This window comes from Moorena sp. SIO3I6 (assembly GCF_010672095.1).
This window is the reverse complement of the sequence record NZ_JAAHHU010000006.1, coordinates 1-56,875: the sequence shown is the minus strand read 5'-3', so window position 1 is coordinate 56,875 and position 56,875 is coordinate 1. Positions and strand designations below refer to the sequence as shown.

Annotated in this window: 61 protein-coding genes, 3 tRNA genes and 3 pseudogenes (1 of these 67 cut by a window edge); 27 read left to right on the top strand and 40 right to left on the bottom strand. The window is 43.5% G+C overall.

Annotation, left to right across the window (positions count from 1 at the left end; genetic code table 11):
* From F6K49_RS04610 to F6K49_RS04595, 4 genes and pseudogenes are all read left to right on the top strand, one after another.
* Window positions 1–246: the 3' end of a DMT family transporter gene (locus tag F6K49_RS04610; RefSeq protein ID WP_293072002.1), read on the top strand. The gene continues 804 nt to the left of window position 1, outside the view; 246 of the gene's 1,050 nt are visible here — the last part of the coding sequence; its start codon lies beyond the left edge, outside the window; it ends in the stop codon at window positions 244–246.
* Between the two features lie 79 nt (window positions 247–325).
* Window positions 326–940, top strand: coding sequence for a CPBP family glutamic-type intramembrane protease (locus F6K49_RS04605; RefSeq protein WP_293072003.1), 615 nt, complete (start codon window positions 326–328; stop codon window positions 938–940).
* Between the two features lie 16 nt (window positions 941–956).
* Window positions 957–1,100 (top strand): hypothetical protein, encoded by a 144-nt coding sequence (locus tag F6K49_RS04600; RefSeq protein WP_293072004.1) that lies wholly within the window; start codon window positions 957–959, stop codon window positions 1,098–1,100.
* 4 nt (window positions 1,101–1,104) lie between these two features.
* Window positions 1,105–1,863: pseudogene (locus tag F6K49_RS04595) on the top strand (cation:proton antiporter).
* A gap of 292 nt (window positions 1,864–2,155) precedes the next feature.
* On the opposite strand, the pseudogene F6K49_RS04590 reads toward F6K49_RS04595, so the two are convergent.
* The 3 genes and pseudogenes from F6K49_RS04590 to F6K49_RS04580 all read right to left on the bottom strand — a co-directional run.
* A pseudogene (locus tag F6K49_RS04590) lies at window positions 2,156–2,845 on the bottom strand (PIN domain-containing protein).
* Window positions 2,846–3,116: 271 nt separating this feature from the next.
* Window positions 3,117–3,190 (bottom strand) — tRNA-Pro (locus F6K49_RS04585).
* Window positions 3,191–3,238: 48 nt separating this feature from the next.
* A pseudogene (locus F6K49_RS04580) lies at window positions 3,239–3,445 on the bottom strand (DUF1818 family protein); the annotation flags it as partial.
* A gap of 74 nt (window positions 3,446–3,519) precedes the next feature.
* Between F6K49_RS04580 and F6K49_RS04575 the strand changes: the two are divergent.
* Both F6K49_RS04575 and F6K49_RS04570 read left to right on the top strand, forming a co-directional pair.
* Window positions 3,520–3,702 (top strand): hypothetical protein, encoded by a 183-nt coding sequence (locus F6K49_RS04575; RefSeq protein WP_293070602.1) that lies wholly within the window; start codon window positions 3,520–3,522, stop codon window positions 3,700–3,702.
* 7 nt (window positions 3,703–3,709) lie between these two features.
* Window positions 3,710–4,387, top strand: a complete 678-nt coding sequence (locus F6K49_RS04570) for a molybdenum cofactor guanylyltransferase (protein ID WP_293070605.1) — start codon at window positions 3,710–3,712, stop codon at window positions 4,385–4,387.
* On the opposite strand, the gene F6K49_RS04565 is transcribed toward F6K49_RS04570, so the two are convergent.
* Together F6K49_RS04565 and F6K49_RS04560 are read right to left on the bottom strand one after the other, a co-directional pair.
* Window positions 4,361–4,564, bottom strand: a complete 204-nt coding sequence (locus tag F6K49_RS04565) for a hypothetical protein (protein WP_293070600.1) — start codon at window positions 4,562–4,564, stop codon at window positions 4,361–4,363. The two genes, F6K49_RS04570 and F6K49_RS04565, sit on opposite strands and share 27 nt — an antisense overlap.
* A 14-nt stretch (window positions 4,565–4,578) precedes the next feature.
* Window positions 4,579–4,651 (bottom strand) — tRNA-Thr (locus F6K49_RS04560).
* 311 nt (window positions 4,652–4,962) lie between these two features.
* Between F6K49_RS04560 and F6K49_RS04555 the strand changes: the two genes are divergently transcribed.
* A complete protein-coding gene (locus F6K49_RS04555) occupies window positions 4,963–5,127 on the top strand; it encodes a ribbon-helix-helix protein, CopG family (RefSeq protein ID WP_083373549.1) in 165 nt (54 codons plus the stop codon).
* A 282-nt stretch (window positions 5,128–5,409) separates the two neighbouring features.
* Here F6K49_RS04555 and F6K49_RS04550 read toward each other — a convergent pair whose 3' ends face one another.
* The 3 genes from F6K49_RS04550 to F6K49_RS04540 form a co-directional block, all read right to left on the bottom strand.
* Window positions 5,410–5,547, bottom strand: a complete 138-nt coding sequence (locus tag F6K49_RS04550) for a hypothetical protein (protein ID WP_293025937.1) — start codon at window positions 5,545–5,547, stop codon at window positions 5,410–5,412.
* A gap of 93 nt (window positions 5,548–5,640) precedes the next feature.
* A complete protein-coding gene (locus tag F6K49_RS04545; protein WP_293025939.1) occupies window positions 5,641–5,937 on the bottom strand; it encodes a Dabb family protein in 297 nt (98 codons plus the stop codon).
* Between the two features lie 155 nt (window positions 5,938–6,092).
* Window positions 6,093–7,685, bottom strand: coding sequence for a Na+/H+ antiporter (locus F6K49_RS04540; RefSeq protein WP_293025941.1), 1,593 nt, complete (start codon window positions 7,683–7,685; stop codon window positions 6,093–6,095).
* A gap of 96 nt (window positions 7,686–7,781) precedes the next feature.
* Between F6K49_RS04540 and F6K49_RS04535 the strand changes: the two genes are divergently transcribed.
* On the top strand, window positions 7,782–9,476 hold the full coding sequence (locus tag F6K49_RS04535; RefSeq protein ID WP_293025968.1) for a SpoIIE family protein phosphatase: 1,695 nt from the start codon (window positions 7,782–7,784) through the stop codon (window positions 9,474–9,476).
* A 3-nt stretch (window positions 9,477–9,479) separates the two neighbouring features.
* Window positions 9,480–9,896, top strand: a complete 417-nt coding sequence (locus F6K49_RS04530) for an anti-sigma regulatory factor (RefSeq protein WP_293025943.1) — start codon at window positions 9,480–9,482, stop codon at window positions 9,894–9,896.
* Between the two features lie 204 nt (window positions 9,897–10,100).
* Here F6K49_RS04530 and F6K49_RS04525 read toward each other — a convergent pair whose 3' ends face one another.
* The 3 genes from F6K49_RS04525 to F6K49_RS04515 all read right to left on the bottom strand — a co-directional run bounded on the left by F6K49_RS04525 (window position 10,101) and on the right by F6K49_RS04515 (window position 11,097).
* Window positions 10,101–10,223 (bottom strand): hypothetical protein, encoded by a 123-nt coding sequence (locus F6K49_RS04525; RefSeq protein WP_293025945.1) that lies wholly within the window; start codon window positions 10,221–10,223, stop codon window positions 10,101–10,103.
* A gap of 300 nt (window positions 10,224–10,523) precedes the next feature.
* On the bottom strand, window positions 10,524–10,742 hold the full coding sequence (locus F6K49_RS04520; protein ID WP_293025947.1) for a hypothetical protein: 219 nt from the start codon (window positions 10,740–10,742) through the stop codon (window positions 10,524–10,526).
* 223 nt (window positions 10,743–10,965) lie between these two features.
* Window positions 10,966–11,097: a hypothetical protein gene (locus F6K49_RS04515; protein WP_293025949.1), complete on the bottom strand. Its 132-nt coding sequence runs from the start codon at window positions 11,095–11,097 to the stop codon at window positions 10,966–10,968.
* Window positions 11,098–11,271: 174 nt separating this feature from the next.
* Here F6K49_RS04515 and F6K49_RS04510 point away from each other — a divergent pair, with 174 nt between their 5' ends.
* Both F6K49_RS04510 and F6K49_RS04505 read left to right on the top strand, forming a co-directional pair.
* Window positions 11,272–11,634, top strand: a complete 363-nt coding sequence (locus tag F6K49_RS04510) for a DUF29 domain-containing protein (RefSeq protein ID WP_293025951.1) — start codon at window positions 11,272–11,274, stop codon at window positions 11,632–11,634.
* Entirely contained in the window at window positions 11,601–11,753 is a 153-nt protein-coding gene (locus F6K49_RS04505; protein WP_364303730.1) for a DUF29 family protein, read from the top strand. The genes F6K49_RS04510 and F6K49_RS04505 overlap by 34 nt, the downstream gene beginning before the upstream one ends.
* Here the strand turns inward: F6K49_RS04505 and F6K49_RS04500 are convergent.
* From F6K49_RS04500 to F6K49_RS04465, 8 genes are all read right to left on the bottom strand, one after another.
* Entirely contained in the window at window positions 11,750–11,920 is a 171-nt protein-coding gene (locus F6K49_RS04500; RefSeq protein ID WP_293025953.1) for a hypothetical protein, read from the bottom strand. The genes F6K49_RS04505 and F6K49_RS04500 overlap by 4 nt on opposite strands.
* Window positions 11,921–12,035: 115 nt before the next feature.
* Window positions 12,036–12,494 (bottom strand): PIN domain-containing protein, encoded by a 459-nt coding sequence (locus tag F6K49_RS04495; RefSeq protein ID WP_293070594.1) that lies wholly within the window; start codon window positions 12,492–12,494, stop codon window positions 12,036–12,038.
* A gap of 5 nt (window positions 12,495–12,499) precedes the next feature.
* The gene (locus F6K49_RS04490; protein ID WP_293025956.1) at window positions 12,500–13,867 is read right to left on the bottom strand and encodes a HigA family addiction module antitoxin; all 1,368 of its coding nucleotides are present in this window, start codon (window positions 13,865–13,867) and stop codon (window positions 12,500–12,502) included.
* A complete protein-coding gene (locus tag F6K49_RS04485) occupies window positions 13,860–14,081 on the bottom strand; it encodes a hypothetical protein (protein ID WP_293025958.1) in 222 nt (73 codons plus the stop codon). Before F6K49_RS04485 ends, F6K49_RS04490 begins: the two co-directional genes overlap by 8 nt.
* A gap of 310 nt (window positions 14,082–14,391) precedes the next feature.
* Window positions 14,392–14,465: transfer RNA gene (locus F6K49_RS04480), tRNA-Pro, on the bottom strand.
* Between the two features lie 48 nt (window positions 14,466–14,513).
* The gene (locus F6K49_RS04475) at window positions 14,514–14,879 is read right to left on the bottom strand and encodes a DUF1818 family protein (RefSeq protein WP_293025960.1); all 366 of its coding nucleotides are present in this window, start codon (window positions 14,877–14,879) and stop codon (window positions 14,514–14,516) included.
* Window positions 14,880–14,909: 30 nt separating this feature from the next.
* Window positions 14,910–15,569, bottom strand: a complete 660-nt coding sequence (locus tag F6K49_RS04470) for a hypothetical protein (RefSeq protein WP_293070591.1) — start codon at window positions 15,567–15,569, stop codon at window positions 14,910–14,912.
* A 109-nt stretch (window positions 15,570–15,678) separates the two neighbouring features.
* Entirely contained in the window at window positions 15,679–15,906 is a 228-nt protein-coding gene (locus F6K49_RS04465; RefSeq protein ID WP_334220033.1) for a DNA-directed RNA polymerase subunit omega, read from the bottom strand.
* Between the two features lie 1,142 nt (window positions 15,907–17,048).
* Here F6K49_RS04465 and F6K49_RS04460 point away from each other — a divergent pair.
* The gene (locus tag F6K49_RS04460; RefSeq protein WP_293046805.1) at window positions 17,049–17,759 is read left to right on the top strand and encodes a GDSL-type esterase/lipase family protein; all 711 of its coding nucleotides are present in this window, start codon (window positions 17,049–17,051) and stop codon (window positions 17,757–17,759) included.
* Here the strand turns inward: F6K49_RS04460 and F6K49_RS04455 are convergent.
* On the bottom strand, window positions 17,745–18,254 hold the full coding sequence (locus F6K49_RS04455) for a pentapeptide repeat-containing protein (RefSeq protein WP_293030096.1): 510 nt from the start codon (window positions 18,252–18,254) through the stop codon (window positions 17,745–17,747). The genes F6K49_RS04460 and F6K49_RS04455 overlap by 15 nt on opposite strands.
* Window positions 18,255–18,284: 30 nt before the next feature.
* Window positions 18,285–19,724 (bottom strand): LCP family protein, encoded by a 1,440-nt coding sequence (locus F6K49_RS04450; RefSeq protein ID WP_075899763.1) that lies wholly within the window; start codon window positions 19,722–19,724, stop codon window positions 18,285–18,287.
* A 455-nt stretch (window positions 19,725–20,179) separates the two neighbouring features.
* Between F6K49_RS04450 and F6K49_RS04445 the strand changes: the two genes are divergently transcribed.
* The 3 genes from F6K49_RS04445 (at window position 20,180) to F6K49_RS04435 (ending at window position 25,336) form a co-directional block, all read left to right on the top strand.
* Window positions 20,180–21,238 carry a mannose-1-phosphate guanylyltransferase gene (locus F6K49_RS04445; RefSeq protein ID WP_293030090.1) on the top strand — a complete coding sequence of 353 codons (1,059 nt, stop codon included), beginning with the start codon at window positions 20,180–20,182 and terminating at the stop codon, window positions 21,236–21,238.
* A gap of 1,569 nt (window positions 21,239–22,807) precedes the next feature.
* Window positions 22,808–24,667 (top strand): TolC family protein, encoded by a 1,860-nt coding sequence (locus F6K49_RS04440; protein WP_293043975.1) that lies wholly within the window; start codon window positions 22,808–22,810, stop codon window positions 24,665–24,667.
* Window positions 24,668–25,006: 339 nt separating this feature from the next.
* On the top strand, window positions 25,007–25,336 hold the full coding sequence (locus F6K49_RS04435; protein ID WP_293043973.1) for a 2Fe-2S iron-sulfur cluster-binding protein: 330 nt from the start codon (window positions 25,007–25,009) through the stop codon (window positions 25,334–25,336).
* 94 nt (window positions 25,337–25,430) lie between these two features.
* On the opposite strand, the gene F6K49_RS04430 is transcribed toward F6K49_RS04435, so the two are convergent.
* Entirely contained in the window at window positions 25,431–25,574 is a 144-nt protein-coding gene (locus tag F6K49_RS04430; protein WP_293043971.1) for a hypothetical protein, read from the bottom strand.
* A 135-nt stretch (window positions 25,575–25,709) separates the two neighbouring features.
* On the opposite strand from F6K49_RS04430, the gene psbM reads away from it, so the two are divergent.
* Complete coding sequence (psbM, locus tag F6K49_RS04425; protein ID WP_044495836.1) at window positions 25,710–25,823, top strand: photosystem II reaction center protein PsbM; 114 nt, start codon at window positions 25,710–25,712, stop codon at window positions 25,821–25,823.
* A gap of 425 nt (window positions 25,824–26,248) precedes the next feature.
* Here psbM and F6K49_RS04420 read toward each other — a convergent pair whose 3' ends face one another.
* The 3 genes from F6K49_RS04420 to F6K49_RS04410 form a co-directional block, all read right to left on the bottom strand.
* Entirely contained in the window at window positions 26,249–27,091 is an 843-nt protein-coding gene (locus tag F6K49_RS04420; protein ID WP_293043969.1) for a universal stress protein, read from the bottom strand.
* Window positions 27,092–27,694: 603 nt separating this feature from the next.
* Complete coding sequence (rpmF, locus tag F6K49_RS04415; RefSeq protein ID WP_293027472.1) at window positions 27,695–27,865, bottom strand: 50S ribosomal protein L32; 171 nt, start codon at window positions 27,863–27,865, stop codon at window positions 27,695–27,697.
* A 44-nt stretch (window positions 27,866–27,909) separates the two neighbouring features.
* Window positions 27,910–28,548: a hypothetical protein gene (locus F6K49_RS04410; RefSeq protein WP_293043967.1), complete on the bottom strand. Its 639-nt coding sequence runs from the start codon at window positions 28,546–28,548 to the stop codon at window positions 27,910–27,912.
* Window positions 28,549–28,826: 278 nt separating this feature from the next.
* Between F6K49_RS04410 and F6K49_RS04405 the strand changes: the two genes are divergently transcribed.
* Window positions 28,827–30,704: a caspase family protein gene (locus F6K49_RS04405; protein WP_293094579.1), complete on the top strand. Its 1,878-nt coding sequence runs from the start codon at window positions 28,827–28,829 to the stop codon at window positions 30,702–30,704.
* 695 nt (window positions 30,705–31,399) lie between these two features.
* On the opposite strand, the gene F6K49_RS04400 is transcribed toward F6K49_RS04405, so the two are convergent.
* Complete coding sequence (locus F6K49_RS04400) at window positions 31,400–32,131, bottom strand: response regulator transcription factor (protein ID WP_293027507.1); 732 nt, start codon at window positions 32,129–32,131, stop codon at window positions 31,400–31,402.
* Window positions 32,132–33,135: 1,004 nt separating this feature from the next.
* On the opposite strand from F6K49_RS04400, the gene F6K49_RS04395 reads away from it, so the two are divergent.
* A complete protein-coding gene (locus F6K49_RS04395; RefSeq protein WP_293040138.1) occupies window positions 33,136–36,033 on the top strand; it encodes an ATP-binding protein in 2,898 nt (965 codons plus the stop codon).
* 204 nt (window positions 36,034–36,237) lie between these two features.
* On the opposite strand, the gene ruvA is transcribed toward F6K49_RS04395, so the two are convergent.
* From ruvA to F6K49_RS04375, 4 genes are all read right to left on the bottom strand, one after another.
* Window positions 36,238–36,873: a Holliday junction branch migration protein RuvA gene (gene ruvA, locus F6K49_RS04390; protein WP_293040136.1), complete on the bottom strand. Its 636-nt coding sequence runs from the start codon at window positions 36,871–36,873 to the stop codon at window positions 36,238–36,240.
* Window positions 36,842–37,033, bottom strand: coding sequence for a hypothetical protein (locus F6K49_RS04385; RefSeq protein WP_293040134.1), 192 nt, complete (start codon window positions 37,031–37,033; stop codon window positions 36,842–36,844). Before F6K49_RS04385 ends, ruvA begins: the two co-directional genes overlap by 32 nt.
* Window positions 36,957–37,121, bottom strand: a complete 165-nt coding sequence (locus tag F6K49_RS04380; protein WP_293040132.1) for a hypothetical protein — start codon at window positions 37,119–37,121, stop codon at window positions 36,957–36,959. The genes F6K49_RS04385 and F6K49_RS04380 overlap by 77 nt, the downstream gene beginning before the upstream one ends.
* Window positions 37,122–37,447: 326 nt before the next feature.
* Window positions 37,448–38,203: a sucrose-phosphate phosphatase gene (locus F6K49_RS04375; RefSeq protein ID WP_293040130.1), complete on the bottom strand. Its 756-nt coding sequence runs from the start codon at window positions 38,201–38,203 to the stop codon at window positions 37,448–37,450.
* 152 nt (window positions 38,204–38,355) lie between these two features.
* On the opposite strand from F6K49_RS04375, the gene F6K49_RS04370 reads away from it, so the two are divergent.
* A complete protein-coding gene (locus tag F6K49_RS04370; protein WP_293027497.1) occupies window positions 38,356–39,255 on the top strand; it encodes an MBL fold metallo-hydrolase in 900 nt (299 codons plus the stop codon).
* Between the two features lie 136 nt (window positions 39,256–39,391).
* Here F6K49_RS04370 and F6K49_RS04365 read toward each other — a convergent pair whose 3' ends face one another.
* On the bottom strand, window positions 39,392–39,802 hold the full coding sequence (locus F6K49_RS04365; protein WP_293027511.1) for a DUF2780 domain-containing protein: 411 nt from the start codon (window positions 39,800–39,802) through the stop codon (window positions 39,392–39,394).
* A gap of 514 nt (window positions 39,803–40,316) precedes the next feature.
* On the opposite strand from F6K49_RS04365, the gene F6K49_RS04360 reads away from it, so the two are divergent.
* The gene (locus F6K49_RS04360; protein ID WP_364305526.1) at window positions 40,317–40,709 is read left to right on the top strand and encodes a hypothetical protein; all 393 of its coding nucleotides are present in this window, start codon (window positions 40,317–40,319) and stop codon (window positions 40,707–40,709) included.
* Between the two features lie 144 nt (window positions 40,710–40,853).
* Here the strand turns inward: F6K49_RS04360 and F6K49_RS04355 are convergent, their stop codons facing one another.
* Window positions 40,854–42,542, bottom strand: a complete 1,689-nt coding sequence (locus tag F6K49_RS04355) for an NAD-binding protein (protein WP_293027500.1) — start codon at window positions 42,540–42,542, stop codon at window positions 40,854–40,856.
* An 839-nt stretch (window positions 42,543–43,381) separates the two neighbouring features.
* Between F6K49_RS04355 and F6K49_RS04350 the strand changes: the two genes are divergently transcribed.
* The 5 genes from F6K49_RS04350 (at window position 43,382) to rbsK (ending at window position 47,049) form a co-directional block, all read left to right on the top strand.
* Window positions 43,382–43,789, top strand: coding sequence for a DCC1-like thiol-disulfide oxidoreductase family protein (locus F6K49_RS04350; protein WP_293024549.1), 408 nt, complete (start codon window positions 43,382–43,384; stop codon window positions 43,787–43,789).
* A 353-nt stretch (window positions 43,790–44,142) separates the two neighbouring features.
* A complete protein-coding gene (gene ebsA / locus F6K49_RS04345) occupies window positions 44,143–44,517 on the top strand; it encodes a type IV pilus biogenesis protein EbsA (RefSeq protein WP_008191631.1) in 375 nt (124 codons plus the stop codon).
* Window positions 44,518–44,566: 49 nt separating this feature from the next.
* Complete coding sequence (locus tag F6K49_RS04340; RefSeq protein WP_293094576.1) at window positions 44,567–45,649, top strand: phosphotransacetylase family protein; 1,083 nt, start codon at window positions 44,567–44,569, stop codon at window positions 45,647–45,649.
* A gap of 178 nt (window positions 45,650–45,827) precedes the next feature.
* Window positions 45,828–45,950 (top strand): hypothetical protein, encoded by a 123-nt coding sequence (locus tag F6K49_RS04335; RefSeq protein ID WP_293094573.1) that lies wholly within the window; start codon window positions 45,828–45,830, stop codon window positions 45,948–45,950.
* A gap of 169 nt (window positions 45,951–46,119) precedes the next feature.
* Window positions 46,120–47,049: a ribokinase gene (rbsK, locus tag F6K49_RS04330; RefSeq protein WP_293040119.1), complete on the top strand. Its 930-nt coding sequence runs from the start codon at window positions 46,120–46,122 to the stop codon at window positions 47,047–47,049.
* Between the two features lie 219 nt (window positions 47,050–47,268).
* Here rbsK and F6K49_RS04325 read toward each other — a convergent pair whose 3' ends face one another.
* Window positions 47,269–47,832, bottom strand: coding sequence for a Uma2 family endonuclease (locus F6K49_RS04325; protein ID WP_293040117.1), 564 nt, complete (start codon window positions 47,830–47,832; stop codon window positions 47,269–47,271).
* A gap of 112 nt (window positions 47,833–47,944) precedes the next feature.
* Complete coding sequence (locus F6K49_RS04320) at window positions 47,945–49,462, bottom strand: ATP-binding protein (RefSeq protein WP_293024540.1); 1,518 nt, start codon at window positions 49,460–49,462, stop codon at window positions 47,945–47,947.
* Between the two features lie 448 nt (window positions 49,463–49,910).
* Here F6K49_RS04320 and F6K49_RS04315 point away from each other — a divergent pair, with 448 nt between their 5' ends.
* On the top strand, window positions 49,911–51,572 hold the full coding sequence (locus F6K49_RS04315) for an ATP-binding protein (RefSeq protein ID WP_293024538.1): 1,662 nt from the start codon (window positions 49,911–49,913) through the stop codon (window positions 51,570–51,572).
* A 521-nt stretch (window positions 51,573–52,093) separates the two neighbouring features.
* Here the strand turns inward: F6K49_RS04315 and F6K49_RS04310 are convergent.
* Entirely contained in the window at window positions 52,094–52,900 is an 807-nt protein-coding gene (locus tag F6K49_RS04310) for a PRC-barrel domain-containing protein (RefSeq protein ID WP_293094570.1), read from the bottom strand.
* Window positions 52,901–53,247: 347 nt separating this feature from the next.
* On the opposite strand from F6K49_RS04310, the gene F6K49_RS04305 reads away from it, so the two are divergent.
* A complete protein-coding gene (locus F6K49_RS04305) occupies window positions 53,248–53,613 on the top strand; it encodes a LapA family protein (RefSeq protein WP_293080410.1) in 366 nt (121 codons plus the stop codon).
* Window positions 53,614–53,921: 308 nt separating this feature from the next.
* Here the strand turns inward: F6K49_RS04305 and F6K49_RS04300 are convergent, their stop codons facing one another.
* The 5 genes from F6K49_RS04300 to F6K49_RS53195 all read right to left on the bottom strand — a co-directional run bounded on the left by F6K49_RS04300 (window position 53,922) and on the right by F6K49_RS53195 (window position 56,815).
* Complete coding sequence (locus tag F6K49_RS04300) at window positions 53,922–54,266, bottom strand: hypothetical protein (RefSeq protein ID WP_293043224.1); 345 nt, start codon at window positions 54,264–54,266, stop codon at window positions 53,922–53,924.
* Window positions 54,267–54,719: 453 nt separating this feature from the next.
* The gene (locus tag F6K49_RS04295; RefSeq protein ID WP_293043221.1) at window positions 54,720–55,289 is read right to left on the bottom strand and encodes a cytochrome C; all 570 of its coding nucleotides are present in this window, start codon (window positions 55,287–55,289) and stop codon (window positions 54,720–54,722) included.
* A gap of 19 nt (window positions 55,290–55,308) precedes the next feature.
* A complete protein-coding gene (locus F6K49_RS04290) occupies window positions 55,309–56,217 on the bottom strand; it encodes a MoxR family ATPase (protein WP_293071929.1) in 909 nt (302 codons plus the stop codon).
* Entirely contained in the window at window positions 56,214–56,336 is a 123-nt protein-coding gene (locus tag F6K49_RS04285) for a hypothetical protein (protein WP_293094566.1), read from the bottom strand. Before F6K49_RS04285 ends, F6K49_RS04290 begins: the two co-directional genes overlap by 4 nt.
* Before the next feature lie 140 nt (window positions 56,337–56,476).
* Complete coding sequence (locus tag F6K49_RS53195) at window positions 56,477–56,815, bottom strand: hypothetical protein (protein ID WP_366514122.1); 339 nt, start codon at window positions 56,813–56,815, stop codon at window positions 56,477–56,479.
* Window positions 56,816–56,875 lie beyond the last annotated feature (60 nt).

Here is a 56,875-nt window from a genome sequence, read left to right as displayed (position 1 = left end):
GGTTTGAAGACTACTACTGCATCCGATGTTTCTCTGGCCAGTTCGTTTAGTCCAGTAGCGGGCATTTTAGCAGCTTACTTGATTCTCTCAGAAGTACCAACAATAGCTCAATATATTGGTGGTGCTGTAATTATTTGTGGCATTGTGCTCAATCAAATTGGTATTGCTCGCAAACTTCATAAAACTGATACTGTAATTGTGGAAGAATCGATGAAAGAAATGGAAGTTGGGTTTAAGGGAGTATGAATGTAAGCATTCAGCTAATGCTTACGTATTAACATCTTTATGTTACTAGTTATAGAGATGTCACTATGGAGATGTCACTATGGAGATGTCAGCCAAATTTGCTGAAAGAGTTGCCGAGCGCTTGATTGCTGGGATATTAACGTTTCCTGATGGTCAAGCTTGGGTAATTGTAGTTATCTTAATTGTGATCTATGGTTTAATTGCTTTACCGATTGGTTTACGGAACGGTTTTCTGCAACTAGATCAGAACTTACTTACTATTGATAATTCCCCATTATCTCCTTTATTCAGGAAAACTGATCTAAATGCTGTTAATTTCAAAACCTCTTGGCATCTAGTGGGAAAGATTATGATAACTGCTCTGTTTACCCCAGCAATAGCTGAGGAGATATTTTTCCGGGTTTTATTATTACCTCATCCCTCAGAAAACCCTTCCTTAATTTCAATATACGCTTGGTCTACAGTAAGTTTATTCATTTTTGTTATCTATCATCCTCTGAATGCTATCACCTTCTATCCGGCGGCACGGGAAACATTTTTTAAACCTATTTTTCTATTCCTAGCTACACTTTTGGGAATTATTTGTACTATTGCTTATATTAAAAGTGGCTCCATCTGGACAGCTGTCGTCATTCACTGGTTGTTTGTTGTGATCTGGCTGATTGGCTTGGGTGGTAAAAGCAGACTTTTGTAACTTAAGCTATCAGCTAATGCGCTACGCGCACGCTACGCGAACAGCTATCAGCGCTTTTCATAACTATGAGGTACACAGGTTTTTTTCCCTATTCCCTATTCCCTGTTCCCTGTTCCCTATTCCCTTTGCTATCGCACTGACGCACTCAGGACTTAGATAATTTCATGAACACTGAACTATTTGCGATTATTGCCCTATTTATCCTTGGCTTTGGTTTAATTTCTGGGCGCATTGAGAAAAGTGTGATTACTCCACCGATGGCTTTTGTTATCTTTGGAATTTTATTGAGTCCGCCATTGTTGGGTTTATTGAATCTAGACGTAGAGCATGAGTTTGTTCGGATAATTGCTGAATTTACCTTGATTCTGGTTTTGTTCACTGATGCTTCTCGGATTAATCTTAAACTGTTGCGTCGAGAGTACAATTTACCAGTACGTCTGTTAGGTATTGGTCTACCGCTGACAATTATCCTAGGAACAATTTTGGCAGTACTGTTGCTTGGAGGTAGGTTATAATTCTGGGAAGCAGCGGCCTTGGCAACAATTCTGGCTCCCACTGATGCGGCTTTAGGACAAGCGGTGGTCAGCAGTCGGAGTGTTCCGATTTGTATTCGTCAATCCCTCAATGTTGAAAGTGGTTTGAATGATGGTATTTGTTTACCGATTCTATTAATTTTCCTCTCTTTAGCTGGAACAATGGAAGGGACGGGAACAGCAAGCTTTTGGTTTCGCTTTGCTGCTATGCAAGTGATTCTCGGACCAATCGTTGGGGTAGCAGTTGGCTATATTGGCGGTTGGTTGGTGTCAGAGAGTGCTCGCCGCAAGTGGATTACTCATAGTTTTGAAGATTTATCGGTATTAGGACTGTCGTTATTCGCTTATGCGATTGGCCGTAGGCCACGCCAAAGGCGATCGCAGAATTAGTGGGGGGCAATGGTTTTATTGCCGCCTTTTGTGCTGGCTTAACCCTAGGGAATACAGCTCCATCAATTTGTGATTGTTTATATGAGTTTGGAGAAGCAGAGGGACAGTTGCNAACTATAAATATGATTTGAATAGATAAGATTTCATCTTGTAACTGTATTAGTTTTACAGGTTTATCGTGAGCAATTTCGATACTATTTATATCAAGTTCAAATGAATCTGGTGTACAATAAGGGTATGAATGATTACATGTTGGCAATAGATCTAAATTTAAAATTTCATCTCTTATATTTTATTTTATCCATTCCTTAAGGGTGTTTTCAGTATCTCCCGCTAAAAAAACTTGTGTCAATTGTTTACAAAAAGCAATAGCAATTTTATTTTTATGCTCCTGATACTGAGCTAAAAAATCAGCTAACTTCTCAATACAGTCTATATACTCTGAATTACTTGCATAATCTTTCCAATCTTTATCAGTAGAGATAGCTAAAATTTTTTTATTGTGCTTTTCTGCCCATTTTTCCAATGAAACTAGAGCTAACGCATCTGGAAATTCTGCTTTCTTTTTTTGTGAAAATGGAGGTTTTTTTTCAAAATAATTAGTTAAAACTTTATCTAACGGATTCTAGTCATTGACATAAATTATCTGACTTCCAGTTTTGTCTAAAAAATTTTCAATTTTTTTATTTATTAAATCTTCATCGTTACTTTTGGGTAGTAGAGTTTCTTTTACCTGAAAAATTATTTCTTCGGATATCATTAAATCTTTTGAACAATCTTTCAGAGCTTTCTCAAGTTTTTGTTTGGTTTCATGTATCTTTTGTTTAAGATGTTCAGATATTTCATGTACCACAATTTCTGAGATTAAAATTTTTATTTGCGTATCTTTAAACTGATTTAACTTAGCAAGCATCCCTGATTTAAACTGATAATTATATTGACGAAAAATACAAGTATCAATAGTAATTGTGTCGTAGTTCATTGTTTGATAATTTTGTAAAACTAGTGATATTGCACTACCCATTAAGCTTAGGACATTAATACAAGCTCAGAAAGTGCGACCTGTGGCGAATTTAATTCTTAATAGGGAAAGCAATTCTTAATGGGGAAAGCGCACCTAAGCTGTCATTGTGGAGTTTTGCCTTTTGCTTTTTGCTTTGCCCGTAGCCCTATATTTTGTCGAGATCATACCAAATTAATCAGACAACAGTGACAAATTGTGTCTGACGATTATACTCGATTTCTGAAATGAATCGGAGCGGCGGGATTTGAACCCACGACCCCCACTACCCCAAAGTGGTGCGCTACCAAGCTGCGCTACGCCCCGGAAAACCTTATTTACTATACCACACTATTCGAGATCTGAACAACTACACTAAAAAACTTTCAGAGACTTAGCTGCTGCTAGCAACCCTGGAACCGCTGTTGCCACCCAGCTCCCCTCACAACAGCGTCCCTGATTCAAAATCAACCGTAGGGTATAAGCAGAAGGATAGCCCTCTACCTCCATCCATAGCCAATCGCTTTCTGCTTCACAAGTGATTTTCTCTTCATCCATCAACTCCCTTGCCATCTCACTCACCTAGAAAGATGAGTGGAAGGCTTAACTCCAATTGCTGACTACCACTCCTCCCTCAGGCAACAATAAATTGCACCTTGACCGTTTTATACCGGATTATCCCGATTAATGACGGTTTAAGAGTATCTCGAGTAGACAGTACTCAGTTTGGAGATAACTTCGGAATTTCTAAGGATATCAAGGATGACCTAAAGGGACGAGGGGCAATCTTTTTTGAGGAGTCTCCGAGTCTACGTTCTGGAATTCTTGTCTGTTCCTGACCAAGCCATGGGCAGCGCTATACCAAATACTAATTACGACTTAGCCCTCTCAGGGATTGTCCTTGCAGGAGGGCTAAGCTCTCGTATGGGTAGGGATAAAGCCTTGATTCTGGTTGAGGGTGTCCCGTTACTGCGCAGAGTTTCTGATGTTGCCCTCAGCTGTATTGCTCAAGTCTCTGGTCAAGTCTCTGGTCAAGTCTATATCGTCACTCCCTGGCCAGAACGATACGTGGATATCTTACCTGAGACTTGTCGTGTCATTCGGGAAGTGCCGTTACCAGAAGAGACCACACCTCATGGTCCTTTGGTAGGATTTGCTCAAGGATTAGCTCATGTTGAAACAGATTGGGTACTGTTACTGGCTTGTGATTTACCCCAATTAAGAGCAGAGGTTGTGCAAGGTTGGCTCAAGCAGTTGGAGCAGACTCGGGAAAATGCGATTGACCAAAGGTCACGCTACGCGATAGCACTATTGCCAAGGAACCCCAAGGGCTGGGAACCCCTGTGCGGTTTTTACCGACGCCAGTGTCTACCGAGTCTCACTGAGTTTATCAATCAAGGGGGACGGTCATTTCAGCGTTGGTTGGCCCAGCATCCAGTACAGGAGTTGCTAGTCAGTGACACTAGGCTATTTTTTAACTGCAATACCCCTGGTGACCTAGAACAGTTGGAAATACAGAATTAAGGGGTGCTGATAACGCCCGAAGTTACTAGAAATTCCTAGTTGTTTTATAGCAATTCTGATTTGGGTGAGGTACAGAGTCCTGGGTTTTAGGGAGCAGGGAGCAGGGAGTAGGGAGCAGGTAAGAGGGAATAGGTAAAAAAATCTGTTTACCTCATAGCTATCACAAACGCCACACATAACTATTTTTGATAAGCTGGTGACAGGATTCGAACCCGCGACCAGCTGATTACAAATCAGCTGCTCTACCAACTGAGCTACACCAGCAATCTTTTTAACTATAACACTAAGTATAACACTTGTCAAAGCTTCCCGTCTGATCATCCATCACCCCTCATCTCCCCATCTCCCCATCTCCCCATCTCCCCACACTTCCCACACTTCCCACCCTCCCTGCGCCCGGCTCCCTTAATTATGGGTATTCAACCAGACTTGATATTAGGGGGAAAGCTACCTATCGATTGGGTGTGCAGAAAGCTTTCCATTACAATTTATGGAATAACATATAGTTTCTTTTTATTTGTGTTAATTTATGTTTATTTGGGTAAAAACCTAGAGTAAAAATTATTGTTAATCATATGGCTAAAGTAACCGTAACCCTCTATATGGAAGAAAAAGACAAAGAAGCGCTTCAACGATTGGCAGATGCCGAGGAGCGCTCCTTGTCCCAAATGGCAGTACTAATTCTCAAACGAGCGATTAAAAAAGCTCAGCAGGCAGGAGACATACCACCCAAAGACTAATAACTGATGGGTTGACAAGCTACCTTGTTAGCCTTACTGGGTTTAGGGTGTAGGGTTTAGGGTGTAGGGTTTAGGGTGTAGGGTTTAGGGTGTAGGGAAAACTTTTTTTGGAACTAAGGCAATCATTGTCTTAATGCACTTGCTCATGGGGATTTCCCTCAAGACCGTAATGGTGCGTTTTCCGTAGGCGAATTAAATTCGCCACGGGTCGCACCTCTGCATCGCTTCTGGATTTATGTGTACAGCTACCCGGTCACCCCACACCTCACAGGGGTAGGTTTTTTACATTTGGGTCGGGAGTCGGGAATCGGGAGTCGGGAATCGGGAGTCGGGAATCGGGAAAAGCGGGAAATGGGGAGAATTATCCCGGAAACTATTGTGTATTTTGATACATATTTTGAGGAATTTATACGTAATCAAAGTACCTACTCGCCCCTTTCTAAAAAACCTACCCTTATGAGTCACCCCACACCCGGTCACCCCCTCAGTTCCTGTGCTCTATCCTTGAGGCTACTAAACTTCGTAATCCACTGCGATGATGTCTCCTAGGATAGGTTTGATATACTTCTCGATTACTGCCTGGTGGACTGGGTGATCGGCATAGGTACTCAGAGCGTCGCAATCGAGAAGTTGCACTCTCAAAGCATGCTGAAATCCCTGAGACCTGAGGGGGGAAAAGTTCTCTCCACAGGAAAGTTCTACAATCCCAGGAATTTGGTCTTTCAGGGCCAGGATTCCATTTATAGCCAATGCGATCGCATCCGGTGAAGCGTCTTCTTTCCACTTGAACAAAACAATATGCTCGATCATCTTTACTAACAAGTTGCTAAATTCCCATTACCACAGGCCAGGTGCTAAACACAAAAACAATTACTGTACTTAGAGCCAGCAAGCCTTCAATTAAATTGCCAATTAGCGACCCTCTCGCCCCAAACTGTTCTAAATTACCTTTAATCATTCCACAATTAGCTCACACCCTCAATATCAATGGTTTTCTGATCTGCCTCAATAAGTACCTGCTGCATAATGGGCGAAAGGTTTTCATTGAGCCGTCCAGAACGAATAAATTCGGCGTAGGTATCGGCTTCAATATCTAACATGGTTTCTTGAAGTTGCTCAAGGTCAAGGGTTTGGAGTTGAGGGTTGTTACTCCGTAACTCCTCAATTTCATCGTTAATCGTTGTCAGTTGGGTATCGATAAGTTTGGTTTGATAGCGCCACAGGTCGGAATCGATTTCTGTGGTCTTTAAGCCCTCCTCAAGATAATTTCTGACCCGATTCAGGGCGATGCGACGGGCAAGAACTTCCGAATATTGCTGACGTAGGGGTTGGTCACCAATTAAATTTAACTTTTCGAGAAACCATCGGGTGGTTAACCCCTGGACTAGCAGGGTAAACAGTACCACGCCAAACACAGTTTCGATAATATCTTGCCGTCCTTCTAACACAACTGGCACACTTAAGGCCAGAGCAATGGAAACCGAACCTCGCAAGCCACCCCACCATAGGACAGTTTGTTCCCGCCAACCAATTTGAGAGTTGACCAAGATATTGCTGAATGCGCCCAAACCATAAATTGCGATCGCTCTCGTCAGTAGTACAGCCAAGATAGTAACCGCAATTAAGTGGATATTTTGGCCTAAACTAGCTATCTTTATTTGATCACCAATCAGTAGAAAGACAATCGAGTTCACAAAAAAGGCTAAAAAGTCCCAAAACTCAGACACAATCAACCGGGTACGGGGGTTCATACCAATCCGGGAGCCAAAATTGCCCAAGATCACCCCAACGGTGACTACCCCAATCACACCGGATCCCCCTAGTTCCTCCACAATTAAATAAGTGCCATAAGCAGAAACCAAGGTCAGGGATTGCTCCACCAGGGGTAAATCAAAGCGTTGGGTGGCGTAGGAAATCCCAAAACCAATGATGCAACCGATGCCAATCCCAATCCCCACAAACCCTAAGAAACGGGCAACACTAGTGGCAATGGAAAATTCTTCTAGTCCTAGGGGTAGTCCGACTAATAAACTAAAAGCAACCACTGCTACCCCATCATTAAATAGGCTTTCCCCCTCCATCAGAGTTTTCAGCCGTTTATCCGCACCCAATTCCCGAAATAGAGCAATAACCGAAACTGGGTCAGTTGCAGAAAGACTAGCTCCAACCAATAAAGCAATGGTCAGGGGTAGTCCTGTCAGCTGATTGATAGCAAAGGCAATGCCAACTACGGAAATAATTACCCCAGCGATCGCAAATAGACTCACCGGTACCAAATCCCGTCGTAAGTCCCGCCAGCGGATATTCCAAGCGGCTTCAAAGAGTAGGGGGGGTAGGAAAATTTCCAGAATCAGTTCTGGTGATAAGTTAACCAGTCGGACATCCACAAAAGCCAACCCTAACCCGACAATTACCAGTAATAGGGTGTAAGGAATTTTACGGAACCAGGAAAAAATCCTAGATAGGGTTGCCACACTCAAAGACACCGACAGCACTAGGAGAAACTGTTCAAGGTTTTGCTTAATGACGACTTCGCCAACAGTGGACTCTAGGGACATACAGAAACTCCAAGCTAAACTCAAAGGGGAAAGCCTCCTGCCCGTGGGTAAAATCACAGGAGTTTTCGGTTTTCCCCTTACCAAGCAAAATTAGTGATGAGTCAGGGAAATCAAGACAAACTCAAATTGATGGTAGTAGACGATGAGTCTGACAACTTAGATCTACTTTACAGAACCTTCCGCCGAAAATTTCAAGTTTTCAGAGCTAATGATGCCATAACCGCCTTAGATATTTTGGACACCGAAGGAGAGATGGCGATTATTATCTCAGATCAGCGCCTAGGGGGAATGAATGGAACAGAATTCTTAAGCAGGACAGTAGAGCGTTTTCCAGATACAATTCGCATCCTGTTGACTGCCTACACAGATATAGAAGATTTGGTGGCAGCAATTAACTCAGGTCAGGTCTATAAGTACATCACAAAGCCTTGGCAGGGTGAGGAACTAAAAGCAGTGGTGCGACAAGCTGCGGAAACTTACCAAGTGCTAAAAAAAAGAACCAGGGAACTTTCTCGGGCCTTACGACGGGAAGAATTGTTCAATATGGTGACAACGGCAATTCGAGAATCCCTAGATTATAGTAGTCTACTGCAAAAGGTAGTGACCACCATGGGTCAAGCCTTTGATGCTACCGGTTGTATCCTGCGACCGGTAGAGTTCAACCAACTCACACCAGAATGTTTCACCTACAAGGTTTCTGGGGATGGCAATACACCTCATATCCCTAATCCTGATTTGATGATACAACAGGTATTAGATAAACCCGAGACTAAGTCGTGGCCAGAAACAAGGGATGGTCAGAATTCGGTGCATTTGATCGTTCCCCTACCGGACCAACAACAGATCTTAGGGGTGTTGTGTCTCTACCAGCAAGGGAGTGAAGGGTCTTGGAATAAAGAAGATATCCAGCTGATAGAAGCCGTTGCTAAACAAGCAGCGTTAGCGATTTCTCAGGCAAAACTACTCCAACGCACCCAGTTACAGGCTCAGCAGATGCGGGATGAACTAGATGTAGCTCGCCAGATTCAGAATAATTTGCTGCGTCAGAGTTGGCCAGAGATGGAACAGGTGAGAGTGCAAGCTCACTGCACCCCAGCGCGACAGATTGGTGGGGATTTTTTTGAAGTCTATGTTCATCCCCAAGGAGATATATGGCTAGCAGTGGGAGATGTGTCCGGTAAAGGGGTACCTGCTGCCTTACTTATGACCAGTGCCATGTCGATGTTACGACGGGAACTTGCTCAAGAAACATCACCAGACCCAAAAACAGTGATCCAAAATCTTAACCACATCATGTCAGATGACCTCTATCATACCAACTGTTTTATTACCCTGGTCTTGGCTCGTTATACCCCTGACAAGCAACAGTTGGTTTACGCTAATGCTGGTCATACCTATCCTATGGTTTGGTCTGATCACCAAGTAGTCCAACAACACTCAGAGTCAAAAACTCCAGAGCCGACTTACCTTCAGGCTAGGGGTATTCCCTTAGGAATTTTGCCAATTTGGCAGGCGGAATCAGGACATTTAAGATTAAATTCAGGTAGCATCCTGCTACTAACAAGTGATGGAATTACGGAAGCAACCCTGAATCCAGTGAATCCAGTGACAGGTTCTTCATCCGATGGGTCAACCAGCACCAGTTCTAGGCTTGAGTCATCCGGTCTTTGGGAGCTTCTGCTTCAGGAGCCTGCTCCCTTTGACCTGAGTCATTTATTAGCTCGGATTCGAGAGCGTACCAACCCGATTCAGGAAGACGACCAAACCCTAGTATCTCTGGAGGTATTGTAGTGGATGAAAACAGAACTACAGATACCGAGTGACCTCAAGTTTTTGAGCATTGTCGAAAACTGGTTTATGGGGATTTTGCAGGTTGAACTCGGAAATCGTGTTGATTGGCCTAGTCTATCCAATCGTTTGCGATTGGTGTTAGTGGAAGCTTACTCTAACGTAGTTCGTCATGCTCATCGCGATCAACCGAATTTACCGATCTTGATTCGCCTAGAACTCAAAGAACGGGATATTGCTCTGGAGATTTGGGACTATGGTCAAGGATTTGACCCATCCTCTTATAAACCACCGAATCCAGGTGATTTACAGGAAAACGGCTATGGCTGGCTAATTATCCATCGACTAATGGATCGGGTGGAGTATCGCTTACAGGTCAATGGTCGGAATTGCCTGGAGTTGCAAGTCAGCTTAGCCAAGTAGCCCAGTAGCAGGAAAGCTATTTTGGGCATTGCTAAATTCAAAAGGTAATTGTTAATGTAAGCTATCAGCGTGTCGCGTATCAGCTAATGCGCTACTTGAGGTTCTACTTGAGGTGCTTATATCATGTGAGGCTAATTATAGCAACTGAAATATAGTTTAGGACATAGTATTTTGGTTTAAAGGGAGCTTCAACAGCTGGGAGCTTCAACAGCTGGGAGCTTCAACAGCTGGGAGCTCCAACAGCTGGGAAAAGAAATATGTCCTAAGCTTTACTTCGACTGCTATACCCTTAATAAAAATCTCCCCCATCTCCCCCATCTCCCTCATCTCCCCATCTCCCGTTGGGGGAGGGTTTCTGGAGATGATGTAATTACATATAGTGGCGCAACCCGATCGGCAAAATACTCAATATCATCCATTAATTGAGGGTTATTAGCTACTAACTCGTGAATTAAATTTTGTGTCTGAACTTCATTAAGGCGATCTAAAATTTACTCTAAACTAGGACGCTGTTCAACTAGTTCTGGTTTATGCAAGCATACTAATAATGTTAATATGTTGGCAGTAGCCTCCATAATCCTAGAACTACAATAACCTGTGTCTAATTCCTCTTCCTCAAAACCAATATTAATAGGTGCGCTTTCCGCATCTAATTATTAAATTCGCCACGGGTCGCACCTCTTGATAAGGGCGAATATCACTACCTTCAACGTCTGCTGTAATTAATTTCCCCCGTTGAACTACTCTTATAACATGGCCATCGTGATAATAAGCTTTTCCTCTTTGCCAAGATTGGCTACTGGTATAAGAACGAATAATTTCCTGGCTAATTTCTGGAATAGACATTGCTCTGTACCCTGGTATGTATGCTTTTTATCGTAAGCATTCAGCTCAAAGCTCAAAGCTGAGAGCTTTGAGCTTTGAGCTTTTAAATAAAACAAGTAAGCATTCGTTTAATCTTTGTTACGTAAGCTGAACGCGCACGCGTGAGCTTTTAGCTCACGGCTGACGGCTGAATGCTGACGGCTGAATGCTTACGCAGTTATCAATTGGATAAGGTAATTTCCTGCTAGGGAGTAGGGAGTAGGGAGTAGGGAGTAGGGAAGTCAGAAGAGGAAACTACTGAGATTAACTCAATTATACAGGTGATGTGGCGGCGCTTATTGGGAAGAGGGAAAGGAACACAGGCCGCATCTGACAAACTATTAGGATAGTGCGATGTACTTTACGGTAAATCTTGATGAGATTTACATGATCCTGTGTTGGGTTTAACTATCGTTTCACCCAAAATACAACTTTAATGGTATAATAATACTACTTTGAAATCGGTTCATTTATTGTTGGTATAAAGCCTAATTTTAACTGATAAAAAACTATGTATGAACAAGATTTTAACCGTTGGCGAGAAATCCTCGTTGAACAAATAAAAGCCAGAAATTTATCGGCAATTGATTGGGATAATTTGCTGCTTGAGTTAGAGGACATGGGAAAGGCTGAAAAGCGAGCCTTCATTAGCAATTTAACCATCTTGATTGCCCATTTACTCAAAATAATGGTTCAAACTGACGCTGCTGAGTCCATGAAAGGAAGTTGGTATAGTTCAGTCACAGAACATCGGTTTCGTATCCAAAAAGATTTACAAGACAGTCCTTCATTTAAACGTTATTTAGAAGAAGCGATTAGCCCAAAGGGCTACGCTACGCGATCGCTAAAGCTTATCAAGATGCTCGAAGGTTAGCTATAAAAGAAGGTAAAAAAGCCAGCTTTGGCATTCGTAAGCCCAACCCTGAAGACTATCCCAATCAATGTCCTTTTACAATTGAACAGCTATTAGATGAAGACTTTTATGGAGATTAATTTAAAATGCGTTCGCGTAGCGTAGCCCTTTGGGCTAATCGCTTCTCCAAAGATACCAACCCTTGTCCAATTTTTGAAGAACTGAGTGCGATCGCATAAGCGCGGAAGCTGAGGCCGTAGGCCACGCTTTGCGTTCGCGTAGCGTCGGCTTTGCCGAAACGCTTCATCGCACTACTCCGATTAAATTAAACAACTCCATAGCCCTTATATTCCCGAACTTCAGGAGCTTGAGGGCTACCGAACGCCACACAAGCCACCCACGTTTTAACCTCCCCTCACCCATCACAAAATATTCCCTGTCACAAAATCCTTAACTACTAACACCTGTAAATCAAAAACGCGCCGGAATTGGTCGTCATTCGTCAACAAAGCCTCACACCCGCTTCTTATCGCCGTGGCAACCTGAAACCCATCAGGCAGTTTTAAACTATATTTTGCTCGTAACTGTGCAGCTAAAATTCCAATTTTTGTTTCAATTTGTACCATCCTAATTGACTTATGACGCAGGAGAAAATCAACATAATCTTGCTGTAACTTCTGATCGCGATTCTTCAAAGGATTGACCAAACATTCAGCCAACGTCACCGGAGAAATTACTCCTTGTAACTCTCCCCCATCTAACTTATTGATTACCCCTTGTACTACATCGGCAAAAACAGCATGATTCTCTAGATAATAAATCACTGGAGAAGTATCAAGAAAAATAGTCTTAACTCCCTCTAATGCCTCATCTAATATCACTCTGTTTATCTCCAGACTTTTTCCCTTTCTGCCCATTGATCACGCTGGTTATTGACCCATTCTTGAGCATCTTGACCTTCTAACAATTTGGGTGCAATCCCTCTAAACTCTCCCAGAGATCGTTTACATTCTTTATCTAAATTGTCAGTAATATACTGAAGCAAATTTTCATAATCTGACTCATTATATTGATTTTTATCAGCATCTAATCCTGTCTGAGCACTATCCTTTGGTCCCTGATTATTAGGTTGGTATAGCTGCTGAATTAAATCAGCAGTTAATTTATGCTTTAAATCGTTCATCTGATTATAGAGTATTTTTTCTTCATGCTGCAAACGACCAACAACAATTCCAGGATGAATTCCTAACTTATCTGAAAAAGCTTTTACTTTTTCCTTAGAATGAATATAATACAATTCTTCTTCATATTCAGCAGGAATCAACCAGTCTCGCGCCTGTTCATTAGCCTCGCGCTCTTGCTCTGACTCTAGTTTTTCTCCCTGATTCCACTCATCTAGAAAAATAGCATTTTTCTCTTCTTTATCATGCAAAATAATATGAGCAGCTTCATGGAAAAAAGTAAACCAGAAACGGTCATTAGTTTTGCCATAAAGAGACATCTGAATCAGAGGTCGATGAGGATTTAACCACCTTGCTAACCCACTAACCCCCGCAGCTGGGATTTTTTCCACTAACACCCATAACACTCCAGCCTCAAAACAAAGCTGTTGAAGACGTGGTAGAAAATCTTCTGGTGGTAGTACTGTCAATTTTCTAATTTCCTGAACCGCTTTCTCAAACTTGGCGCGGTTGAATTGGGGACAATCTAACTTCTCTACTTTGATTTCACCAAGGCGCATCCAAGTTGTGATGGCACCGGTATTATCCTGTCCAGTACGAGAACGTCGAAAAGACACCGCTAGGTTACCATAACAAGCTCGCCATTGATCAGGAGAAGCCACTCCAAACAGCTGAAGCAGCTCTTGCACAACACGAGGCTTATTTCTTGAATCCAAACGACAGTCACTAATTTGTCCTGCTTTCTGCAATTCCTTTACAGGAAATTCGTCGAGCCAATCTACCCAGCTTTCAAGACGTTCAGCTTCTGCGATTTTTGCTAAAGCAGCACGATATTGAGCTTCTCGTTCGAGCCAAAACCCCTCTGTACTTCCTAATACCCGTGACAGCTTCACTGCGGTATCTTTCGTAATAGGTGCTTTACCATTAACAAGCTGACTAAGGTGTTTAGGAGTATAGCCCAAACGGTCTGCCAAAGCTGCTTGCGTCCAATCTCGTTCTTCCAGCAAATCAGCAATTGTCTCTCCTGGAGGAGAGACCCAATCCGGTTCAAAGGTATAGTTAGAATTAGTCATTATAATCTTCCACAAATAGAATACAAAGCTGATTAACTTTTGACCAATCCAAGCTTTCATCTGCCTTCAAGGGCAACGGTTCAACATCAGCTTGGAATACTAAACGAACTCGTTTATGTAGGTCGAGAGCAAATAGGTGTTTAAAATTAGAAAATTTCTGATAAAAGCTTTTGCCTAATTTATGGGACTGCACGGCATGAGGTCTTGCTGCCACTAACTCCGTGACCGCTTTGGCTGCGAATAAATCTGATCATCGCCTTTTGAGCTTTTGTGCTGCTTTTGCTCCTAATTGCTTTTGAGCTGATGATTGCTCACATAGCTTTTTCAGTTTTGGATATGCGAAACTGACATTAATACCTATACTCACACTAATAGTTTACCACATTGGTAAACTATTTCAAGATAAATAATTTTTTCCACAAGAACAGGCTAGAGAACAGGCTATGTCTGTCTATAGGCTCCGCCTCAATTCTGAACGAAGCCCCATACCATTCTCTATACCTTGACTATATATAGCCAATGAATCGGAGCGGCGGGATTTGAACCCACGACCCCCACTACCCCAAAGTGGTGCGCTACCAAGCTGCGCTACGCCCCGGAAAACCTTATTTACTATACCACACTATTCGAGATTTGAACAACCAAACTAAAATACTTTCACAGACTTAGCTGCTGCTAGCAACCCTGGAACCGCTGTTGCCACCCAGCTCCCCTCACAACAGCGTCCCTGATTCAAAATCAACCGTAGCGTATAAGCGGAAGGATAGCCCTCTACCTCCATCCATAGCCAATCGCTTTCTGCTTCGCAAGTGATTTTCTCTTCATCCATCAACTCACTTGCCATCTCACTCATAGTCTGAGCTAATTGCAGCAACAAGCGACAAAAGTCATTCAACTCCGACTCCGTTAGCTCAAATGCCCAGTCCTCACCACCCACTAAACCTTTATAGTTAGGAGCCTCAGGATCCCAACCAATACGCCAGCCTTCTCCATGTTTAACCAGACGTTCCATAAACCTGATTCTGCCCAATTCACCAACAAGTCAATTAGGTTTGAGTAACTGAGCATCTCCTGGTTGAGGTAAAGATACTCCTCTTCTAGGATTAGAGGTTGTGGCAGGTGATGTAGGATTGGAGGTTGTAGCAGGTGATGGTGTGGCAGGTGATGGTTGTGTGCTCGACTCTGGTGCCACAGTTTCACTGCGATTGGGATTGAATATGTTGACTAAAACGCTTACTAATGCATCCCGTTCGGCACGAGTTAATTGTTCTATCGCTGCAATATCCCCTTCCATGGGATTTTCGGTTAAGGTATCCCCACTGGGATACTGGGATGCGACTAGGTAATCGTACGCACCTAGATAGTCAGCCATGGTCAATTTCCAATCAAAACGGTAATTGGGCAACCGTTTTTTACCATAGACGTGATACCGAATTAAGCGGTTAACCAGGGTATTATTGGCAGCTACTTCACCGCTTTCTTTACTAATGTATTGGTTCTCTTGTGGTAAATCCGGTAAACGCTGATATACTACCTTGCTAAGCTCAGGGGGAATAAAAAACTGGGCGACAGCAGGCTGTGCTCCTAGGAGCTGGAAGACACCGGACCCTTGGTCGTGGGATTCCCACAGCAATAGTAAACCACTCGTCAAAGTGGTAAGAGCTAAACCTAGCGCTAGTTTAATTCCATTAGTCTTGTACATTGCTTCGATACGGCTATGGAACATTCCGACACAACCTTAAGATGAAACTAGGGAATGAACTACTCTTGCCCCTGACGCCCTTACCCCCTGACTCACTCAGCACTATAGCTTAGTCCGCAATAATCTCTGGCTGGGTCAATTCATCAGACATCTCAACAATTGCTCGCAGCACTGGCTTCATGGATGGCTCATCTAGACTTTCAAAATCTTCGAAGCGACGGCGCTTGGCACGGCTGGCCACTTGTACAGTGATCCGATAACGATTAGAAGCTGCACTTACTAGCTGCTCCGTCCGTTGCAGAATGTCCATTGAATCAAAGTTATAGCTTTTGTGCAGCATAAGGTTTATCAGGTTTTGCTATTTCTGGTTAAAATCAGTATCGCCCCCTCTACCCTAGCATACTTCACTCCTAAACTAGGGGTTACCCCTGATACAAGTCATAAAACTTTTCTTGAGGTTAATAATATACCATCAAAAAGTGAAAGAATTTGTGAAGTTGCGTGATTGCTACTTACATTGCTTGCTATGTATGACAATAATAAGAAAGAACAGTGAATTTGTACTATCTATACCTCATCTACTAACTATACCGAAACTATATATCTAACCAAGGCTGGGAAGTTCTACCAAACTATCCCAGCCTACTTATGTTTGACACTCTCCGCCTTGCGCATAGCGGGGATTCCTAGATCAACGAACCGCCTTAAACCGCCGAGTTCCTATCTTTGACTCTGCCAAAAATGGGACAGTACAAAACCCGCAAATCCGTTCAAGACCAAATTCCCAGTCAATTCACGACAGACCCAGAGGGCAGTTCTTCTTAGGCGTTTAAGTACTTATTGGAAGTGCCTTAAAAAGTCTGTTTCTCTTCCTTTGCTCAGGTTTCGGTGTGCCGGAGACGAAACCTTAGAAGAGTGGAGCCTTAATAAAAAAGTTTTAACCCTTTTATGCATAGCCTGTAACCCTTAAAGGCGACCCTCTGATTACGGTAACTTCTAACCCCACCGTACCTTGCTTATCGTGCATAGTGATTTTTCTGGGTTCACACGCCAACTGTTAATTGACGATTAGGTTTTTTAAGAGGACTTTCCTTACCCTCTAGGCATTACTCCTTTATGGTCAATCAGTGACGGGTCTCTCTCCCGGCTGAGCCAACGGTTTTGCCGCCTGTACCTATCTTAATTATACAACAAACTTCGTGTATAATATTAAGTTTTTTCTTGTTTCAATCAAAAGCCGTCCTAGAAGGACGGGGCTTTAAACCCAAAATTTTTGGTAAATGGGGTCTGTACATGGTATCTCTCAATAGTATCGCAGCACCGATGCGATCGCATTGATGGGCTACCTTAGGGGTCAGAGTACTTAGATTGACTCCTGTGGTAGATGTACCTTTTACATATACAAAAAATCATACCATTGCTAAGCTATCAAGAGTGTGTCGAGTTGTTAACAATTATCTGACCAAATAAATCTTGTCTATGCAAACACTTGCCGCTCCTAGCTTTGAGTCATTCCATCAGCTTCAAAGAACTCCCCTGAAGTTCGTTGTCCTCGGAGATAGTCTGATCTATGGATTTGGAGATCCAGAAGGTGGCGGCTGGGTAGAGCGACTGCGACGTCAGTGGATGTTACCCGATAGTCCTGGTCATGTACTCTACAATTTGGGAGTTCGGGGTGATGGGGTTACCCAAGTCCACAAGCGACTAGAACATGAATTTCGCAGTCGTGGTGAACTCAGAAACCGTGTACCAGATGCCATTATTTTATCGGTGGGCGTTAACGATTCAGCCCGTTTAGGACGTCCCGATGGCAAGAATTTTACTAATTTTGAGAGTTTCCAGGAAGAACTAGCCAATCTGCTTGAGCTAGCTCAGCAACTCTGTCCAGTGCTATTTGTGGGCATGGTACCAGTTGATGAAAGGAAAATGCCCTTTCTCGATTGTTTTTACTACACTCATGCTGACCAGTACTACTACAAAGAAGCAACTCGCCTTGCGTGTCTGAAGCGTCAAATTCCCTATCTGGACATTTTTGATTTATGGACGTCCCGTGGTTATGATTGGTGCTTCCAACACCTATCTCCAGATGGTCTCCATCCCAATGTGGCTGGTTATCAGCAATTATTACAAGACATCCTGCTCTGGAACCCCTTAGCCCAACTCAACTCCTTAAGCCTAGCGACAGCCTAAACTATACCGTGTGGAGATACCAGTTACAGGATTTACCCCAGTAGCACGCTTACACATCAGTTTAGCCTGATAGCGGTCAATCAAGGCATCAGTAAAATCAGCACCAGTTATCTCGGCATCGTAAAACCTGGTGCTATTCATAATTGCCTTGGTCAAAATAGCATTGGTCAAAATAGCTTGGTCTAAAAATACCCGATCTGCCAAAGAATTGGTCAGATTTGCACCTTCGAGATTGGCTTTCAATAAATTGGCCTTGGTGAAGATAGATCCACTCAGGTCAGCACCTTGGAAGTTTGTGCCTCGCATTTCAGCGCCTGCAAATACGCCACCAACTAAATTCTGATTGGAATAGTCATGATAACTCAAATCCGTAAGGGCATGATTTACTGTATTCTCCTGAGCATAGGCAGGAGTAGCCGATAAAAGCACCCATAGCCAAGCCATAACCAGAACTAAAATTAGTCCCAATAAGCGTCGCCAAATCACCCTAATCACTTGTCAACCTGACTCCTTAAAACTTAAAGCCTAAAACTCCCTCTCTAACCAATCTTCACCGACTCGAATCGTCAGCTCAGATTTGAGATGACCAGTAGAGGATGCTTCTACTCTACCTAGTCCCAGGACTTTTTTGACAATATCTGCTGTTTTTATGTCCCCTTGCTGAACAATAATCTCAGTCTGGGACAAGCGGTCAGGCCAATCTGAGACATAATAGACATTGTAGAAGTCATTTCTGGCTAAATACCGGGCAACACGGCGACCAAGTTCTGGGTCATCGGTAGCATTTTGAATTGCAATTCTGACCCGATGGGGTGAACGGCGGCGCTTTAATGAACTCTTGTATTTGGGCTCTTGCTCGAAATACTCACTCATCACTCGGTCTCGCCCTCGTGAATTCATCAGCCAGTAACTGGCAATGTATTCATCAGCCTTGCTGAATCGACCGGGCAAGAGTACCATTCTGATATTATCTTTGCCAACCTCTAGACCAAAACCGACCAGTGCCAAGATTTCCTCTAAGCTAAGATTAGTATCAATATACTGCTGCATCACTCGCAGGATTTTTGGTAAACGAGGCACGACACTGGGAGTAACTAAACGCTGGCGCAGTGCCTTGAGTAAGATCTGCTGCCGCTGTATCCGAGCAATATCACCATTGTCTTTTCGGTATCGAGCAAATTGTTCGGCTTGGTCTCCATTCAAGGTTTGCCACCCTGGTTCTAAATCAATTTCCAGTTTCTGAGTGAGATCTACATATTCCATCCTCTCAGGCACAAAGACTTCCAGCCCACCGACCAAGTCCACAAGTTCCCGAAATGCATCAGTGGTAATGCGCACATACCTATCAATTGGCACATCATTTAAGGTACGGCTAACCACTTCTGCGGTTAAGGTAGATCCACCTTTGACATTGGCATCGTTAATTTTAACTATCCCAACACCGGGAATTTCTATTCTCGTATCCCGTGGAATTGAAAGCATATTCACGGAGTGGTCCTTGGGGTCTAAGCGCAACAGCAATAGGGTATCACTGCGACCACCAAAAACCTCTGGGGAACCTGGCAACGCATCTGGGACTCGGTCTATGCCCATCACCAGGATATTCACCGGTCGTGACAGGTTGTAGGGAAAGCTTTTACGCCAAGACTTGTGCTCAGAAGCGGCTGGTTGATTCTGGGGGATTTTAGCCTTTTCGGGTTGAGAATGGGATTTAATCAGGGGCGACAATGGGGTAACTAGGGCTAAGGTAGCTCCCAAAGCCGCAGAAATAACTGCTGTCAGGACAAAAGCGCTACTCCAGAATACCCACCGCAAATAGGGGGCAAAGGTTAATCTTAATCCAGACACAGAAGCGTCTAGGTCTGTAGTCAGGTCAAGCTGAGAGTAGGAAACTCCTGTATCACCCTCTTGGGGTGATGGTTGGGGTGTTGAAGCTGAGGCATTATTAATCACACCTGTATCCAAATCTACCTATGAATTGTGATGACTGTTAAAGGATTCAAGTTCCAAGCCTATAGTTGGCTATCCAATTAAACTGTAGCCTTTGGGTACAGTTTAAGATATTGTTGTTGGCCTATAAGTCTATAAGTCTGTAAGTCAAAGCCAATAAAGCATTTTGCCTACCTTCAAAGTGGCTTAATTGAAAAAAGCGCTTTGGCTACCCACGGCTAAAGCTCCTGGTGAAAGCGCTTTGAGGAACATCTAAGAGTGATTAGTCCTTTGTGATCAATGCACAACAGCAATCCCTGAACAGGGATGAAGGAATTGGTGGACAAATGACTAATTTAAGGACTAATGTAAGAACTAATGTAATGGCTAAAGAAGTACTTTAACCATTTTTCATAATCTACAGCCAATAGCAGCTGAATCAGGGAAAGTGAGGTTAGTATGTAGCAGAAAACTACAGTTAAGGCTACATCATGGATAACTCTCTCATCCCTGTGATTCTTGCTGGTGGCAAAGGAGAACGGTTTTGGCCGTTGAGCCGTAAGCACCGACCCAAGCAGTTTTTATGTTTGGATGGTAGTGGCAAGAGTCTTTTGCAGGCAACGGCTGACCGATTGAGTAAGCTGACGGTCGGGCCAGAACACTTGTGGGTGATTACTTCTGCTATGTTAGCTGAGGGAGTGACTCAACAACTACCATCATTACCCCAGAAGCATCTATTAGCGGAACCAGAAGGACGGGATACAGCACCAGCGGTTGCTTGGGCAACTCTAGAGATTGCTAAGGCTTACGGAGAAGATGCGGTAGTGGGCTTTTTCCCTGCTGACCACTGGATTGAAGATGAGCAAGGGTTTCAGCAAACTATCAAGGCGGCTGCTCAATTGGCTGCCGCTGAGTCATCGATTGTAACCTTAGGCATCACCCCCCAATACCCTTCTACAGGCTACGGTTACATTGAGCAAGGTGATAAGACTGGCACGTTTGAGGGATTGCCAGTGTATCAGGTCAGTCGGTTCACCGAAAAGCCTAACCAGGAGACGGCTGAGGAATTTTTGTCTACTGGTCGATTCAGCTGGAACAGTGGGATGTTCATTTTCCGGGCTGGGGTAGTTTTAGATGAATTGCGCACCCATGCACCAGAAATTATTGCCCCTTTAGAAGAAAAAGGTGTGGCGGCTTATGCTGAGCTAGAGAAGAAAAGTATTGACTATGCTTTGATGGAAAAAACAAAGCTAGCTTATGTTTTACCAGCCTCCTTTGGTTGGGATGATTTGGGAGATTGGAATGCCTTAGAACGCTTGCATAATGGCGATGCTAAAAATGTCGCAATGGCTAATCATGTAGAACTGGATACTCAAGGAGCAATTGTCTACTCTAGTAGTGACGATGAGGTGATTGTTACTATTGGTTTAGACGATGTGGTGGTGGTACGCGATCGCAATGCTACCTTAATTGCAAAAAAAGACCGTACCCAGGACATCAAAAAAGCTATCAAAGTTCTCCAAAATAAAAAATTTCAAGATTTTTTGTAATTAATGGCTTCTCACTTTTATAGGTTAACCACATTATAATTATGCTGAACGTCAGAGTGCTTCATAATATATAGTTCAGGGTTTTATCATTATTAATTAGTCAGTGGTGCTCTTAATTTTCTGACTAAATTATCTAATCTGAACTAGAAAAAACTATAGAAAAAAAATAGACAAAGTTAGGCTAGCGATGAAGTGTATAAACAGCGGAACAGGGAACAGGGAACAGGGAACAGGTAACAGGGAACAGGGAACAGGGAACAGGTAACAGGGAACAGGGAACAGGGAACAGGGAACAGGGAGCAGGGAACAGGGAACAGGGAACAGGGAACAGGGAACCGAAAAAGTATGGATTTTAAGGCAATAGTTAATACGTCATATAAATAGATAAAAACCTATCACAAATATCTATGATAAATACTATAAATGTATTCATAAAACTTATTTAAAAAATAAGTAATTTTTATTGATGAATTTTTGCTCCATGGGCGACTTATTTTTATGGCTGCTTATTTTTTAAAAACTTAGGTTATTTGACTGGAAGAAGGTCTATTGCCCGATTGCTAACGCTTTGTTTCAAGAAAGAACATTATCCCACTGTCAATCCTTAGCTATAGACCTTAGACATACACAGTTTGGTTAATTGGTCGATTATTAATAGATATTAAGCAATAGAATGCGATGCTCGGTACGAGCCGCTACGCGATGAAGCGAACGCGCCCCGCGTGGCCAAAGGCCTCAGCTTCCGCTAAAAGCGAAGGCAAATCCCTTGGAACAAAACTAACCCTGACTATCAAGTAATCTTGACAAAAACGGAGATAATGCTTTGGTAGTGTTGCAGACTGGAAAACCTGTCCGGCTGTTCAACCCCACCGCAATCTAACCTAAGGTCAAAAAAGAAGAGTTTTATCGTAATTGATGCCAATTCCTGATACTATATCATCGGCTCAGTAATATAATTTAACCGATTAACCCGATATGTGGATTGACAAAAAGTTGATCAATTCCCATCTCTCCATCCTGCAATTTTCCTATCTTCCCATCCCTACTCAACCCAGTTTTACGATCACAGCAAGCAGTCAGCTAATATGCATTTAAATTTCCACCTCAAGTAGCGTGACCTACGGTCAATCGCGACCCTTGTGCAAAAGCCAGTCTACCATCTCCCGATCTCCCAGTCTCCCAATCTCCCCATCTCCCAATCTCCTGATCAGCCCCTATTCACAATTGAAATGTGTGACAGATTATTCTAGGGGTTATGCGATGAAGCTTCGCTTCCGCTAAAAGCGATGAAGCTTTGCTTCCGCTAAAAGCAAACGCATCTAGTCACTTTTCTCCCTGCAACAGAAAATTGCCAATATGAGGAGACTGTGAAGCCATTGCCCACTATAATAAAGTCTTGTTAAAAGGCAACTCCTATAAAAATGGCAATTTGAGGCTCAATCCTGATTTAGATATGCAAACCGGGAATATTCCTTTGCTAAACCCAATAGCAAGCCATTATCCTGCCATTGGTTGCTAAATTGAGCAAGAGAAGTAGTTCTGCTAAGACTAAAATCAACTGTAAAATCTATGCCAACTTTTCGTTATATATTAGCTGTGGGTGTGGGGACGGCAATTGCCTTGAGCGGCATGGAATCCGGAGCCTCAGAAGATTTACCATCACTTACTAAGCCTCAGAGTAACTCAGTAGCTACACCTAACCAAGAATCCTTAACAGAAGCAGCCCCAAACCCAGAGGTAGGGAAGCTAGTGGTAGAAGTCATGGATAACACTACCCCAGCTTCCAATCAACCAGAGCAACAGGAGTCTATTCCCTCTGTAGATTCCTCACTCTCAGAAGCAGAATTAGTCCAAGAAGAATTAGTCCAAGAAATTATTGATCAAACCATCCTGCCTACTGACCAGCCAAAGCAGGAGGAGTCGATTCCTGCGGTGGCTGAACTAGCAGCGCCATTCGCCGAAGGCGACGCTTCGCGAACGGAATCCGTAGACGTTGGTGAGGATACGGTGGTTGAATCTGCCACAGGGGAAAACCCTGAATTAATGTCACAAACCTCTGGAAGCTCAGGAACCCCTGGAACCTCTGCGCCAGAGTTTCTTGATCCTGACCCCAATCCTTTATCATTTCCTACCCAAAGCCAGGAAGTCCAGATCGATATCACACAGCCCATTACCCTGCAACAGACCATAGAACTGGCAAAGCGTAATAATCAGGAATTACAGCAAGCGCAACTGACCTTGGAACGTAATCAGTTTGTTCTCCAAGAAGCCTTAAGTGCTTGGTATCCTAATTTGACAACAACTGCAGGAATTAACTATGCCGATAGTGCATCAGGACAGGTATCAGACGAGATAAGAGTCCAGCAAGGATTACTTCCAATCAATGAGCCGTCAGGAACTTTCAATGCAGCCCTAAGGTTAGATTATAACCTATACACTAGTGGGCAACGACCAGCACAAGTCCGGCTAGGGGAGGAACAGGTAAAGTTGCAGCAGCTGGAGGTAGAACGGCTTTCTGAAGAGATCAGACTTCAGGTCACCCTTGCCTATTACAATTTACAAGAGGCTGATGCTCGAGTTGAAATTTCCCAAGCGGCAGTCACTGAGTCTGCTCAGATTTTACGGGATACCGAGTTACTGGAACAAGCTGGCTTAGGCACCCGATTTGAGGTCTTGCAACAGCAGGTTGAGCTAGCCAATGACTCTCAAGGGTTGACCAATGCTCTGAGTGACCAACGTATTGCCCGACGTCAGCTGGCGGAGTTATTAAACTTATCTCAATCCGCAGAAATTACGGCAGCCGATCCCATCGAAATTGCTGGAAGTTGGGATTTATCTCTAGAACAGAGCCTGATCCTGTCTTATAAAAACCGATCTGAGTTGGAACAGCAACTGGTGCAACGAAAGATCAACAAGGAACAGCGCACCATTGCTCTGGCTGCGGTCAGACCCCAGGTGAGTGTATTTGGTCAAATCGACCTATTTGATAACTTCAATGATACTGTTACCATGGGTGATGGTTACTCGGTAGGGGCAACATTGCAGTGGAATTTCTTTGATGGGGGAGCAGCAATGGCTAGAGCCAGGCAGGAAGATATTGATATTGCCTTAGCTGAAAGCAGTTTTGCTGACCAACGGGATGAAATACGCTTTGAGATCGAACAAGCTTATTCTCAATTAAACTCCAATGAAGAGAGTATTGAAACGGCATCCTTTGCCCTAGAAGTAGCAGAAGAGAGCCTCCGGCTAGCTCGGTTAAGATTTCAGGCAGGGGTTGGTACCCAAACCGACGTAATTAACCAGCAAACCGCCCTTACCCGGGCTAGGATTAACCAACTTACTGCAATTCTGGGCTACAACCGCGCTCTGGCCAACTTGCAACGGGCAGTGAGTAATCTACCAGACAGTAAAGTTAGTGATATTCCGTAGTATTCGATCTTAATTGAATTAAGGGGTAAACTAGACTTGTCCCAATTAGGCACTAAGTATTAGATACTAAGTATTAGATCTTAGGTATTAGACACTAGGTATTAGACCCTAGGTATTAGACCCTAGGTATCAGACGTTAAGGACTAACTTCTAATATCCAATAGGATTAACCTTGCCCTAACTCGCAAAACTAAATTGACAGAATACCTGCTCTGCTTTAGAGTTAATGGTTTATGGCAAACTTAGCCATGAACCATTAACCAGGGATGCTTATTTTTTTAACATTCCTTAATAAAATAGAAATACTATCAGAAAATAAGATCAGACTTGGGACAAATCATGGCTAATATCAAATTTGTCAAGGAAGACCAAGAAGTCATTGCTGCCAATGGAGCGAACTTACGAGAGAAAATGCTGCAAAATCGCATAGATCTCTACACGTTTCGGGGCAAGCTGGTCAATTGTGGCGGTTATGGTCAATGTGGTACCTGTATTGTGGAAATTGTGGCAGGCATAGAAAATCTATCCCCTAGAACTGAGGTAGAAAATCGGAAACTCAAGAAAAAGCCTGATACTTACCGATTAGCCTGTCAAGTCTTGGTGAATGGACCGGTGAGTGTGAAAACTAAACCAACCCTTAAGACCAAATCCCCATCTGCTGCCATCTAAGGATAACAAGGGATTTTAAGGGCTAGCTGGCGAGGGATTTTAACCTGAATTCCCCCTCCTTGTATAGATGCTTACATAGGGTTTATAGCATTTATCAATCGTTCTGGGTTTGTTTCCGTAGCGTAGTCCATTCCCGTAGCGTGGCCCAAAGGGCAGGGAGTAGGGAGTAGGGAGTAGGGAATAAAGCTAAGACAATGGAATGTATCTCACCAGGATTTTCAACCCGCTTATCTACCATGAGCCAAATTTCCTCCTGCCAGGCTTATATTTCAATCTTCTATTTCGATTCGCCGAAGGCGACGCTTCGCGAACAGCCGTGTTAATGGTATCCTATAGCTGGTGGGTTAAAAACGATTTAGAGGAACTAATAATCATGCAAGTTAACGATCTAGGGTTTGTTGCCAGCATTTTGTTTGTGCTGGTGCCTGCGGTTTTCCTGCTAATTCTTTATATCCAAACCGCGAGCCGTGAAGGCTCAGGAAACTAGTTAGCTGATCTGGTGATAATCCCCACGCCTGTACCAAACGCGCAAGCATAGCCCCTTAGGCAAAGGTCAGCGTGGGATTCTTTCCAACATGACACTCCAACTCATTTTTTTTATAACGTTGTATGATTTTGTCTAATTGATTAGACGTAAAAAATCTAATTTAATAACGGTGAAGTTCACTTCTCCCGCCACTAAAGTAGGCGGGATTGTAAGTGATGGTTACCGGATTTACGAGTTTCTCTCCCACGACTAAAGTGCGTGGAAGCTACAGTAAGTGGAAGTTGAAGTAATTAGTCATTAACCGTTTGTCATTAAGCGTTTATCATGAACCCTTTTTAAGCAACTTGTAACCTACAAGAGGTTTACTGGCAATACTAATGACTAATGACTAATGGCTAATGGCTAATAACTAACTGCTTACTGCTTCAAGTAGTTGTGCGTGATAACAACACTGGGCAATTGGCCTTGACTCTGACGTAGTCTGATAAAGAATTCCCCAGTAATCGATCTAAATCTACTAAACTCTTAGCGATAGAAGGGCGACGGTCAGGAGAACCGAGAATCAGCAAGTCGATGTTATTGTCCTCTGCTAACTCGCAGATTCCTGGTCCGGGCTTACCGCCACTTAGAACACAACGGTAAGAAACACCAAGCCTTTTGGCTTTTGCTGCTGCTTCTGACAGAACTGGGTCTGCTTCAGCATTGGTCATCACTTGATCAGGTTTGGCTTCGGGGATGACACGAGCAAGATATAGTTGAACATTCTTCATGTCTCGCACTAGGGATAGAGCCAACTCGAAGGAATTTTGAGCAGCATCAGATTTATCCATTGCGACCATAATCCGTCTGATTTGTTTGACGTAGACATCGTCTTTGACCAACAACATCGGGCGGGAGGACAATTGGAACACATATTGGCTAACGGAGTTTTCCAAAATCGCTTCTAGGCGAGTTAGTCCTCTCGAACCCATAATAATCAGGTCGGTTTCTTCTTCGTCTGCCACTTGGGTAACGATATTTTTAGGGTCTCCCTGTTTCAGTCTGGGCGTGATTTTGCTGGGGTCAACCTTTAAAGACTTGACCGCATCTGCTAAAATTTTACCCCCCTCTTCTAACTTAGCTGACATGGCTTCAGCTGTGACTTGAGGAGGCACAACATGTAGAACTGTGACCGATGCCTGTTGTATGGCAGGAATTTCGGCCAACATGTTGAACATTTCTTCACACAGTCCCCGACCAGCTACAGATATTAAAATTTTTCTTATCATTGGGCAATTATTGGTGAGTTACTAACTTATGCTTGGTTACTGACTATTGAGATTAAAAATTGAGTTGCAAAATTGAGTTGCAAAATTTAACAATTAACCATTCAAAATGTTTGGTAAATTGTCTGGCACTTACTTGAAACTCAACTCAATGGTATTAAGCTGTGATACATCTAATTGGCACAGCCCGACTCATGATTTTCTGTTAATTGTTAACCACCAACAGTTAACGAACAGAAATCAATTTTAGATATGCCAGTTAAATTCCCAGCAACCCGTGACCTCAGATAGTTGTCCGGTAGGGGTTGAGGGTTGGACTTTCCCTGGTATATACTCACCAGGATACTGATAATAGGGCTAGAAAATTTTGAAAATTTATTAACGGCGGTGAGAAGACAGCACTCCTTGATGAGTCATGACTCTCACGCCTAGCTTCAGTATTAGCTTCAGATCTATTAAGCTAGGTAAGTAGCTTGGAGACCCGAAAGTCGTCAGAGGTGTTAGGGCAACAGGGTGTATAGCGCGTTGTCTTCGTGATACCTAACCCACCGGAACCATGGTAAAAATAAGCGATACGCCGTCATCGCCCGGTGGGGAGGAGTAAACCTAGTCTTCGTCTTCTTCTTCCTGTGTTGGATAAACAAAGCTAGAACGCCCACTCAGGACTGCTTTACCGAGAGAGAGGGCTTTTTGTGCTTCCAGATGCGCTTTGCGCTTCCAGTTAGCTTTACGTTTATCCCGTTTTGATTTTGAGGTTTTCTTCTTAGGAACAGCCATAAGTGTAAATTATTTAAATTGTTAGACAGCTTTTCTATCTTATTTCATTGTCTTGTATCTCGGTCTTCTATCTGGTTGTTGGCTGGTGGTGGCTCAGGAGCCTGGTTGTTGGCTGGTGGTGGCTCAGGAGCCTGGTTGTTGGCTGGTGGTGGCTCAGGAGCCTGGTTGTTTGCTGGCGGTGACTCAGGAGCCTGGTTGTTGGCTGGTGGTGGCTCAGGAGCCTGGTTGTTGGCTGGTGGTGGCTCAGGAGCCTGGTTGTTGGCTGGTTCCAGGGACTGTGGCTGACTTTGAGGGGAAAAATCAGGTTCCTCAACTCGCAGTAGGAACTGGGTATTGGGAAAGTAAGTTGCCCAATACTTGGCATCCGGTCGTCTTTTCCAGGATGGACGGCTGACTTCTAACAACAAGACTGGGGCGATTTCTCCTTGATTTTGTCCTAGAATAGTAATCGCTACCTTTGTAGTCAATATGTCACTATCGAAGCTGCGTTGAGCTGCTGCTCTAGCAACTACTTCAGCACGCCGCATAAAGCCTTGGTAAGTTTCGTCAGGCTCACGATTGAGGGTAACATTAATACGAGCTGTCTTGGCTTCCGCGCTTTGGGGAACAATGGCAACTGTAGTCAGCCAACTAACCCCTACTAAGCCGGGCAATACCAATAGCCGGATTAATTTGGACAACATACTATTATATCCTCTGATTACGCCAAAAAAGGAAAAGATTCATGATGAAGGAAAATCTTGACAGAAACTAGATTTACAAAAACTACTTCAAGAGCCTTGAAAGGTGGACTAGGTTCGATAGTGTTATAATTAATTAATTAATAAAGTTAAGCCGTTAGGTTAAGCTTAACAGGGTTGGATTAGAATTTAAGTGTAAGGGTAAACTACAGCAATAGTAATAAAATTAGGCATATATAGGCATAAAATCTACTAGTTTCAGCCACTAGGGTATGGGGTAAATGGCAAATTACGCTGGTATAGCAATTGGCATCAACCGCTATCAGTTCTTACAACCTCTAAACTATGGTCAAGCAGACGCTCAAAGACTACAAGGGTTTTTTGTAGACCAAGCTCATCTGCAACCCACTGAGTTTCTTTTATTAACTGATACTTCACCACCGATTGATGATTTTTTAACCTACCCCAACCGAGAAAATATTTTAAGATGCCTCGACAGGATTCGCCAGAGTCCAGGTTCTCCAGAAAGTTGGCGTTGGTTCTTGTTCAGTGGCTGTGGGGTCAGTTGGGATAAAGTTGACTACCTCATGCCGATTGATGGCAATCCAGATGATATTCCAGGAACAGGTATACCAATAGAATGCCTGTTTTCTTCTCTCAAGACTATGGGGGGCAATAAAATCCTGGTATTGTTAGACATAAACCGCTCACCGGGAATGCCATCTGGTGAACCAGTTGGTGCTGAAACAGTGGAATTAGCCTACAAAATGGATATTTCCCTGATACTTTCTAGTCAACTCAACCAGTTTTCTCACGAAGCGGCGGCTCTAGGGAATGGCTTATTCACCTCAGCACTTCTAGAAGCACTGGGTTACTATCATACTGAGATTACCCTTGAAAATCTTGACGAGTATCTCAGGGAGCGGCTACCGGAGTTGAGCCAACACCATTGGCGACCAGTTCAGATTCCTCTGACGGTAATTCCTTTACAGGAGTATCGACAACAACAAATTTGGCCTGAAGGGGCAAGCTCACCACCAGAAAATCAATGGGCTAACCCAAGCACTGACTCAGAAGCTACCAAGGTAGTTCTTTCTAAAGATGAGAAGAATCTTGAGAGTGAATTTGCCAAAAAACCTTTATCGGTGGTAAAGCTTAATCAAAATAGGTCTTTACCCACTAACACTGATAGCTCAAAGCAGGAGTCATCTAACTCAGTAGCTTTAGTTTCTTATTCAGACAGCCAGCCTCAAACTGATACAGAAGAGTTATCGTCATGGCGAGAATGGTTGTTTTGGGGTAGTGGTATAGCTTTGTTGTTAGGACTAGTGAGCTTAACTGTTGTCCGTAACCAGGAAGGCTTGATTAGTCAGCAGGTAATACAAAACAGGAACAATACCACATTAACTACCAAATTACCAGAGAGTACCAAGGTCAGTAACTCCCCAGTAACATTACCTGCAGGGTCAACATCCCAGGCAACTCCAGCTCCCTTGCCAAATTCCAAGAGTAAATCCCTGGAAACTAAAGCACAGAAATCGCGGGAACCGAGTGGGATTAAGGCGAATCAAGCAGCTTTGGACGAGGCAAGACAGTTAGTTGAACCGAAGCAGGCATCTGTGTATAGTGATGCGATCGCAATTGCCCGTCAGGTGAAACCTGGGGATCCTCTTTATGATCAGACACAACAATATATCACTAGTTGGAGTCATTCAATTCTGGCTCTAGCCAAGAAACGGGCAAAAAAAAGTGATTTTGAAGGAGCGATAGCAGCTGCCCAACTAGTTCCTAAAGATAACCCTTCTGTTTATGCTTTGGCTAACAATGCTATTAAACAGTGGCAGATTCTATCCCAACAGAAGTCGCAGAATCAACAGATTATCCAAACAGCCATCAAACAAGTGCAACGTAATCAAGCATCTAGTTATAATCGTGCGATCGCAACCCTCCGTAAGATTCCACCGGGTCAACCTAAGTATGCCACAGCACAAGCGTTAATTGCTCAAGCTAGCGATAAGATTTATCTGATTGCTAAGTCCCGTGCATCGCGAGGCAAGTTTCTTTCAGCGATTAACACAGCAAAATTAGTCCCAAAAGATACCCCTTACTATGAGGCTGCCCAAGAAGCGATCGCTAGATGGCAGCAAGGTAGACCTTGATAGTCATTTGGGTTGAAGGTTTAAGGTTGGTTGAAGGTTGAACGCGCACGCGTGGCCTATTGGCCAAGGTTGAAGGTTGAATGTTGCCAGTTACAGGTTGAAGGTTGAACGCGCACGCGTGGCCTTTTGGCCAAGGTTACAGGTTACAGGTTACAGGTTACAGGTTGAAGGTTGAACGCGCACGCGTGGCCTTTTGGCCAAGGTTACAGGTTGCCAGTTACAGGGTAAGCATTCAGCCGTCAGCCGTCAGCCGTGAGCCATTCGCGTAGCGTGGCCATTCGCTTAGCGTGGCCTTTGGCCAAGGCTAATGGCTGATAGCTGATAGCTGATAGCTGAGTGCTTAGGTTACAGGTTGCCAATTATACATCCGGCTTTGAGTTGTTAAGGCTCTAATGTTCAACCTACCCTACACCGGACCCCTAGGGCGAACAACCTAATCACCTTCAACCAACTAACCTTCAACCTAATCACCTTCAACCTAATCACCTTCAACCTAATCACCTTCAACCTTCAACCTTCAACCTTCAACCTTCAACCTTCAACCTTCAACCTTCAACCTTCAACCTTCAACCTTCAACCTTCAACCTTCAACCTTCAACCTTTAACCTTCAACCTTGGCCTATTGGCCACGCGTGCGCGTTCAACCTTCAACCAACTAACCTTATAACTGTAAAAAGTTACTTTATGGTATAATCTTAAATAACTAAGCCAGAGCGGAGGGCACGGACAGCTGCTTGGGTACGGTCATCCGCACAGAGTTTATTCAAGATATTTCGGACATGAGTTTTGACAGTTCCCACAGTGATATATAACCTTTCGGCAATCACAGCATTGCTGCAACCTTCTACAATCAACTGCAAAACCTCTAATTCCCTTTCCGTTAAAGGATAAGCTTCAATCATTTGATTGTATTCATTGGGAGCAGCATGGATAGCTATCGTTTCACTAGCTTCAGTAGGCTGAGTGTCTTTGCTTGGTTTGATCTGCTCAAGTACAATCCTGGCAATGGCTGGATCAATCCAAGCATTACCTTCATAGGTCACTTTCAGAGCTTCTAGCAATTGATCAAAGGTGATATTTTTCATGCAGTAAGAGTCGGCACCAGCGGCGAAAGCGGCTAGTACGGCTTCTTCATCATCCTGCAAGGTCAGTACCATAATTTTGGTGGGAAAATCATCCTGTTTAGAATCATCCTGTTTTGCTTGAAACTCTTTGAATTGTCTAGTTAATTCAGTTCCATCCATGTCAGGAAGACCAATATCGACAATCCCGATATCTGGTCTAGATTCCGCGAGTAACTTTAGTCCTTCAGTGGCATTGGCCGCTTCGCCCACCAATTCAATTTCACCACTTTGTTGGAGGGCTGTTCGCAGACCCATCCGAGTCAGATCATGGTCTTCAATGAGAGCCACACGAATTTTACCCATCATTAACGTCTAGGGGGGTGAGATTTATAGTTTATTGATTTTTAGAGTAAATTTGTAAAGTTTTGGTAAAAATCATCATGATCTCCACCTATTGGTAGTTGTAGATATTTATGACTTTGGGATAGAGTTTCCAAAAGACCATCTCTTGGCAACGATCACTTAAAGTGAGCTGGAATGAAAGCATTTGTCAAAAACGATTACGCTATCAGATATAAAGTTATTGAGAATTTACAGGAGGTGCGACCCGTGGCGAATTTAATTCGCCAAGTAAGAGCGCACCTATGGGTAGTTACTTATTATAATCTTTACACTCTATGAGTATAAGGGGTTAGTCGTGCCAAAACTAATTGTCATAGGGGTTGGCAGGATTTCCCATTCCAACGGTTAGAGGAGATTCTCAACAGGATTGACATCCGATCGGCTTATTGAGTAACTAAGGTAGTCTCACCAGAACGAAATGACCAATTCCGATAAATCCTACTCTTTATGCTCATCTGCGGATCGTCCCATGCTCCCTCATCCAACAGCAGGATACAATAGGGAGTAAAACCCCCTAAAAAATCTATCTAAGGGAGTTTGTTTCTCAGGAAATACCACTGGAAAATTAGCATGGGTTCATTCCCTAGATGGGTGAGATTACTAATCAAGGGAGTTTTTATACAAGTATACTCATACCTAGTCGATTCTCATCGATTTGGCAAATGTTTCGGTGATACTACACAACCGTGGGATGTCCTGTACCTAGTCAGATCGGTATTTTTACTGAAGCTCTCCTACTAGTACCGAGGTAAGGTAGAAGCCTACAATCTAAAGCGACGTGGAGAGATTGTAAAGTCCGTAAGGTTGACTAAATTTGAGCAATACTTCAACTTAAACAATAGAGTCTGCTCAATATAATTCCTTAGCCTCCTCAGGTGTCGGTTGTCAGTCAAGAACTGCTACTACCCACTATCCACTAATCATTATTAGCCAATAACCAATGACAACAGCTCAACCGCTAAATCATGGACGAGATTATCAGACTACTGATCGTAGAGGATGATGAAGTTAACTGCAAAGCCATAATTAAAGCTCTTAACAGAGGGGGTATACCCGTAAAAATAGCTGTTGCAGTTGACAGCAAAAGCGCTAGGTCGATCATCGCATCACGCTGCGCTAACTCTACCCTGACCCAAGCGAGTTTGGACTGCATTCTATTAGACTATAACTTACCGGATGGGGACGGATTGACTCTGGTTAAAGAAATCCGTGATGCTGGGATTGAAGTCCCTGTGATTGTGTTGAGTGACCAGGGGAACGAGCAAATTAATGAGCAAATTGCGGTTGAGCTGATCAAATCTGGAGCATCGGACTATCTGACCAAAAGCCAAATCTCACCAGAAAATCTCTTACGTAGCCTCTCTAATGCAGTTCGCCTCTACCGCGCAGAACGGGAAGCAGCTGTAGCTCATCAGCGGCTGAAAGAAAGCGAAGAACGCTACCGCTTGGTGCTAGAAGGTTCCAAGAACGGGATCTGGGACTGGAACCTGATCACTAAACAACTGTATTGTAATGACCGCTTCTATGAAATTACTGGCTTGTCCCCTGAACAGATAGGGAAGTACCACCATAACTTTTCTCCTGATCTCTTATTTAAGTTACTAAATTCCTCAGATTTACTCAAAGTTACTAAGGCGGTGGCTAGTTACCAACAAGATTATCTTGAACTGGATGTAGAATTTCACCTACCCTGTGCTTTTGGAGAAGATCGCTACTGTACTGCTCGTGGCAAAGCCCAGTTGAATGATCAAGGAGTACCATTCCGGATGTCTGGTGTAATTACTGATATTACTCAGCAGAAGCGAGCAGAAGAATCCCAGCGATTTCTGGCGGAGGCTTCTGCTGTACTTTCAGCTTCCCTCGATTACCAGACTACATTGGACAATCTAGTGCAGCTGGTAATCCCTCGCTTTGCTGATTGGTGTGCCATTGATGTAGTATCGGGAGTTGATAGCTATGATACTCCCCAGTCTTACCAGCGTCTTGCGGTTGCCCATGTTAACCCAGAGCAAGAGGAGTTGATTTGGAAACTGCACCGTTGCTACCCTCCCCAGGGGGATGAAGAGTATGGCAATGGCAAGGTTTTACGTACAGGTTGTACGGATACCTATTTTGAGGTTTCTGATCAATTCCTAAGAGCTGCTGCTGAGGATCCTGACCATCTCAGGATGTTACAGGCATTGAAAATTAAGTGTTACATTTGTGTACCTTTACGAATGGGTTCACAAATCTTGGGCTCAATTTGGTTTGTCAGGAGTGACTCAGGTCGCCGCTACAATGAGATCGATGTGAAGTTGGCTGAGGATTTAGCTAGTCGCGCTGCCCTAGCCACTGAAAATGCGCGCTTATACCGAGAGGCAAACCAGGCGAGTGATGATCTCAGGCAGGTAATTACGATTCTCAATGAACAGCAACAGCAATTGAGAACCCTACACCAGTTGACTAATCTCCTCAATCAACGACTGACTAACCTTCCAAATCTGTTGCAAGAGATCGTATCGGAGGTAGCTAAAGCGATTGCTGGGGTTGAATTTTGTTTCATCATTCTCAATAATTCCCTCGGTAACCCTGAAGTATTAAGGGTTACCGAGGGAATTCATAGACAAAAGTTCCACTGGGAAGACATCTTGCCCCTTGAGCAAGGGTTACTATCTCAAGTCTTTTTAACTGGCAAATCTCAGTTAATTCATCGCAAGGGTTGGGATGCGCGGCATCCGGAAGAGGAAGTACCTACAGCTATTTACGCTGTGGCGATTGAGTCTGTGCAAGCAGGACGCTTGGGAGTACTAGGTATTGGCAATTGGGAAGACCCAGAGGGATTAGACCAATCAGGTCGGAATCTGCTAGGAGCAGTGGGTGAACAAGCTGCGATCGCAATTGATAATGCTCGCATGATTAATGAACAAGCTGCGATCGCAATTGATAATGCTCACATGATTAAAGCCTTAGAGGAGCAAGAAGCGCGTTTAGAGTTTCAGAACACTATGCTGGCTCGGCAGAATCGAGAACTGGAAATCAGAGATGCATCCCTCAAGCTACAGAACCTGCAATTGTTGGAAGCAGCACGGTTGAAATCCCAGTTTGTTTCGACAATATCCCATGAGTTACGGACTCCCATGAATGCCATTATTGGTTTTTCCCAGGTCCTATTGCGTCAGCGTCAGGGCTCCTTGACCCACCAACAAGCAGATATAATCGATCGCATTGTGAATAATGCTCAACATCTACTGACTCTGATTAAGGATATGATTGACCTGTCCAAAATTGAGGCAGTTTGTCTGGAGTTAACCTTGGAAAGTTTGCATTTGGACAGGTTGATTAAAGAAACTATCAATGAATTCCGTTGCCTAGCTGCTCAGAAGGATTTAGGGTTGTATATCCAAACCAATTTACAAAATCCCATGGTAATCAATGATAGCCTCCGCCTGCGGCAGATTTTGGTCAATCTGGTTTCCAATGCGATTAAGTTTACCGAAATTGGCAGGGTAGAGGTGGTAGTCAAGGAAATTTCCACCGACTGGCTGATGCTCACTGTTAGGGATACGGGAATTGGAATTGCCCAAGATGACTTAGAGCATATTTTTGAGGAGTTCCAACAAATTGATCAAACCACAACTCGCAAGTACTCGGGTACCGGCTTAGGACTGGCAATTACAGAATCTTTAGTCAAGTTGATGCAAGGAACGATTACGGTAGAGAGTAAGGTGGGTAAGGGGTCTACCTTCCATGTCAAGTTTCCTAGACGAGTAAAAGCTTCTACTGGCGATTGTCTTGATTGCGATCTACCAAAATCTAAAACCCTAGCTTGTTCTTTTTTGCCCCAGACTCTTAAAGGATTTCGTGCTCGAAGGGTAATTTATTAGGTTGCAGGTTGCAGGTTGCAGGTTGCAGGTTGCAGGTTTCAGGTTTCAGGTTTCGGTTAGATTATAGCGGTTCTGTTGTGGGATGAGGTAAACCCAAATTTCTTCAACCTCCTCCCCCTATTCCCACTCTCCCCCTAGTAGCGCTGATCCAGATGTACCTCACTCGTGGAACCGCTATATTTATAGATGCGATCAGGAACATGATCAGCGACTCAACCAAGCGATCGCTTCTCGAATCCAATCTTCCGCATTCTTACTTTTAGCGACCTGAGGATCCTCACTGATAGCATGGAGTGCTTGAGCGATTTCATCATTTTCATATCCCAAAGCTAACAAGGTCATCTCCACATCTTCCTGAATTCCTGGTGAGAGTCCATTAGCAGATAGTGGGGACTCTACCTCTGATACCTTATGCCATTGAGCCAACTTCGTTTTCAGTTCTAGAGCAATGCGTTCAGCGGTTTTGCTACCCACACCAGGGGTTTTGGATAAGGCACGAATATTACCTGTGACAATCGCTTGGACTAAATTAGGCAATCCCAAGGTGTCCAGTAGTGCGATCGCTAATTGAGCACCAATACCGTTGACACTAATTAACTGACGAAATAAATCCCGCTCAGCCGCTGAGGCAAAACCGTATAGCACCTGTTGCTCCTCCCGGATTTGCAAATGGGTGAAGATTTGCACGGTTTTTTCCGATAAAGCTACGGGCAACTCCTGGGACAAACGGCGAGTGATTTGTATTTCATACCCAATGTAGTTGACATCTAGAATCAGAGTGACCCGATTACCGGTGCTTTTTTGAATGCTAGCTACTGTCCCCTTGAGATAGCTGATCATTAGTTGAAGGTTGAAGGTTGAAGGTTGGTTGAAGGTTGAAGGTTAGTTGGTTGAAGGTTGGTTGAAGGTTGGTTGAAGGTTGGTTAAACGTTGTTCGCGTAGCGTGGCCAATAGGCCAAGGTTGAAGGTTGGTTAAACGTTGTTCGCGTAGCGTGGCCAATAGGCCAAGGTTGAAGGTTGGTTAAACGTTGTTCGCGTAGCGTGGCCAATAGGCCAAGATTGTTCGCGTAGCGTGGCCTATTGGCCAAGGTTTAAGGTTTAAGGTGATTTGGTTGTTCGCCTTTGGCGTCCGAAGTAGGGGAGGTTATTTGGTTGTTCGCGTAGCGTGGCCTATTGGCCAAGGTTGGTTTAAGGTTGTACTCCACCACGAAAATAGTGAAGGATAGTTGAGAGCATAACCTGCAACTTACCAACCTGCAACTTGTAACTTGATTAATCTGCAACCTACCAACCTGCAAGTTGTTAACTCGATTAACCTGCAACTTGTAACTCGATTAACCTGCAACCTACCAACCTGCAACTTGTAACTCTAACAACCAGCAACTTGTAACTACTTCTTAATTATTGGCGACCATTACTGACACAAAAAGCTAAAATAATTCAAACCTTCTAGTATACCACCTGCACAGTTAGCTTGAGCCATGTAATGGTAATCTGCTGAGTTGTTTTCGTACCACTCCCGAAGTTCTGGTCGGGCGTTACCCACTATAATTCCTCGGGAAAAGCCAACGCTAAATAAGGCAATGTCATTTCCTGAGTCGCCACAAACCACTGTCCGTTCCGGCTCAATTCCCCACTGTTGTCGTAAAAATTCTACCGCTAGACCTTTATCGCTATTGCTGGGTAGAATGTCTAAGTCTTTCCCACCACTATAGATCAACTTGAAATTAAGACCCGTTGCCTGAAGCTGAGATTCCAGTTGAGGTAGCACCGTCAAAGCTGCTTCTTCCGTCAGGTGATAGCTGACTTTAAAGGGACGTTGTTCTGATTCTACTTGGGGAATTAAGTCAGGATATTGGGCAGCCGTTTCGACAATCATGTCCCGATCCCAGCCTTCAGATAACTTGGACCACCAGTCTGGATTGGGCGTATCTTGGCCATCATTATCATAAATTTCTGTACCCACAGAGGTGATCAGAGCATCTGGATCAAGAAGTGGCTTCTCGGCTTTCAGCTCGTGGTAGGAACTATGGGATCGCCCTGTAGCATAAACGATTCTTGTACCATGTTCTTGGCGATGCTGACTTAGCAGAGGGTTCAGTTTAAGCAGAGCCGGATCATCCCCTACTAAAGTATTGTCAAGGTCAGTTACAAACAGAAATTTAGTCACGATAGGATTAGGGTTGGTAATCTCGCCAAATGCTTAGAGTTTGGCTATTGCCTTATTGTCCTACATGGGTGTAACTGAAAAATGCCCTTTCGCTACAATTGATTTAGCTATCTGGCCTGGTACTAAGCGCAATCCCTATGACATAGACAGTTATGGCTCATCTCAACCAACGCCGCCCTCAAAATATTAGTGGTGACTTTTACGTCGATAGCACCTGTATTGATTGTGATACCTGCCGTTGGATGACTCCGGAAGTGTTTCATCGTGCTGATCAGCAGTCTGCAGTTTATCATCAACCTGCTAATGATACAGAACGCTTGAGAGCTCTTCAAGCCCTATTATCTTGTCCCACCTCTTCTATTGGTACTGTTGAGAAACCTATAGAGATTAAAGACGTTCAGCAGAGTTTCCCGATCCCAGTTGCAGACAATGTCTACCATTGCGGGTACCATTCTGAAAACTCCTACGGTGCCGCTAGCTACCTTATCCAACGCCCCCAAGGCAATATTTTAATCGATTCTCCCCGCTTTACACCGCCACTGGTCAAAGGTCTAGAGGCAATGGGTGGGATTCGTTACATGTACCTGACCCATCGGGATGATGTGGCAGATCATCACAAATACAGACAGCATTTCCAGTGCGATGTTCCTTCGGAACCGCGTTGCGAACGCATTTTGCATAGAGATGACATTACCACTGATACCCGTGATGTGGAAATTCAGCTCACTAGTTCCGAGTCTTATCTGTTAGACAAGGACTTGTTGATTATCCCAGTTCCTGGTCACACCAAAGGTCACACTGTTCTACTGTACAATAACAAATTTCTCTTCAGCGGTGACCATCTTGCTTGGTCTGATCAACTTCAGCAACTGATTGCCTTTCGTCGCCACTGCTGGTACTCCTGGGAGGAATTAATCAAGTCAATGGAGAAATTAACCAACTACTCCTTTGAGTGGGTATTACCAGGACATGGACGCCGGTATCATACTGATGCTCAGACTATGCAAGATCAGCTGAACCAGTGTCTTGTCTGGATGAAGCATAAAGGATGAAGCATCAAGGATGAAATTAAGTAACCACCTAAAATCTTCCCCCTGATCTCCTTGATGCTCCTACTTTGGTAAAACATACCCAAGTCTTGGGTTGATCCCTCATTACGATCACATTTCAGCCATCCAATCAATTGTTCTAGCTCAACACTTTTGCCAAAAGGTTTTTGATCTCGTCCCCACCTTGGCTTTGAACGAAAGAGAGGACAATCGGTAGAAATTTGGAAATCATCCCACTATCCATTTCTAGTTGATCAAAACCTCCTGCCAGGGTAGCTAGAGTGCCTAATTGTCCAACGCCACCACCCATTGATGCCGCTAATCCTCCCAAGGCTCCCATCATGCCACCACTTTTTGGTGCTGCTTGGAGCAAATCATTTATCCCTGGAATATATTGCGCTACTTGGGCAAAACTCTCATCTCCCAGCTTGTCCTTTGCCAGTTGGAAAATAAGTCCAGCTCCGCCTTGGGCTTGATTTTCTTGCACTCCCAGGTTTTCGGTTAACAGTTGAATTAGTTCCATAGATGCTCTCTTATTCGATTGCGATATCGTTGCCGCCTTAATTTAACATCCGATCGCAAAAATACTTATTTATTTACATTTTTTTAACATAGTTATCTATCACTATTTAGATTTTATCTTTTTTAACACAACCCATAACATTTATACACAACTAGTAACTTAGAGCAGTAAGTTCATTTTTGGGCTATAAGCTAGCTGAATTTAAGGGTTAAGGAAATTAACAAAAAATTAATCATTAATCTATAGCAATCCGATCGGATTCGTGAACAGTAACAGGTTTTACTCAGGATTCAGGAACGATCCGACTCAGGGCGATTTTCAATAAAAAATTGCTAGATTACATTTGTTAGATTACATTTGATTACAGGAAACCGCTGCAATCTTAACTAAATTACTAAAAAATCTAAAGTATTGATAATATAAATAAAATATCGCGCTTAAGCTGAATAATTGTTTTCCAAGTTACGTAAAATGAAATCCAGAGGTGCGACCCGTGGCGAATTTAATAATTAGATGCGGAAAGCGCACCTAATAAAAAACTTTGACCTATCTGGAGGTTTCTATGGTCAGCTACGCATCACCAATGGGAATGGGAGTTAAGTTAACAGCTAACCCAGGGGATAGAATTGCCACTGAACCCCAAACTATTGAGGAAAAAGCGAAGCAGGTTGCTGTGGATACGATTGATATTACAGGGGATCACATCAAAGTTCCCACTTACTTCGTAGTGAAATACCCTGATGGTGACACCAAGGCACTACACCATGTCAAGGATGCTGAAGCAATTTCCGATCTGATTCGGCAGATGCAACTGCAGCAAGAAGAGTGGCCTCAAGAATCAGAGGAAGTTAAACATTGGTTGAACCTACCTGGCATCCTTGTAATATTGGCTGGTTTCTTAATGACTTCCATTGTCCTAGTTGGTATTTTCTAGCTGCGCTAATCCTGCACGAGTAATCATGAATAATGAGTGATGAATGATGAACCTTAGACTATAGCTAGGGCTGTATCATTCATCCTTCATTGTTGATCATGTTCAGATTAGATGCCATTAGATGCCATGGGTTCCATTTGTCACTCACCTCAGCATCATTTGAGGTGGTGTTGTGCGCCACAATTGCTCTAAACCAACTGCTGGCATAGTTAGATACAAAAGATCACCAGCGGCTAGGTTAATTTCCAATAAATCCCAGCCATGAATCGTTTGATACTTAGTTTCTAGATACAGTGGTACAAAGTCAGCGGACCTGGCAGCATCTTTAACACGGCGTCCACAGAAGGGATGCTCGGTGGTAATCTTAGTTGCTAAGGCAACCCAAAGCGTATCACCAATCATACCATTGCCTAACACTTGTCCACCTAATGCCGCAGCTGCAAAAGAAGGAGTGGCTAATTCTGTGGGAGACAATACTGCTTCAAATTCAAACACTTGCTGTACCATGTGGGAAAAGTGGGGGTCTTGATTCCGGACAACCACTGACAATTTCGAAGCTAGACTTTTGGCACTTAGAGCAATTTCTAAATTGGCAGTATCATCACTAGTAACTGCTAAGAGGGCTTCTGCTCGTTGGATGTGTGCTGCTGTGAGTGTAGCAGGTAAACTGGCATCTCCGTGAATGACTGCAATACCAAGAGAACGAACAATGTTCAGGAAACGATTGTTGGGGTTACTTTCAATGACCACCAATTCATGGCCTTGGGCATGAAGTTGGTAGAGGATTTGGACTCCTACATTTCCCAGTCCACATACAACGTAGTGATTTCTGTAGGGAACTCTCGCAGCATCCCAAAACTGTTTGAGTCGGGTACCTAAGACAAAATCGTTTAGTAGAGCATAGCAAATCCCAATCACACCAGCCCCTACTAACATCATCACAGCAGTAAATACCTTAATAGTGTCCGGGGACTTTTCTGCTACTTCTTCTTGACCACCAGCACCCGTAATCATACCCACAGAAAAATATAGAGCATCAACAATAGAGGTTTCTAAGTTGACACACACATAAGTCAATGTGGCTGTAAAAATTATCAGGAGTAGGAAAAGGGTCACTACTAACATTGGTTGAGCATGATGCTGAAACTGTTGTAAGTTTGTGAAAACTTTCAGCAGTTTCTGTAGCCAGGATTGGCGTTTAGGACGAAACCGAGGCTGAGTACCAATAATTAAGCGATCGCCAGGTTGTAACTGTTTGCCCTGAGCTACTGCGGAAACTAGATCTAAATTCGAGTCCATCGGTAGGTAGTAGATCAACATTCGCCTACGCTCATCCCACAGGTCACTCAACTGTGTTCCCATCCAAGGGTGGCTTTCGGTGATAATTTCTTCGTGTATCGGCCAGGTTTGATTGTGTAGCTTGAGTTGCCCAATGGCTCGATTCCCCATTGCTGCGAAGGCAAATACCGGTGCTGCTAGAGAAGAAACACTCATGCTGACATGATCGGGTAGGGTCTGATCTAAACGAGTACCTAGGCTGCTATTAAACAATCGGTTAACGATCCGAATCCGTGGATTAATCACTCGTGCCTGAGTCAGGATTGCCAGATTGAGAGCATCGTCATTACAGGCGAGAACTAGGGTTTGGGCATGTTCGAGTCCAGCGGCAAGTAGGGTAGAAACAGCCCGCAAGTCTCCAATAATAATATTGTTTTCGTCACCAGGCATTATTCTGTTGCTGATGCCAACAACAGCTACTCCCTGCTGCTTCAGTAAGCGGAATATTTTGTATCCAGTGCGACCCAAGCCACAGATAATGATGCGGGGTTTCATGTGTCAACCTTGTTGACCGAAATAATAGTTGTCGTTTTGCATCTAGCTAAGTGTTCTTTTACAATTCTTATCCAAGATAGCTCAAAGAATTGTAGCGGAAGACACTGCTGCTGGGAAAGAAAGGGTAAAATCTCGCCCCGTAAGCGATTGAGGTAAGCTCGAAATACCGATTAACCTTATCCCCTGCTCCTCTGCGTGCCTGCTTCGCAAGCCGATTCAATATATAAATTAAAATAAAATCAATAAATTAGATATATAAATTAGATGATGTAGATGCCTCACAGCTGATCACTCCCTCGACCCGTCACCCCCTGATCACTTCATCTTCACAAGGAACTGGCTATAAATATCTATCAAGGTTTACTAGAAATGGGGCAGCCTCTCAATGGCTGGAAGCCTGTATTGACTTGATAGGGCAACCTCCTGCTCGTATATGAACTCGCTGTAGTCAGCTAGATTGTCCAGCCCCAGAAAGTTGAGGATGATCTCAGCTGCTAGCCAAATTGTTATTCTAACCAATAACTGCCGCCATCGTATTATCATTGCATCAGACCTCCTGAGTATAGGTGAGGGAGGTTAGGTTTATAGTTGTAATAGTCTGTTCAATTAAGTTATCAGCCTCAATTTTGTTTTTTATGCGCGCCGTATGCAGCAATTCCGTCCCGGTGCGCTTACAGTCGTCGAATTAAATTCGCCGACTGTAAGCGCACCGCTTGGTGAACGTTTCAATTCAAACTTGACAGGGCTCTAGCCGCAATGTTTAGGACTACAGTAGTAGTCGAAAATAGGGTGATAAGCTATTTTGGGGCAGATAAACTAGGATTTAGGAAAGAGGCTGAATGGGATATCACGTTATTTACGATGGCGACTGTAATCTTTGTGTGACTCTGGTACAACTATTAGAAAATCTGGATCAGGGCAAGCTATTTGATTACATACCCATGCAGGATAAAGAAGCTTGCGGAAAATTAGGGGTAACACCTCTCGAGTGTGAGATGGGTATGATTTTGATCGATGCTTCTTCTGATGATTGTCGATGGCAAGGAAGTGATGCCGCTGAAGAGATTGGGCGTCTATTGCCATTGGGTAATATCTTTGTATCCGCTTATCGGGCAATGCCTGGGGTGAAGTCGGTAGGGGATCAGGTTTACGAGCAGATTCGGGATAATCGTTACAGTTGGTTTGGTAAGCGTTCTACTACGTATAAATCGGTTTACCCAGTAGGTTGCAAGGCTAATCCCAGTTGAGGCTAGACTAGAAACTCAATCATAAGCATTCAGCCGTCAGCCTAATGCCGTCACCCTAATGCCGTCAGCCGTCAGTACCTCAAGTAGCGCATGAGCAGCAGAGCAGCAGAGCAGCAGAGCTAAATGCTTACACTCAATCAACTTTTATCCGCGCTTCTTGTAATTAGAAACACACAATTCCCTATTTTAAACTTTGGGGATAAGCTTAACCTATAGGAAAGTTGAATGTAATGTATTAGAATACTTATTTTCCTGGACTAATCATCTGATCGTGATGGGTTTTCCATCACGGAGATTGTCCCATAGGAATAGTTACATCAATACCATCAACGGCAATTGAGTGATATTCAGCCATGTCGATCGAAAAACTTAAGCCTGCCGACAAAGGAGCTGTCGGGATTTATGTTCCCTACTACCAGGGTAATAAACGGAATCTTTTACCTATAGCAATTAGCCTCTACCAACAAGGGTCTTTGGAAGGTCGTCGCCACATAGAAGGCGGTGATAGTATTCCCTTCGTTGCTACTTGGTTTGTATCTAATCTTCCTTCGGAATTAACTCGTTGCCGATTACAGTTTGATGGTAACGCGGATCTCAGTTACGAACTGACTATGCAAAATTCTGAGTTTGTGAATTACTTAATCGAAGTGATTATGAACTTTAAGCGATCGCGCATAACGGATTTTTCCAAGGCATTCTACCGCAAACTACTACGCATTGATGAATAAACAACCAGTTTTATAGCCAGTTTTATAGTTATAGGAGTGTAAATAAGGGGTGGCAAAATCCGCTAAGTATTTACTAATTGGGTCAACAGAAGCTTACAGCGGTAAGTCAGCAACGATCCTGGGAATTGCCGATCAACTGCAAGCAAAAGGGATAACGATTGCCTACTGTAAACCACTGGGTACCTTTTTGAGTAGCAATCAAGGGTCAACGATAGAGGAAGATGTCCAGTTTATCACTGACATACTTAAGTTGCCAGATAACATGGTGCGATCGCCTTTGCTGTTTATGGATGCTCAAACCATTGAAAAACGCTTGGGAGGACAAGACTCAACCGATTACCGTCAGTCTCTTCAAGACTATCTCCAACCACTAAATAGTGATGTAGTTTTGGTGGAAGGAGCAGCAACCTTGAGTGCGGGGACTCTGTTTAACTTATCATTACCAAAAGTTGCTCAGACAATTGATGCTGCTGTCTTATTGGTGGCTCGTTTTCACTCGGTTTTACTAGCAGATGCGTTGTTATTTGCTAAGCAACGTCTAGGGGAAAGCTTACTGGGAGTTTTAATTAATGATATTCCCCAAGACAAGCTATCAAGGGTAAAAACAACATTGAAACCGTTTCTGGAACGGCAAGAAATCCCAGTATTGGGAATGATGCCTAGAAATAATCTGTTGCGCAGTGTTAGTGTTCGGGAACTAGTACATCAGTTGCAAGCTAATGTGCTATGCTGCCCTGACCGCTTGGATTTGATGGTGGAAAGCTTGACCATTGGGGCGATGAATGTCAATGCTGCTCTGAAGTATCTACGCAAGGGCGTTAATATGGCGGTGGTGACGGGAGGCGATCGCCCAGACCTTCAGATGGCTGCTCTAGAAACCTCAACCCACTGTTTAATTCTTACCGGTCAAGTTCAGCCTCAAGCGGTTATTCTCAGACGTGCTGAAGAGTTTGAAATTCCCGTACTTTCCGTTGATTTAGACACCCTCACTACTGTTGAGATTATTGACAATTCTTTTGGTCAAGTACATCTCCATGAAGCAATTAAGGTGGAGTGTATGCAACAGATGATGAATGAATATTTCGACATTGAGCGGTTGATCAAGTTACTTGGTTTGAAACCAGCTTTATAGATGCATTAGTTGAAGGTTAAAAGGTGAGAAGGTTATTCGCACAAGGCGATTCTGTATAGGGTAGGTTTGCAGGTTCCGTAGCGTGGGCTATTGGCCAAGGTTAAAACGTTAACTTGAAAGTTACTAAATAAATTATAACTCTGTTAAAGGTAACTCTATTATAGCGTTTATCGTAGCTATGAGGTACACATTATTTTTTCCCTCTTACCTCTTACCTCTTACCTCTTACCTCTTACCTGCTCCCTGCTCCCTAAAACCAATAAATTTGTACCTCAAAAGTCGTATAATTGCTATAAATTAAATATGAAAACAATTCTGGTTTTTGTCATCATTAATTTTGAAGGTTGTCAGGTTATAATGTTGAAGGTTAAAACGTTTGCCAAAAGGCTACGCTAAGCGAACAACGTTAAACTTGCTTGCCTTCTAACTCTTTTCAACTTTCAATTTGCTAACTTGTAATTTTGTTAACGATGAAACCAGTTATTGTTTTCGGCAGTATCAATATGGATTTGGTAGCCAAAACTCCCCGGTTACCAGTTCCAGGTGAAACACTACAAGGCCATGAATTTTTTACTGCTCCTGGTGGGAAAGGGGCCAATCAAGCTGTGGCGGTAGCACGGTTGGGTATCCCCACTAACATGGTGGGGCGCGTTGGTTGTGATGATTTTGGCACTCAGCTACGCTACAGTCTAGGGGTAACGGGTGTTGACATCGATAGCGTTTTGGTTGAGGAGGCGGTGAGTTCTGGGATTGCAGTGATTTCGGTGGATCAGGCTGGGGAGAATACCATTATTTTCCTGGCTGGTGCTAATGGGCATGTTAATGAAACTGATGTGGAACGCCTCAGTAGTTTGTTGCCAGAAGCCGCTGTTTTATTGATGCAGTTGGAGATTCCCATGTCAGTGGTGCTTTTAGCAGCAGCCGCAGCTCAGAAAGTGGGTTGTCCAGTGATTCTTGATCCAGCACCAGCTCAGGACTTGCCAGAGGAACTGTATGGCATGGTGGATATTATGACACCGAATCAGTTGGAAGCCTCTGTACTAGTGGATTTTCCTGTCGATACCATAGAGTCAGCGAAGAACGCATCAGAAGTACTGTTGCAACGAGGTGTGGATACGGTGATTGTGACCTTAGGGGAGCAGGGGGTTTTCTGTGCCACTGCTTCTGAATCGTTCTTCGTCCCTGCTTTTTCTGTTGAGGCTGTGGATACTGTGGCAGCTGGAGATGCCTTTAATGGTGCAATGGCTGTGGCAATAGCCAAAGGGTTACCGTTGCGGCAAGCGGTAATATGGGGAGCTGCAGCTGGGGCGCTTGCTGTGACTAAGGCTGGGGCTCAGCCGTCTTTGCCGGATAAAGAGACATTCAATGCCTTTCTCACAGAATTAGGTATTAGCTATTAGCTATGATACCATGATAGTCTTAGATATTAGATATTAGATATTAATTCTTAGATATTAATGATTGCTAATAGATCATTTACCCGAAATTTGCTACTACTGGAAATCCTGATGGTGGAGCTACTCATTAATACTAATTAATCCAGTTTGAGCAAATTATTGAGTTTTGGTAGTACGTCTTTTTCAAAACTCAGCCACTCAGCAGTCACTACTATACAGTAACTATACAGTAACATCCTCATAAATTAAGGAGATGGGACAACTAAAATCAATGCTAGTCAAGTGAATTTCGTCTCCTTCTGTGTAGGGATTGAGTTCCCATTTGCCTTGTGGATTGCGCCGGAAGCACTCGATAGTGATCTGTTGAGTATCAATCAAAAGGTATTCTTGTAAGGTTTTGATGCGGCGATAGTTAGCAAATTTGCGACCTCGATCAAAGGCTTCAGTGGAGGGAGAGAGGACTTCTGCAATTAGACAGGGATGATAAATGACTTTGAGGGCATTGCTGTCTCGTTGGTCGCAGGTTACCATGACATCAGGGTAGTGAAAGGGTCCTTTTTCTGATACACCCACTTTGACACTAAAGATAAAAGGACGACACGAACCTCCCCGCAAATGGCTTTTTAAGGCAGTGGCAAGATTCAGAGCAATGGTTCCGTGGGGAATAGTTCCCCCAGTCATAGCATAGACTTCGCCGTCGATGTATTCATAGTTAAGTTCTTGCTTTTCTTCCCAGTCTAGATAAGCTTCGGGAGTCATGTACTCTCTGTGATAAGAAGCAACCATAACCACCTCTTTTATGTCCTGTTTTGGAGCTAGTTGAGCTTGATTTAAACTATAGCGCGAAACTCCCCCTGACCGAAACCGCGACATATGATAAGACAAAATATTTTTGCTTTCATACCTGCTCGCTTTCGACAGGGCCTTCAATATTGCTTTTTCTAAAAAGGGGTATTGTAACTGTAAACGTTGTCCCTTGGTTGAGAGTGCTTTTAACTTCGATTTGACCGTGGTGATTCTCAACTATTGTTTTAGCGATCGCTAAACCTAGCCCAGCTCCTTTTGCTGTATCATAAGGTCTAGCTGGATCAGCTCGATAAAAGCGATCAAAAATGTGAGGTAATGCTGATGGTGATATGCCTCGACCGGAATCAGTTACCTTGACTTGAAGGAGGTAGCGCGGTCTTGGGGTTCCCCCCCATGAGGGAGTAACGGTGAGGAATGGCAGGTTTCTTGCCCTATGTTTGCTGGGAGGTTCTAACTGTTGTAATTCCACTTGAATAAATGCTTCCCCTGGAGTTTTGGTAGAAGCGGGTGTGTATTGCACAGCATTATTCACTAGATTGGTAAATAAACGTGCCAATTGATTCCAATCCCCCTCAAGGGTAAAGGCATCTTCGTCGAATGTTGGATTTTGGAACACCTGACTAGGGCAGGCTGGCCGAAATGCTTGACCATCCTCCATCTCCCCCTCTTTCTCCTCTGTCCCCTGTACCTGATCGGGATTGGGGATGTCAATCAAGTACAGGGAAATCCCTTTTTCTGTAGCAATCAGTTGTTGCTCCTCGATCACTTCCATTAGCAAAGCATCTAGGTGGACTAATTGCCACTGGGGTTTTACCATACCGCTATCAGCACGAGCCAAAAACAGCAGGTCATTGACCAGTTTTCCTAAGCGCTGGGTTAATCGCTCTATCACTTCGAGTTGGTGCCGTTGCAGCTCAGATGCCAAATCGGGATCCCCCAGAGCAACTTGTACATTAGTCTGAATCGTGGCAATCGGGTTTCTGAGTTCGTGGGAAGCATCAGCAGTGAATTGTTTGAGCCGTTGGTAGGACTCCCGTACTGGTTCCATAGCCATACCAGATAGTAACCAACCAATAGCACCAGTAGAGATAATTATCACCACTGTACCTAGAGTCAGATCAAATATCAGTTGGTGGCTGGGTTTGGTGACTTCAAACCATGGGTGGCTAACCCGTAAATAACCCAAGATATAATCCTCGATTTGCACCAGTTGGGTTAACTGTCGCAGGAGATGCTCTGCTGATAAATGAACTGTTGCCCTAGTGGTGTTGGTCTTTAAGGGAATAGTTAAGGGTTCTGAGAAGGTTGACCACAGCAAATCCCCCTTCGGACTAAACCACTCCAGGTCAATGTGGTCATCTTCTACCCCATCACTATTGTCTCGAAAACTGGCTTCAATGTTAAATTGGTAGGGCATCTCGCCATGGTCCACAGGTTGAATCACCAGTGATCGCTCTACCACTTCTACGACATGTTTGAGGGTGTCATCAACCCGTTCAATCAGGGTGTGGCGGACATAAAGATAGACAGCAGTTGCAAATAATAACAGTAAGACTGCCGTGACCGTAGTGTACCACAGAGCAAGGCGTCGGCGAGTAGTTTGAAACATGCTTATTTAACTCAGATCTTGAGCACAACTGAGAACCGAACCAGTTGCTGCCAGTGTAGAGGACAAAGCTAAAATTGATATCGTGTCCGACTTGTCAGAAACGATCAGCCCTTAGCCTAAGCTGATCATGCCTAATGCCTTCAAGGATAAACCTAATTCTTGAAATCTTACTACGATTACGCCTCCTCAGATTTAAGATTAATTTTATCATTCGAGGCGAAATGATCCATCGAAGACCCTCAGACGGTATACTTTTTAGTATTTTAATCCCCTTAATCTCAAGGATTATACGGATTTTATGTGAATTTTTTAGGAAATTATCCGTATAAGTACGGAGATAACGATTAGTGAAATTACGGTGGAAACAGGTTTTTTTTTAAGTCAACATTAACATAATAGAGTTAATTCATATCTCACAGATGTTTGTTGATTAGTTAACGGTATTTCAATGTCATCAACATACCTACCAGTCACTTCTCCTTCAGCTGATCAAAGCAATTTCCCTGCACCAGTCCCTGCTTCAGTTATTTATTTTCAGAATAAACTGCCCAAAGAAAGACCAGAGCATCCTGATTGTACCCGAATCCTCTTAATTGAGGACGATATCCAGGATATTGAGCTCATTAAAGCATTACTCAAAAAGGCCAAACATTTTCCAGCAACACTCACCCATGTAGAGACCTTAGAGCAAGGTATCGAATGCCTAAAGCATGGAAATATTGATATCGTACTCTGTGACCTGTTCTTACCAGATCAGCAAGGCCTAGAGACATTTTGTGAAATTTATGCCCAGTTTCCGGAAGTGCCTATAATCATTCTGAGTGGACTGACTGATGAGAATTTAGCCATAGAAGCGCTACAAGAAGGAGCACAGGATTACTTAGTTAAAGGACAATTTGATCGGAACCTATTGGTACGAGCGATGCGCTATGGCATTGAGCGGCAACGACTGCTGTTAGCACTGAAGCGACAAACTGAAGCCCTACGAGCCAGTGAAGAGCAATTTCGCACCATGATTACCAGAAATGCTGATGGTGTTGTCATTATTGATCACAATCGAGTGATTCAATTTGTTAATCCAGCAGCAGAATCCCTGATCAACTGTAAAGCGGAAATACTCCAAGGAGAAATATGGTGCAGTTCCCTAGTGGTTGGCCAAACTACAGAACTAGATATTTGCTCCTCCTATGGAAAAATTGTTATTGTCGAAATCCAGCTAGTAGAAATTCAATGGGAAGGGAAAAAAGCCTATATGGCATCACTGCGAGATATCACCACTCGCAAGGAAATAGAAATTGCTCAGAAGCAACTGAATGATGAGTTAGAACGTCGGGTTAAAGAGCGCACAGTTGAACTAAGAGTAGCCAATGCTCAGCTCCAAGTTTTGGAAGTTAAACTACGTCAATCACTGGTGAAAGAGAAAGAATTGAGCAAATTTAAATCTCGGATTATCTCTAGCATTTCCCATGAATACCGCACCCCATTAACTACGATTTATTCATCAGCAGCAATCCTGGAACGGTACTGTGATAAAATTGATCCGACTCGGCAAGTAAAACATTGTAGACGTATCCAATCCATGGTTCAGCACCTGACTGGTTTAGTGGATGATGTGCTATTTATTAACAAGACGGAATTTGACCAACTAAATTTCAAACCAGAACCTATATACTTAGTTGGATTTTGTATTAAATTAGTTGATGAAATCAAATCTAAAACCACAGATAAACACCAGATATTGTTTAGCCATGAAGGTGATTGTAAGGAATTTACATCAGATCCTAAGATGCTACGACAAATGCTAACTAATCTCCTCTCTAACGCTATTAAATATTCTCCTCAAGGAGGCACAGTCGAACTTAACCTTAAGTGTGAAAATAATCAAGTAATACTGGAAGTTACAGATGAAGGTATTGGCATTCCTAAGCAGGAGCAAGGTGAGTTATTTAATTCCTTTAGTCGCGGGAGTAATATCGGTTCCATAGGGGGAATTGGATTGGGCTTATCAATTGTAAAAAGTTATGTGGAACACCATCAAGGTGAAATAGTTATGGAAAGTGAAATAGGTGTAGGTACTCGTATTAAGGTATCTTTACCATTGCTTCGTTAGTGGTTAGTATGACTTACAAAAATTGATTTATTTAACCGCAAATCCCCATAAGATGCGAAGCTCCGAAGACTAATATATAGCAAGTCTTATACCCATGAGGTACAAATCTCTGGGTTTTAGGGAGCAGGGAGCAGGGAGCAGGGAGCAGCGGATATGGGAAGAGGGAAGAGGGAAGAGGGAAAAAATAATGTGTACCTCATAGCTATGATAAACGCTATAGTTGGTAAAAGGTATTTTTAAGCCATCATATATAGTTCCGTTAAATACTTATAGAAATTATTATTTTGGTGAGGGATAAAGCTTATCCTTTTAAGGCAAAAGGCAAAAGGCAAAAGGTAAGCATTCAGCTACGTGGCCAAGGCCAACGGCTGACCGCTGACCGCTGACCGCTGAATACTTACGTTAATGGAAAATGGAAAATGAAAAATTCCCAATTCCCAATTCCCAATTCCCAATTCCCAATTCCCAATTAACAGCCATAGGCAGAAATTATCCCCTCATAAAAAATCCTTAGACTCCAGTTATTTTTTGTCTTTCAACTGCTTCGTAACTGATTGAGCTTTATCCTTTAAGTGTGCGGTAGTAGCATTGGCTCTGTCTTTCAACTGCTCAGTGACTGATTGAGCTTTATCTTTGAACTGTGCGGTGGTAGCTTTGGCTTTATCCTTCAACTGTTCAGTGACTGATTGGGCTTTATCTTTCAACTGTTCTGGTATATGTTGAGCTTTTTGCTTGACAGCTTGAAATTCCTGGACAGTTTTTTGATAATCTTCCTTGATCAGGTCTGTAGCTTGACCAATTTTTTGATTAAGTCCTTCCCCATACTGTTTACTATTTTGAGCAACTGCATCCAGTACAATTACCCGCTTGCTGCCAATACTCGAAATTGCTACTGGTGGGAGTAGATACATACCATCCATAACCCCATGCCAGCCAACGTCGGAGAAGAGATAGTTAACTACAGTACCGCTTTTGGGTTTGAGCAAGTAGTCCACTAGCTTACCAATTTTGTTACCCGCATCTGTCCACACTTCATGTCCGATCAGGGAATCCCAAGACTCGGTGTTCTCTTGAGTTTTGTGATGTTTGCTAGTGTTGACGAGAATACTATCGGTGCCAATACTCTCTATTTGACCCCAAGCAAAGTACCGTTTTTTCGTCCCAAGTAATCCAGACTTACACCTTAAGGCAACAACTCGATGAGCTTGATAGTCCAACAAGAGTTGATCGACATGACCAATTTCTTCGGTGGTCTGACGCTCTAATACTAGACGATTGAGTAACTGGCTCTGCCTGATCGGTTTGGCTTGGAGAAATAATAAAGACATCTGTTCATGTATCCAATAGTTAAGAACTGGCGATCGCGGTCGGAAAAAGACACAGAAGGCTTTGAGAGGTAAGCTATCAGACCCTCAGCCCCTCACCACCTCGAGCTTAGAGCTTACGTTCAACAGTTAAACCAAAAGCTGAGTTTATGTCTGTGGGAAGTATATATCCTTGATCGGACAATACAGAAAGCTACTATGCTTCCATAGTCTTTCCTTAGAGTCTTTGCTTAAGCTTCAGATTCTGCTTGTGTACCCCTCTGTGATTTTTTCTATCTTTAGCTTACAATAATTTAGTCATGATTTAGTCAAGTCTGATCTAGAGGATTACCACGGAGTGAGTAGAGACTATGCGCTTATTGTTTTTGATTTCAGGCTTTGTGATCGGCTTAGCTATAGCAGCGATATTATTCGCCCTTCAAAATAAAGAAATTGTGTCGGTAAACTTTGGAGTTTGGACTATAGAAGAACCTTTATCTATAGTAATTCTTTTAACTCTATCTATGGGCTGTTTAACTGGTTTATTAATCTCCACACCTACTTTAATTAACCAAAGTCGTAAACTAGCTCGGCAACGGAAACGGATTAATGAGTTAGAGCAGGATTATAATGAAACAATAGGAAATATTGAGAATCAACGCAAAAGGATAGAGTATTTAGAAGATAGTTTGAAAAGTAACATAGGTGCTTCATCAGCAGAATCTGAGCCGCAATAGCTGGAAAAATGTTAAGCATATGCGCTACGCCCACGCTGCGCGAACATCGGTCAGGGGTCGTCAGCTAAAATAAACCCTGTGCAGGGTGCGCCTATGGGCAATGGGCAATGCGCAAACGGTAAAATTTAATAGTTCGAGATTAATGAGAATTGAAAGTCAACATAAAAGTACATCAGCATAAGTAAAAGAGATTAAACGAATACTTATCTCTTTTCTTAAAAAGCACCTCAAGTAGCGTGGGCGTAGCGCATTAGCTGATAGCTGATACGCGACACGCTGATAGCTTACCTAATTTTATCTACCTAATTTTAACTACCGAGCAAAGATTCCAACTCAGTTTTTAATGATTCAAAATCTGACACCCTTGACACCAGTAAATTATCCTTACCAGCATCATTTAATCGTTGTTTCCAATAACTGATTATTTCTGGGTGATTCATCCAGAATTGAATCACACTGTCTACAGCTTGATCTAGGCTCCAATCTGCCTGGGAGGGAAGGGTTTCAGCTGATTCAATTAAAGCATCAAGGGTACACTGATAAGTACCTAAGTATTTCAGCCTTGGTGGAACTTTTCTCTGACTCAACGTCTGTTGATGATTGAAAAAGTCTAGGACAGGAGATACTCCTAAGATTTCAAAGGTGTATTTCATAGGTTTAATACCTTCCTTTTTACCAGTTATTCTTTTTGCCAGTGATCTCAACCTTTCGAGCCAAGGTCATCGAGATGAGTAGATTTTTCTTTGTTCTGTGTTCTGCGTTCTGGATAAGAACTCTGACTGTTTACTAATCCTATAGAACTGCTATTCACTAAATACTAAAGGAATTGTTAAATTGGTTTTGTAGTAATTGTAACACAATGTTATAGCCTGTAGCACACCGGAACAGGGAGTAGGGAGTAGGGAGTAGGGAGTAGGGAATCGGGAATCGGGAATCGGGAAGAGTGAAAAAATCTTGTGTATCTGATTAGACTAGAAAGTGCTATAATTCCCTATCTCCCTATCTCCCTATCTCCCTATCTCCCCACCTCCCCATCTCCCCACCTCCCCATCTCCCCACCTCCCCATCTCCCCATCTCCCCACCTCCCCACCTCCCCATCACCGGATTAAGGGGCATCCTGCCATTCTGGGGTCAGGGTGCGGTAATCGTAGTTTGCGACACTGGGATGACAGGTAACACAGGTTTTAACCCCAAAGGGTCGAGGAATTTTCACTCGCGGATGTAGGGCTTTGAAATAACGGGATTGGGTCATACGATAAGGTACTTCTTCGTCTTTGTTATGGGGACGGGAGAAATCTCGCAGGTATTGCCAGGTGAGTAATAAACTTGGACCAAGCAGTCTTCGGAGTTGGGTACCATAATGTTCCTGTGGCTCTAACAATAACCGACGCCAGGTTTCGGTAGGCAATACTTCTGGTGGCAAAGCAATGTGACAACGGGAACAGTTTTCTAGGTAAAGTTCTTTGCCTAATTTGTAGCGCTTGGACACTGGGTCCATTGATGCGATTAATTCGGTGGGGGTGGAACTAACTGTTTCTGGCTCAATCGTATATCCTACGGCTCGCTCCAGTCCCCATCCTATGCTAATACTCCAAAAAATCAACAATAATAATAGAACCCAAGCTGAACGTCTACGGTTTCGCCTTGGGTGTCTTGACTTCAAAAATTTGGACATACCTCACACACAACACTCTTTAAGGAATTGGTACAGAGCGCAACAATTGCTCAACAATGGGCTGAGCACGACGCCCCCCCGAGGTAATGAGACGATGGGACAGTACATAAGGTGCCAGGAACTTGATATCATCTGGAATGGCGTAATCTCGACCTTCGATAAAGGCTAGTGCCTGGGTTGCCCGTTGTAAAGCAATGGTACCGCGAGGACTGACTCCTAAGGTGACATCTTCGGCGGAACGGGATGCTCTGACTAAATTGAGCATATACTCTTGTAGTGACCGTTCTACTTTCACCTGGTGACAAAGATTCCGTAATTCTAATACTTCATCGGTGGTGATACAGGGGGTGAGCTCGGAAACCATCATGCCTTCTAGATGGCGTTGCAACATCTGGAGTTCTTCTTGTTCTGTGGGATAACCTAGGGATAAGGATAAAAGGAATCGATCCATTTGGGCTTCTGGCAAGGGGAAGGTACCTTGATATTCCACAGGATTTTGGGTGGCAATCACGAAAAAGGGCTGAGGTACGGGACGCGATCGCCCATCTACGGTGACCTGCTGCTCTTCCATTACTTCTAGTAAGGCTGACTGGGTCCGGGGTGTGGCTCGATTAATTTCATCGGTTAGCAAGACATGGGTAAATACTGGACCTGGCAGAAATTCAAATTCACCACTGCGCTGATTCCAGATATTGGTTCCGGTGATATCGGTAGGTAATAGGTCAGGGGTACATTGAATACGTTGAAATTTGCCATCTATGGAACGGGCTAGGGATTTCGCTAGCAGTGTCTTGCCCACACCAGGGATATCTTCGAGCAAGGCATGACCCCCAGCCAATAAGGCCACAATCACTATACGAATGGCATCTGCTTTACCAACAATCACACGACCGAGATTTTCCTGGAGCTTTTCAATTCTTTCTCTCATATAGCAGTGTTCAATTGGGTGAGGGACAAAGTCTTTGGTTTTAGGGAACAGGGAGCAGGGAACAGGGAACAGGGAGCAGGGAGCAGGGAGCAGGGCAAACATCGGTTTGTGTACTTCATTAATATGAAAACCGCTATCAGTTTTAGAACATGCCCTATCTCCTATAAGCTATGTCTTACCCCGATTCTAAATTCTAAATTCTTCATTCTAAATTCTTCATTCTAAATTCTAAATTCTAAATTCCCGTGAGCATAAACCCCTAAGATTCAGACTCTTCTTCCTCCATGGGTAGACTTATATCAAGAAAAATTAAAAACTTCCCATCAGGCATGAGATGTTTCATGGCTTGGGAATAGCTCCTAGCATCAGAAGGGTTCCAGAACCGAGCGAAAACTAATGGTGGCCTGCCTCGCAATAGGCGAATCACCACCCACGGGTGTAAGCTGGGACGATAAGACATAATTGAGGTATCTCCTTTAAAGGGGAGCCAGAGCCAGCCTTCGGCGTGAACATCTTCGGGCTGGCTCTTACTTTGGCGGGTAAGGCAGGAGATGTTACCATCTCCTCCTCCCCTAAGAACCGGACTTGAGACTTTCACACTCATCCGGCTCAAGCCTATTCAGTCCACCCTTTTGTGTAGATGTTTATTTTTGGCTTT

Bases quoted from the DNA above. Each gene is read 5' to 3' on its own strand.
- F6K49_RS04540 (WP_293025941.1), bottom strand. From the start codon at position 7,685: ATGTCCCTAGAGTCCACTGTTGGCGAAGTCGTCATTAAGCAAAACCTT.
- F6K49_RS04370 (WP_293027497.1), top strand. From the start codon at position 38,356: ATGGCTCATCTCAACCAACGCCGCCCTCAAAATATTAGTGGTGACTTT.
- F6K49_RS04310 (WP_293094570.1), bottom strand. From the start codon at position 52,900: ATGTCTTTATTATTTCTCCAAGCCAAACCGATCAGGCAGAGCCAGTTA.
- F6K49_RS04545 (WP_293025939.1), bottom strand. From the start codon at position 5,937: ATGATCGAGCATATTGTTTTGTTCAAGTGGAAAGAAGACGCTTCACCG.
- F6K49_RS04605 (WP_293072003.1), top strand. From the start codon at position 326: ATGGAGATGTCAGCCAAATTTGCTGAAAGAGTTGCCGAGCGCTTGATT.
- F6K49_RS04530 (WP_293025943.1), top strand. From the start codon at position 9,480: ATGAAAACAGAACTACAGATACCGAGTGACCTCAAGTTTTTGAGCATT.
- rpmF (WP_293027472.1), bottom strand. From the start codon at position 27,865: ATGGCTGTTCCTAAGAAGAAAACCTCAAAATCAAAACGGGATAAACGT.
- F6K49_RS04405 (WP_293094579.1), top strand. From the start codon at position 28,827: ATGGCAAATTACGCTGGTATAGCAATTGGCATCAACCGCTATCAGTTC.
- F6K49_RS04570 (WP_293070605.1), top strand. From the start codon at position 3,710: ATGGGCAGCGCTATACCAAATACTAATTACGACTTAGCCCTCTCAGGG.
- F6K49_RS04535 (WP_293025968.1), top strand. From the start codon at position 7,782: ATGAGTCAGGGAAATCAAGACAAACTCAAATTGATGGTAGTAGACGAT.
- F6K49_RS04510 (WP_293025951.1), top strand. From the start codon at position 11,272: ATGTATGAACAAGATTTTAACCGTTGGCGAGAAATCCTCGTTGAACAA.
- F6K49_RS04335 (WP_293094573.1), top strand. From the start codon at position 45,828: ATGAGGTACACATTATTTTTTCCCTCTTACCTCTTACCTCTTACCTCT.
- rbsK (WP_293040119.1), top strand. From the start codon at position 46,120: ATGAAACCAGTTATTGTTTTCGGCAGTATCAATATGGATTTGGTAGCC.
- F6K49_RS04295 (WP_293043221.1), bottom strand. From the start codon at position 55,289: ATGTCCAAATTTTTGAAGTCAAGACACCCAAGGCGAAACCGTAGACGT.
- F6K49_RS04355 (WP_293027500.1), bottom strand. From the start codon at position 42,542: ATGAAACCCCGCATCATTATCTGTGGCTTGGGTCGCACTGGATACAAA.
- F6K49_RS04440 (WP_293043975.1), top strand. From the start codon at position 22,808: ATGCCAACTTTTCGTTATATATTAGCTGTGGGTGTGGGGACGGCAATT.
- F6K49_RS04525 (WP_293025945.1), bottom strand. From the start codon at position 10,223: ATGAGGGAGATGGGGGAGATGGGGGAGATTTTTATTAAGGGTATAGCA.
- ruvA (WP_293040136.1), bottom strand. From the start codon at position 36,873: ATGATCAGCTATCTCAAGGGGACAGTAGCTAGCATTCAAAAAAGCACC.
- F6K49_RS04290 (WP_293071929.1), bottom strand. From the start codon at position 56,217: ATGAGAGAAAGAATTGAAAAGCTCCAGGAAAATCTCGGTCGTGTGATT.
- F6K49_RS04490 (WP_293025956.1), bottom strand. From the start codon at position 13,867: ATGACTAATTCTAACTATACCTTTGAACCGGATTGGGTCTCTCCTCCA.
- F6K49_RS04445 (WP_293030090.1), top strand. From the start codon at position 20,180: ATGGATAACTCTCTCATCCCTGTGATTCTTGCTGGTGGCAAAGGAGAA.
- F6K49_RS04520 (WP_293025947.1), bottom strand. From the start codon at position 10,742: ATGTCTATTCCAGAAATTAGCCAGGAAATTATTCGTTCTTATACCAGT.
- F6K49_RS04400 (WP_293027507.1), bottom strand. From the start codon at position 32,131: ATGGGTAAAATTCGTGTGGCTCTCATTGAAGACCATGATCTGACTCGG.
- F6K49_RS04395 (WP_293040138.1), top strand. From the start codon at position 33,136: ATGGACGAGATTATCAGACTACTGATCGTAGAGGATGATGAAGTTAAC.
- F6K49_RS04500 (WP_293025953.1), bottom strand. From the start codon at position 11,920: ATGAAGCGTTTCGGCAAAGCCGACGCTACGCGAACGCAAAGCGTGGCC.
- F6K49_RS04325 (WP_293040117.1), bottom strand. From the start codon at position 47,832: ATGGTTGCTTCTTATCACAGAGAGTACATGACTCCCGAAGCTTATCTA.
- F6K49_RS04600 (WP_293072004.1), top strand. From the start codon at position 957: ATGCGCTACGCGCACGCTACGCGAACAGCTATCAGCGCTTTTCATAAC.
- F6K49_RS04300 (WP_293043224.1), bottom strand. From the start codon at position 54,266: ATGAAATACACCTTTGAAATCTTAGGAGTATCTCCTGTCCTAGACTTT.
- F6K49_RS04305 (WP_293080410.1), top strand. From the start codon at position 53,248: ATGCGCTTATTGTTTTTGATTTCAGGCTTTGTGATCGGCTTAGCTATA.
- F6K49_RS04350 (WP_293024549.1), top strand. From the start codon at position 43,382: ATGGGATATCACGTTATTTACGATGGCGACTGTAATCTTTGTGTGACT.
- F6K49_RS04565 (WP_293070600.1), bottom strand. From the start codon at position 4,564: ATGTGTGGCGTTTGTGATAGCTATGAGGTAAACAGATTTTTTTACCTA.
- F6K49_RS04315 (WP_293024538.1), top strand. From the start codon at position 49,911: ATGTCATCAACATACCTACCAGTCACTTCTCCTTCAGCTGATCAAAGC.
- F6K49_RS04410 (WP_293043967.1), bottom strand. From the start codon at position 28,548: ATGTTGTCCAAATTAATCCGGCTATTGGTATTGCCCGGCTTAGTAGGG.
- F6K49_RS04320 (WP_293024540.1), bottom strand. From the start codon at position 49,462: ATGTTTCAAACTACTCGCCGACGCCTTGCTCTGTGGTACACTACGGTC.
- ebsA (WP_008191631.1), top strand. From the start codon at position 44,143: ATGTCGATCGAAAAACTTAAGCCTGCCGACAAAGGAGCTGTCGGGATT.
- F6K49_RS04555 (WP_083373549.1), top strand. From the start codon at position 4,963: ATGGCTAAAGTAACCGTAACCCTCTATATGGAAGAAAAAGACAAAGAA.
- F6K49_RS04475 (WP_293025960.1), bottom strand. From the start codon at position 14,879: ATGGAACGTCTGGTTAAACATGGAGAAGGCTGGCGTATTGGTTGGGAT.
- F6K49_RS04435 (WP_293043973.1), top strand. From the start codon at position 25,007: ATGGCTAATATCAAATTTGTCAAGGAAGACCAAGAAGTCATTGCTGCC.
- F6K49_RS04285 (WP_293094566.1), bottom strand. From the start codon at position 56,336: ATGAAGTACACAAACCGATGTTTGCCCTGCTCCCTGCTCCCTGCTCCC.
- F6K49_RS04420 (WP_293043969.1), bottom strand. From the start codon at position 27,091: ATGATAAGAAAAATTTTAATATCTGTAGCTGGTCGGGGACTGTGTGAA.
- F6K49_RS04460 (WP_293046805.1), top strand. From the start codon at position 17,049: ATGCAAACACTTGCCGCTCCTAGCTTTGAGTCATTCCATCAGCTTCAA.
- F6K49_RS04470 (WP_293070591.1), bottom strand. From the start codon at position 15,569: ATGTACAAGACTAATGGAATTAAACTAGCGCTAGGTTTAGCTCTTACC.
- F6K49_RS04430 (WP_293043971.1), bottom strand. From the start codon at position 25,574: ATGGTAGATAAGCGGGTTGAAAATCCTGGTGAGATACATTCCATTGTC.
- psbM (WP_044495836.1), top strand. From the start codon at position 25,710: ATGCAAGTTAACGATCTAGGGTTTGTTGCCAGCATTTTGTTTGTGCTG.